The organism is Pseudomonas aegrilactucae (assembly GCF_019168305.1).
GTDB classification, from domain to species: Bacteria; Pseudomonadota; Gammaproteobacteria; order Pseudomonadales; family Pseudomonadaceae; genus Aquipseudomonas; species Aquipseudomonas aegrilactucae.
On record NZ_JAHTBI010000010.1, the window covers coordinates 284,153 to 334,386 of the forward strand.

A 50,234-nucleotide genomic window follows, 5' to 3' on the forward strand; every position below is an offset into this window, starting at 1 on the left:
GCACGCTGCGGGTAAGCCTGGTTGTACCAGCTGCCGACATCCAGGGACTTGAGCTCGGCCAGGGTGAACGCACTGACGGGGCTGCGCTTGCGGGCAGGGAAGCGCGTCGCCACGTCGCTGGTACGCAACAGGTGATCATCGTGCACCGCCACCAGCACCCCATCGCGGCTGCGCTGCACGTCCAGCTCCAGGTAGTCGGCGCCCAGTTCACGCGCCAGCAGGTACGCGGGCGCCGTCGATTCGGGCGCATCGTGGGAGGCCCCGCGATGCGCGATCACTGCCGGGTACGCAATGCCCTGGGCCCTGGCCAGCGCCGCGCCCTGACCCGCCCATACCGGTTGGCCGGCAACCAGCCACCCCACGCATGCCACTGCCGCCCATCGTAGTGCCCGCATATTGCCTCCTGCTTGTTGTCGGTTGCCCGAGCATAGTCCCCGGCGCTGATGACAGTGCGACGGCGTGCTACAGTCGCCACCTGCCAATGTGCAACAAATTCCTACGAGACCTCCATGCCCCTCGCCGACGTAGATGCAACCCTGGCGGCCTGGCCGCACCTCGCCACGCTTCATCCCTGTACCGGTCTGCTGCTGGGCAATGGCGCCAGCCGTGCGGTATGGCGGCCGTTCGCGTATTTTTCGCTGTTCGACCTGGCCCAGCGCGTGCGGCACAAACCGCTTGGGCTGACTGACCAGGCCTTGTTCAAATCCCTGCACAGTGAGCTGTTCGCGCCGGTACTCAGCGCGCTGAACACCACCGTGCAAGTCAATGCCGCGCTGGCCATCAGCTCGTCGGCGCCGCTCAATCGCTACTACGCGATCAAGGAGGCGCTGATCCATGCCATACGCAGCGTGCACATTGCGTTCAAGCGGCTGCCCGACACGCACCTGGCGGCGATGAACGGTGCACTGCGCCAGTACCGCAACGTGTTTTCCAGCAATTACGACCTGCTCTGCCACTGGGCCGTGAGCCAGGCGCCGGAAGGCTTTGAGGTGCTGTTCGATGAGGAAGGCGACTTCGACGTCGGCCGGCCCCAAGGCACAGGCACACGCATGCACTACCTGCACGGCGGCCTGCACCTGCTCAAGACCCAGCACGGCAGCACGCGCCAGCGCGCGGCCAGTGGCAGCCAGTTGCTCGATGGCTTTGCCATCAACACGCCTGGAGATGTACCGCTGTTCGTCAACGAAGACACCAGCGACAACAAGCTGCGGGCGATTCGCAGTTCCGACTACCTGACCTGGTGCCATGCCGCACTGGCCAGCCATGGCGAAGGCCTGTGCGTGTTCGGGCATCATCTGGACCGAGCCGATCACCATCTGGTGCAGGCAATCAAACAGGCACAACCCACGCATCTGGCGATTTCGATACTGCCGGTAAGCGAGGCCGCCATCGTCAGCCAGAAACAGCATTACGCGCGGGTGTTCGAGGATTGCCCCGCGTTGGCGCTGTACTTTTTCGATGCGACCACGCACCCGCTGGGGGCGCTGGAGAATATCCCGGCGCCGCCGCCCAAGGCGGTAGGTCGGCGGCGCTAGACGTCAGATGGGGGGTGGCCTTCGTCGGCAATCCCGGCGAAACGACCACCGCGACGCCAACTGTACGGACACCTTTGTTGCCAACTGTAACAAGATTCCCCGCCTGGCCTGTGGCTCAATGAGCAGCCACACCAGCCCTCAGGCGCCCTCATGTCTACCCGCGAAAACACCGGCCTGGCCCTCGGCCTGCTCGGCGTGCTCATCTTCAGCCTGACCTTGCCCATGACCCGTATCGTGGTGCAGGAAATGCACCCGCTGCTCAATGGCCTCGGTCGTGCGCTGGTGGCCGCGATACCGGCGGCGGTGCTGTTGCTGTGGCGGCGCGAAAAATGGCCCACCTGGCGGCAGATCAAGGGCCTGAGCCTGGTGGCACTGGGGGTGATTCTGGGCTTCCCGGTGCTGTCGGCCTGGGCCATGCAGAGCGTGCCGGCTTCCCACGGCGCCCTGGTCAACGGGTTGCAGCCGCTGTGCGTGGCCGTGTATGCCGCCTGGCTCTCGCACGAGCGGCCGTCCAGGGCCTTCTGGGCCTGCGCCGCGCTGGGCAGTGCGCTGGTAGTGGCCTACGCGATGATCATGGGCGCCGGGCAGATCCAGGCCGGTGACCTGTTGATGCTGGCGGCGATTGCCGTGGGCGGCCTGGGCTATGCCGAAGGTGGCCGTCTGGCGCGCGAGCTGGGTGGCTGGCAGGTGATCTGCTGGGCGCTGGTGCTGTCCAGCCCATTGCTGCTCGGGCCGGTGGTGTACCTGGCGCTGCAGCATGAGGGCAGTATCAGCCCGCGTACCTGGTGGGCCTTTGGCTATGTGTCGCTGTTTTCGCAGTTCATCGGCTTTTTCGCCTGGTACGCCGGCCTGGCGCTGGGCGGGATTGCGCGGGTCAGCCAGGTACAACTGCTGCAGATCTTCTTCACCATTACGCTATCGGCGCTGTTTTTTGGCGAGCACGTCGAGCCGATTACCTGGTTGTTCGCCGGCGGGGTGATCCTGACGGTGGTGTTGGGGCGCAAGGCGCGGGTGCATCCGGCGCCGGTCAAGACCTGAGCTGCGATGGTGAGGTTCAGGCAGGAATCAGGCCGTCCGCCCGCAACAACGTCTCCAGGCAGTGCTCGTTGACCCCATAGAAGTCCTTCAACGCCTGGATCTTCTCCAGCAATGCACCCGGTGCCGGCGCCTCGCGACGCCGCGTCGCAAGGATCATCTTGTTCTTGTTGGTGTGCTCCAGTGAAATGAACTCGAACACCTTGGTCTCGTAACCACAGGCCTCCAGGTACAACGCACGCAGGCTGTCGGTCAGCATCTCGGCCTGCTGGCCCAGGTGCAGCCCATACTGCAGCATCGGCTTGAGCAGGCCCGGGCTGCTCAACTGCGGGCGGATCTGCTTGTGACAGCACGGCGAGCACATGATGATTGCCGCACCACAGCGGATGCCGGTATGAATCGCATAATCGGTGGCAATGTCGCACGCATGCAGCGCAATCATCACCTCGATCGCGCTGGGCACCACGCTGCGCACATCGCCGCACTCGAAGTGCAGGCCCGGATGCTCCAGGCGCGACGCCGCCGCATTGCACAACTCGACCATGTCCGGGCGCAACTCCACCCCCGTCACCTGCGCATCACGCTGCAACGTATTGCGCAAGTAGTCGTGGATGGCGAAGGTCAGGTAGCCCTTGCCCGAGCCGAAGTCCGCCACCCGCACCAGCTGGTCTGCCGCCACTGGCGCAGTGTTCAGGGCATGCGAGAACACTTCGATGAACTTGTTGATCTGCTTCCACTTGCGCGACATCGACGGGATCAGCGCCTGCTGGCTGTCGGTCACGCCAAGGTCGTGCAGGAACGGCCGGCTCAGCTCAAGGTAGCGCTTCTTCTCACGGTCATGCTCACCCGTCACCGCCGCGCGCACCTGCTGCACGGCATTGCAGTGCAGCATCGGCTTGCCCTTCTTGGTGAATTCCAACTGCACTTCATCACTCAGGCTCAGCAGGTGGGCATTGCGAAACGCGCCGGGCAACAGTTCGTCGATCAACCCCAGCGCTTCATCCAGCGCCAGGTTGCGCGTGATGTCGCGGGTCTTGTAGCGGTACACGAACGACAGGCTGGCCTGCCCCTTGACCGTCAGCGGCTTGGCCGTGACCCGCTGCAGGTCGAGCTCGCTGCCGACATGGCGGGCCAGTACCAGCTTGAGGAAGGTGTGCTGTTGCAGGCTGGTGGCGAGCAGCGCCATGAACTGCGCGCGCGCGTCCGGCGCAGCCGGGGCGGTGGGAGTAACGGACATGGGGAATGGGTGCCTCGGGTTGCGGAAGGCGCCCGCAGGCGCACAATGGCGCGCATTTTACGTGGATGACCGCGCCAGGCACAGCCTTTGTCGATCAGCGCACGCCGCTCAGTCCAGTACCACCAGTCGGTTGGGCAGTTCATTGCGCGCGTGGGTCACCGGCACATGGGCGGCCAGCAGTTCGCCGCAAGCCTCGATGCAGGTGACGAACCCCTGCAGCGTCTGGCCATCGCGCACCTGGGCGGTAAAGCGGCGCACGATGGCCGACCACACCTGGTTGTCGAGCCGGCTGGAAATGCCCTCATCGACAAGTATCTCCACATAACGCTCGGCTTCGCTGACGAAAATCAGCAGGCCGGTACTGCCCGCCGTGTGGTGCAGGTTCTGCTCCAGAAACTGGCGCCGCGCCAGATTGGAGGCGCGCCAGTGCCGAATCGTGCGCGGCACCAGCAAGGGCGTCAGGCGCGGCAGGCGAAACACCAGGCACAGCACGATGAAGGTCAGCCATTGCGCCAGCAACAGCCCATGCACGCTCAGCCAGCCGCTCAGGTAATGGACTACCCCGGGCACCATCAGTGCCAGCACACTGGCCCACAGCAACGGAACATACGCGTAATCGTCGGCGCGGGCGGCCAGTACCGTCACCAGTTCCGCGTCGGTGTGCTGCTCGACCCGATTGATCGCCTCGGCGACCTGACGCTGTTCGTGTTCGCTGAGCAATGTCATCTATGTGTGAGTCTCTGTTGTTGAATGCATTACCAGCCGCCGGAAGCGCCGCCACCCCCAAAACTGCCGCCACCGCCACTGAATCCGCCACCGCCACCGCCCAAGCCGCCAAAGCCCCCGCCCAGGCCACCGCCAAAACCGCCGCCACGCCCCCCCGAGCGTCCGCCGCCCAGCCCCTGCACGGCAAACACGATCACGATCAGCAGGATGAACAGGCCCACGGCCCAGATCGGCGGGCCGTCCTGCCCCGCCCCCGTGATGCCCTGCGCCGGCTCGTCCAGCGGCGCGCCGCCGAGCACCTGCAGGATCGCCGCAGTGCCCAGCACGATGCCCTGGCTGAACTCGCCGCGCCGGAACGCCGGGGTGATGACGCTGTTGATGATGACCGAGGCCTGCGCATCGGTCAGGCGCCCTTCCAGGCCGTAGCCGACTTCGATGCGCAGCTTGCGCTCCTGCGCGGCGACGATCAACAGCGCACCGTTGTCCTTGCCCTGCTGGCCGATGCCCCAGTGACGCCCGAGCTGATAGCCGTAGTCCTCGATGCTCTGCCCCTGCAGGCTGGCCAGGGTCACCACCACGACCTGCTCGCCGGTGGCCTGCTCGTGCCCCTTGAGCAATTGCTCGAGCTGGCTGCGCGCGCCGCTGTCGAGCAGCCCGGCGCCGTCCACGACGCGCCCGCTGAGCGCCGGAAACTCCGGCGCAGCCCACAACACGCCGGTGCTCGCCAGCCATACCAGGCACAGCAGGACCTTGGGCAGACGCATCAGAATTTCACTTCAGGTGCCTTCTGGGCATCGGCGCTGGTCGCCTCGAAGTTCTCGCGCAGCGGCAGGTCGCTGTACATCACGCTGTGCCACAGCCGCCCGGGGAAGGTGCGGATCTCGGTGTTGTAGCGCTGCACCGCGGCAATGAAGTCCTTGCGCGCCACGGCGATGCGGTTTTCGGTGCCCTCGAGCTGGGACTGCAAGGCCAGGAAATTCTGGTTGGACTTGAGGTCGGGGTAGCGCTCCGAGACCACCAGCAAGCGCCCCAGCGCCCCGCCCAGCTGCGCCTGTGCGGCCTGAAACTGACGCAGTTTCTCCGGATCGTCGACGGTACTGGCGTCCACCTTGATCGACGTGGCCCTGGCCCGCGCCTCGATCACCGCGGTCAGGGTTTCCTGCTCCTGCCGGGCATAGCCTTTGACCGTCTCGACCAGGTTGGGGATCAGGTCGGCGCGGCGCTGATACTGGTTCTGCACCTGGGCCCAGGCCGCCTTGACCTGTTCGTCGTAGTTGGGAATGTTGTTGATCCCGCAGCCGGCCAGCAGGCTGGCCAGTATCAGCACCAGCCACGCGCGTGCGCCGTTGATTGCCTGCATTGTCGCGACCCTCCGTGATTACCCGTAACACACCGGACTTGAGGCATAATCCGACGCCGCCGCTGGATCGAAATCGCCCAATCGGCTAAAAGATGCCCCAGCCAACTACAACAATAGCCGCTCCCCCAACTTCGGCCGGACAGTCTTGACCGTGACGACTGTCGACGCCTAGAGAACAGAATTCATGAACAAGCTGTGTTTGCTGGGCCTTCTCGTCAGCCTGGCCAGTCAATCGGCCCTGGCCGAAACATCTGCCGCGCCGTTGCAGGATAAACAGGCGTTCATCGCCAACCTGCTCAAGCAGATGACCGTCGAGGAAAAGATCGGCCAGTTGCGCCTGATCAGCATCGGCCCGGAAATGCCGCGCGAAATGATCCGCAAGGAAATCGCCGCCGGGCGTATCGGCGCCACCTTCAACTCGATCACCCGCGACGAAAACCGGCCGATGCAGGACGCCGCCATGCGCGGGCGCCTGAAGATCCCGATGTTCTTCGCCTACGACGTGATCCACGGCCACCGCACGATCTTCCCGATCAGCCTGGGCCTGGCCGCCAGCTGGGACATGGACGCGATCGCCACCGTGGGCCGCACCTCGGCCATCGAAGCCGCCGCCGACAGCATCGACATGACCTTCGCACCGATGGTCGACATCGCCCGCGACCCACGCTGGGGCCGCACCAGTGAAGGCTTTGGCGAAGACACCTACCTGGTGTCGCGCATCTCCAAGGTGATGGTCGAGTCGTTCCAGGGCCACAACCCGGCCAATGCCGACAGCATCATGGCCAGCGTCAAGCACTTCGCCCTGTACGGCGCGGTGGAAGGCGGGCGCGACTACAACACGGTCGATATGAGCCCCACGCGCATGTACAACGAGTACCTGCCGCCCTACCGCGCCGCCATCGATGCCGGCGCCGGCGGCGTGATGGTCGCGCTGAACTCGATCAACGGCGTGCCCGCCACCTCCAACACCTGGCTGATGAACGACCTGCTGCGCCGCGACTGGGGCTTCAAGGGCGTGACCGTCAGCGACCATGGCGCGATCACCGAGTTGGTGCGCCATGGCGTGGCCGCCGATGGCCGCGAAGCGGCGAAGCTGGCAATCAAGGCCGGCATCGACATGAGCATGAACGACACCCTGTACGGCCAGGAACTGCCAGGCCTGCTCAAGTCCGGCGCGGTCAGCCAGGCCGAGCTGGACAACGCGGTGCGCGAGATCCTCGGGGCCAAATACGACATGGGCCTGTTCGCCGACCCGTACCGCCGCATCGGCCAGGCCAAGGACGATCCGGCCGACACCTACGCCGACAGCCGCCTGCACCGTGAAGCCGCACGCGATGTAGCCCGCCGCAGCCTGGTGCTGCTGGAAAACCGCGCGCAGACCCTGCCCCTGAAAAAGGCCGGCACCATCGCCCTGGTCGGGCCGCTGGCCGACGCCCCCATCGACATGATGGGCAGCTGGGCCGCCGCCGGCCGGCCGCACCAGTCGGTCACCGTGCGTGAGGGCCTGCGCCGCGCCCTGGGCGACAAGGCCACGGTGCTGTATGCCAAAGGCTCGAACGTGACCGGCGACAAGGCCATGCTCGACTACCTCAACTTCCTCAACTTCGATGCCCCGGAAATCGTCGACGACCCGCGCCCGGCCGCGGTGCTGATCGACGAAGCCGTCAAGGCAGCCAGGCAGTCGGACGTGGTGGTGGCCGTGGTCGGCGAGTCGCGCGGCATGTCCCACGAGTCGTCCAGCCGTACCACCCTGGAAATCCCGCCCGTACAGCGCGAGCTGATCAAAGCCCTCAAGGCCACCGGCAAGCCGCTGGTGCTGGTACTGATGAACGGCCGTCCGCTGTCGCTGGCGTGGGAACGCGAGCAGGCCGATGCGATGCTCGAAACCTGGTTCAGCGGCACCGAAGGCGGCAACGCCATCGCCGATGTGCTGTTTGGCGACTACAACCCGTCGGGCAAGCTGGCCATCACCTTCCCGCGCTCGGTCGGCCAGATCCCGATGTACTACAACCACCTGCGCATCGGCCGCCCGTATACCCCGGGCAAGCCGGGCAACTACACCTCGCAGTACTTCGAGGAGCCCAATGGCCCGCTCTACCCCTTCGGCTACGGCCTGAGCTACAGCGACTTCAGCGTCTCGGCGCCAAGCCTGTCGGCCAAAACCCTGAAGCAGGGCCAGAGCCTGGAAGCCAGCGTACGCGTGAAAAACACTGGCACGCGTGACGGCGAGACCGTGGTGCAGTTGTACCTGCAGGACGTCGCCGCCTCCATGAGCCGCCCCGTCAAGGAGTTGAAGAACTTCCAGAAGATCATGCTCAAGGCCGGCGAGGAGCGCACCCTGCGCTTCACCATCAGCCCGGACGACCTGAAGTTCTACAACAACCAGCTGCAATGGGTGGCAGAACCGGGTGAGTTCAACGTCCAGGTCGGCCTGGACTCACAGACCGTGCAACAGCAGCGCTTCGAGCTGCTGTAAGCCGCTGTCATGCTCACGGGGAAGCGCCGTTCGGCCTTCCCCCTTGCCGGGGTACTGCGTGCCATGCCTTCAACATTCCGTGCCCTGCGCCTGGGCCTGATCCTGCTGCTGATCACTGCCGGCACCCTGCTTGCTGCCGGCTGGGCCATGCACCAGGCCAAACGCCAGGCGATGCTCGACGACACCCAGCGCGCCAGCCAGCAGTTGGGCCTGTATGCCAACTCGCTGCATACCCTGATCGAACGTTATCGCGCGCTGCCCGCCGTACTGGCGCTGGACGCCGAACTGATCAACGCCTTGAGTGGCCCGGTGGGCGACGCGACCCGGGACGCGATGAACCGCAAGCTCGAACGCATCAATGGCGCCGCAAAATCCTCGACCCTGGAACTGCTCGACCACACCGGCCTTGCGGTCGCCGCCAGCAACTGGAACCTGCCCAACAGCTATGTCGGGCAGAACTACGGCTTTCGACCCTACTTCAAGCAGACCCGCACCCAGGGCAGCGGGCGCTTCTACGCGGTAGGCGTGACCAGTGGCATCCCCGGCTACTTCCTGTCCAGTGCGGTGCTGGGCAGCGACGGGCGTTTTCTCGGCGCCATGGTGGTCAAGCTGGAGTTTCCCGAGCTGGAGCGCGAATGGCGCCAGGGCAGCGACGTGCTGCTGGTCAGCGATGCGCGCGGGATCATCTTCATCGCCAACCAGGACGACTGGCGCTACCGCGAGCTCAACCCGCTGTCGGCGGCCGACTTCAACGAACTCGATGCCACCCGTCAATACGACAAGCAGGCCTTGTTGCCCCTGCAGCGCCAGGTGCTGACGCGCTTTGACCACAACAGCCACCTGGTGCGCGTGCAGCGCCCCGAGGGCAGCACCGACTACCTGTGGGAAAGCCTGCCGCTGGAAGCCGAAGGCTGGACCCTGCACCTGCTGCGCAAACCCCAGACCGGCGACGAGGGGCGCAATGCCGGCCTGGCCGCCGCCGCCCTCTGGCTGACCCTGGTATTTGCCATGCTGTTCGTCAGCCAGCGCCTGCGCCTGGCGCGGTTGCGCAAGCGCAGCCGCGACGAACTCAAGCGCCTGGTCGAAGAGCGCACCCGCGAGCTGCGCACCGCCCAGGAAGGCCTGGTGCAATCGACCAAGCTGGCGGCCCTGGGCCAGATGTCCGCCGCCCTGGCGCATGAACTGAACCAGCCGCTGACCACCCAGCGCATGCAACTGGCAACCCTGCGCCTGCTGCTCGACGGCGAGCGCCTCGAGGAGGCGCGCCAGGCCCTGCAACCGCTGGAGCAGATGCTCACGCGCATGGCGGCGCTGACCGGGCACCTCAAGACCTTCGCGCGCAACAGCCCCAGTGGCCTGCGCGAACGCCTCGACCTGGCCACGGTGGTCGACCAGGCACTGCAGTTGCTCGACCCGCGCATCCGCGCCGAAGGCGTCAGCACCGCACTGTACCTGGCCCGCCCGGCCTGGGTACGAGGCGACCCGATTCGCCTGGAGCAGGTGCTGATCAACCTGTTGCGCAATGCCCTGGACGCCATGGCCGACAAGACCTTCAAACGCCTTGAAGTGCGCATCGAAAACGGCCATGAACACTGGCAACTGAGCGTGCTCGACAGTGGCGGCGGCATCAAGGAGGAGCACCTGGACAGCGTGTTCGACCCGTTCTTCACCACCAAGCCGGTGGGCGAAGGGCTGGGGCTTGGCCTGGCGATTTCCTATGGCATCATCCATGAAGCCGGCGGGCGCCTGCAGGTCGACAACCAGCCTGGTGGCGCACGCTTCAGTTTCACCCTGCCCTGCGACCCGGAGCCTGCATGCTGAACGCAGTCATGATCGTCGACGACGAAGCCAGTATCCGTATGGCGGTACAGCAGTGGCTGAGCCTGGCAGGCTTCGAGGTGCAGGTGTTCGAACGCGCCGAAGCCTGCCTGGCGCAACTGCCCGAACACTTCGCGGGGGTGATCCTCAGCGATGTGCGCATGCCCGGCATGGGCGGCCTGCAACTGCTGGAGCAACTGCAGGCGCACGATGCCGACCTGCCGGTGATCCTGCTCACCGGGCATGGCGATGTGCCGATGGCAGTGGAAGCCATGCGCAACGGCGCCTACGACTTCCTGGAGAAACCCTTCAGCCCCGAAAACCTGCTCGGCAGCCTGCGCCGCGCACTGGAGAAACGCCAGCTGGTGCTGGAGAACCGCCGCCTGCATGAACAGGCCGACCTCAAGGCACGCCTGGAAACCACCTTGCTGGGCATGTCCCAGGGCTTGCAGCAGTTGCGCCGCCAGGTACTGGACCTGGCCGGGCTGCCGGTCAACGTGCTGATCCGTGGCGAAACCGGCAGCGGCAAGGAGCGGGTCGCACGCTGCCTGCACGACTTCGGCCCGCGCGCCGCCAAGCCGTTCGTGGCGCTCAACTGTGCGGCCATCCCCGAGCAGCTGTTCGAGGCCGAGCTGTTCGGGCATGAAAGCGGCGCGTTCACCGGTGCCCAGGGCAAGCGCATCGGCAAGCTGGAGTACGCCAACGGCGGCACCGTGTTCCTCGACGAAATCGAAAGCATGCCACTGGCCCAGCAGGCCAAGCTGCTGCGCGTGATCCAGGAGCACAAGCTCGAGCGCCTGGGCGCCAACCAGAGCATCAGCGTAGACCTGCGCATCATTGCCGCAACCAAGCCCGACCTGTTGCTTGAAGCCCGTGCCGGGCGTTTTCGCGAAGACCTGGCCTACCGCCTGAACGTGGCCGAACTACGCCTGGCGCCGCTGCGTGAGCGCCGCGAGGACATCCCGCTGCTGTTCGAGCACTTTGCCCGCGATGCCGGCGAACGCCTGGGGCGCAGCGCGCCGCCCTTGAGCGGCGCACAACTGGGCCAGTTGCTCAGCCACGACTGGCCCGGCAACGTGCGCGAACTGGCCAACGCCGCCGAACGCCATGCGCTGGGCCTGGGCGAACCCGAGACACTGGAGCCGGGTGCCGGCCAGTCGCTGGCCGCACAACAGGAAGCGTTCGAGGCGCAATGCCTGCGCGCCGCCCTGAGCCGCCATCAGGGCGATATCAAGGCCGTGCTCGAAGAGCTGCAATTGCCGCGCCGTACCCTCAACGAGAAGATGCAGCGCCATGGCCTGCTGCGCGAAGACTTTCTCGGACGCGACGCCGAGTAGGCGGATTCTTGCCTACCCATGACACGCAGATGAGCGGATTTCCGCTCATTCGAGCGCTGTAACCCTTCCAGACCGGGCCTGCGGCAGCTGGCACAAGTCCTGCTATAGCCGTATCAGGCTGCGTTTCGGCGCGCTCCACAAAAACAACTAGAAGGATCCTTCAATGGATAACTCCACTTCATTGCCTGCTGGGGCGGCGGCCGCGCCCGCTGACAAAACCACCTCCAGCCGTCTCAAGTCGATTTTCTCCGGCTCCATCGGCAACATGGTCGAATGGTACGACTGGTACGTCTACGCCGCGTTCTCGCTGTACTTCGCCAAGGCCTTCTTCCCGGCCGGCAACACCACTACCCAATTGCTCAACACCGCTGCGATCTTCGCCGTGGGCTTCCTGATGCGCCCGATCGGCGGCTGGCTGATGGGGATCTATGCCGACCGCAAGGGGCGCAAGGCCGCGCTGATGGCCTCGGTGCTGCTGATGTGCGCAGGCTCGCTGGTCATCGCCCTGACCCCAAGCTACGAGACCATCGGCGTTGCCGCGCCGGTGCTGCTGGTGATCGCACGCCTGATGCAGGGCCTGTCGGTGGGCGGTGAATACGGCACCTCGGCCACCTACCTGAGCGAGATGGCAACCAAGGAACGTCGCGGCTTCTTCTCCAGTTTCCAGTATGTGACGCTGATCTCCGGCCAGCTCATCGCGCTGGCGGTGCTGATCATCCTGCAGCAGACCCTGACCACCGAGCAGCTGTACTCGTGGGGCTGGCGCGTACCGTTCGTGATCGGCGCGCTGTGTGCGGTGGTAGCGCTGTACCTGCGTCGCGGCATGGAAGAAACCGCCTCGTTCACCAAGCAGGAAAAGCCGAAAGAGAGCTCGATGCGCACCCTGCTGCGTCACCCCAAGGAGCTGGCGACCGTGGTTGGCCTGACCATGGGCGGCACCCTGGCGTTCTACACCTACACCACCTACATGCAGAAGTACCTGGTGAACACGGTGGGCATGAGCATCAGTGACTCGACGATGATCTCGGCGGCCACCCTGTTCCTGTTCATGTGCCTGCAGCCGGTGATCGGCAGCCTGTCGGACAAGATCGGCCGACGTCCGATCCTGATCGCCTTCGGTGTGCTGGGCACGATCTTCACCGTACCGATCCTGACCACCCTGCATACCATCCAGAGCTGGTGGGGCGCGTTCTTCCTGATCATGGCGGCGCTGATCATCGTCAGCGGCTACACCTCGATCAACGCCGTGGTGAAGGCCGAGCTGTTCCCCACCGAGATCCGTGCACTGGGCGTGGGCCTGCCGTATGCGCTGACCGTGTCGATCTTTGGCGGTACCGCCGAATACGTCGCGCTGTGGTTCAAGAGCATGAACATGGAGACCGGTTACTACTGGTACGTCACCGCGTGCATCGCCTGCTCGCTGCTGGTGTATGTGTTCATGAAGGACACCCGCACGCATTCGCGGATCGTGACTGACTGATATACCCAGGCAACACCAAAAGGGGGCCTCCAGCGATGGAGGCCCCCTTTTTCATGGGCTTGATTCGGGATCACTCATAAGCATCTATTTATTCGATTTTAATAGCCTGTTATTTGCGCTTTTTTAATCAATTTCATCAGCGTAACATCAACCCCACAGCAGCAAACCACCTCTCACTACCCCGGAGCCCCCCCCATGAAAACCAAACTGATCCTGACCCTGGCCCTCTCTGTACTGGCTGCCAACGCCTTCGCCGAGGACGGCTTCGACCGTACCAAGGCGCACAATTTCGCGATTGAACACGCTCAACCCGCCAAGGTTGCGGAAGACGGTTTTGATCGCACCAATGCACACAAATTTGCCGAAGACGGCTTTGACCGCACCAAGGCGCACCGCTTCAGCTAAATACCCTGCAACGCTCACAGCCCGGCTTCGGCCGGGCTTAGTCGTGTTCAGGGACCGCAAGTCTTGGCACACTGGGCGCCCCCTCCGCCCACAAGGCCCGCTGATGTACTACTACGAACCCGCAAAAGGCCACGGCCTGCCCCACGACCCGTTCAACGCCATCGTCGGCCCGCGCCCGATCGGCTGGATCTCCTCGCACGACCGCGAGGGCCGCCTGAACCTTGCGCCCTACAGCTTTTTCAACGCCTTCAACTACATTCCGCCGATCATCGGGTTCTGCAGCGTCGGGCGCAAAGACAGCCTGAACAATATCGAACAGACCGGCGAGTTTGCCTGGAACCTGGCCACCCGCCCGCTGGCCGAGGCCATGAACCAGAGCTGCGCCGCCGTGGCGCCGCAGGTCGACGAGTTCGCGCTGAGCCAGTTGACCCCGGTAGCCTCCAAGGTGATCGCCGTGCCGCGGGTGCAGGAAAGCCCCGTGTCGTTCGAATGCAAGGTGACCCAGATCGTGCAACTGCAACGCGCCGACCAGGCCCTGGTACCCAGCTGGCTGATTCTGGGCGAGGTGGTGGCGGTACATATCGCCGAGCACCTGCTCAAGGACGGGATCTACGATACCGCCGCCGCCCAGCCGATCCTGCGTGGCGGCGGCCCGGCAGATTATTTCGAGCTGGGCAACCTGTTCAGGATGGGCCGCCCGCAGGCGTGACTACCAGACCAGTTCGGCGTCGTCGCTGACGCCTTGCAGGCGCTCCAGTTCGCAGGTGGCAGCGTCGTCGGCGTCCAGTGCGGTCTTGAACGTCTGCCCTGGCAGCACCTTGTGAAAACGCGGTGCGCCGCCGGCGCCCAGCGCCTTGACCGCGATCGCGGCGCTGTAGCCGCCCTCGCCCGGAACCACTGCCGATACGGCTTCGAAGGCTTCGAATTCTTTACGTGCCATTGCCACTCACCTCCACATCAGTTGCCGGAAAGCGGCCATTCTACCCTGCCGGATGCTCGGTGAAGGTATGCAGGTCGAGGCTGTCGACCACCCGCGCCTGCACCAGTTCGCCAAACAGCTGCAGGCTGGGCGAGGCGAAATAGTCGTGCAGCGCCGAGGTGTCGGCCCATACCCCGTTGAGCAACCACAGGTCGGCATCGCAAGTAGAGCGCTGCACACTGAAATGCAGGCACCCCGGGGTTTGACGGGACGGTGCCAGCAACTGTTGCAGGCGTGTGCCCAGTTCTGCCGAGCGGCCCGCGCTGGCACGTACGAAGGACAGGTGGCTGACCGGTTGAGATGACGTCATGTGCAGTGCTCCTTGAAGCGGCCAGGGACAGAAACCAGGCTGCCAAGACTACGGGGCACAACGCCAGACGCGTTAGGCGATTCCTGTCGATGGCTTGCCTGATTCTGCACGTGCGGCAGGATCAGGCAAGAACGGCGCAGCATCCAGCTAGCGCCCCGGCTTGCACAAACCTATGCTGCGCCCATCGGCAGAGGAACCACACATGTCAGCCCCTGAACTCACCTCCCCTTCACTGGACCCGGCCCTGGAGCTGTTGCGCCTGGAACTGGCCGGGCTGATCACCCGCCACTGCCCGACGCCTGGCGGCGCAGCCTCGGCCATTGCCGACCTGCACCTGACACGCTACGAGCAAAGCAGCCGCTCGATGCCGACCCTGGCGCAACCGGCGCTGTGCATCCTGGCCCAGGGCCGCAAGGAAATCTGCCTGGGCGACGAAACCTATGTCTACGACCCGCTGCACTACATGGTGGTGTCAGTGGCCATGCCGGTCAGCGGCGCCCTGCTTGAAGCCAGCCCGCAGAACCCCAGCCTGGGCATTCGGCTGGACATCGACCCGGCCGAAATCAATGCGTTGATCGCCGAGGCCGGGCCCATGGGCGTGCCCTCGCAGCCGTCGGAGCGCGGCCTGTTCGTCGAGCGCCTGGACAGCCAGTTGCTGGACGCGTTGCTGCGCCTGATCCGCCTGCTCGACACACCCAAGGACATCGGCGTGCTGGCGCCGCTGATCCGCCGCGAAATTCTGTACCGGCTGTTGCGCGGGCAGCAAGGCGCGCGGCTGTACGAGATCGCCATGGCCAATACCCAGACCCACCGCGTATGCCAGGCGATTCAATGGCTCAATGACCATTTTCATCAGCCGTTGCGTATCGATGACCTGGCGCGGGAGGTGAACCTGAGCGCATCGACCTTGCATCACCGCTTCAAGGCGGTGACGTCGATGAGCCCGTTGCAGTACCAGAAACAGCTGCGCTTGCAGGAGGCACGGCGGCTGATGCTCAACGAGGGACTGGAGGCGTCGGTGGCGGGGTATCGGGTGGGGTATGAAAGCCCGTCGCAGTTCAGCCGCGAGTACAGCCGGCTGTATGGGGCGCCGCCGTTGCGGGACATGGCCAGGTTGCGCAGCGCCCTCTAGTGCGCCTTCGCTGGCAAGCCAGCTCCCACAGGTACAGTGCCACCCGTGAATACGGCGCGGTCTTTGTGGGAGCTGGCTTGCCAGCGAAGGGTGCTACACGGCCGTCACCACGTGCTTGACCTCCTGGAACGCACTCAGCCCCCACGGCCCCAGCTCACGGCCCAGGCTGCTCTGCTTGTACCCGCCCCACGCCGCCTGCGGGAAGATCACTTGCGGTGCGTTGATCCACACCAGCCCCGCCTGCAACTGGTCGGCCACCTGCTGCGCGACGGGCAGGTCGCTTGCCACCACACTCGCCACCAGTCCGAACTCGCTGTCATTGGCCAACGCCACGGCCTCGGCTTCACTGCCCACGCGCTTCACGCACAGCACCGGGCCGAAGATTTCCTCACGCCACAGCGCACTGTCCAGCGGCACATCGGCAAAGACGGTCGGTTCGATGAAGTAACCGCACGGCCGCTCCACTCGCCTGCCCCCGCACAACACGCTCGCGCCGGACTGCACACCCCGCTCGATGGCGCCCATCACCCGCAGGTACTGGGCCTGGTTGACCAGCGGCCCCATGTCGGTTTCGCCGGCAAACGGATCGCCCACCCGAATCGCCGCCACGCGCGCCAGCACGCCGTCGACAAAGGCGTCGTACAGCGCATCGGCCACCAGCACCCGGCTGGTCGCCGAGCACATCTGCCCGGCATTGAAAAAACCACCGCCACACGCCAGCTCGATCGCAAGCTGCAGGTCGGCAGACTCCAGCACCAGCAATGACGACTTGCCGCCCAGCTCCAGGCTCACGCCCTTGACCGTCTCGGCGGCGCGCTGCATCACCTGCACCCCCACCGCATTGCTGCCGGTGAACGAGACCTTGGCAATATGCGGGTCGCTCGCCAACGGCGCGCCCACCGCCAACCCCGTGCCGCAGACCAGGTTGAACACGCCTGCTGGCAGCCCGCTCTGGGCAATGATGTGCGCCAGTTCAAGTTCCGCCAGCGGCGTCACCTCCGACGGTTTGAGCACGGCGCAGCAACCGGCCGCCAGCGCCGGGGCAAGTTTCCAGGCGGTGGTCACCATGGGGAAATTCCACGGCACGATCAGCCCCACCACCCCGCACGGTTCGCGCCGTACGCGGGCGACGAAATCCTCGCTGGGCAACGCCAGCGCCTGGTCCTGCTGTGCATCCAGCGCCTGCGCAAGGCCTGCGTAGTAGTCGAAGGTCGCGATCACATCATCGACATCGATGGCGGACTCGGCCAGCGGCTTGCCGTTGTTGCTCGACTGCAGCTCGATCAGGCGCTCGCGGCGCGCTTCAACCCCACGCGCAATTGCACGCAGGTGCTCGGCACGCTGCGCCCCCGTGGTACGCGACCACTGCGCAAACGCTGCCTGCGCCGCCTGCGCCGCCCGCGCCACGGCTTCGCCGTCACCGCCGGCAACCTGGGCCAGCCGTTGTTCGGTACTCGGGTTGGTCACCGTCAGCACCTGCGTACCGTGCTGCCATACGCCATCGATGAAAATGCCCGGCAAGGTCAGCATGGCTGCACCGCCTGCATCCAGATTGCCTGGTCGATTTCTATCAGGCTGGGGCCGTTACGGTCAGTTGCGGCGCGCAAGGCCGCACGCAATTGCTCGACCCCGCCTACGGCCTCGGCGGCACAGCCCAGCGCCTTGGCCACGCCGATGAAATCCGGGGTATGGATGTCCACACCCACCGGCTCGATGGCGCGGTTGAGCATGTACTTCTTGATCTCCTCATAACCCTGGTTGTTCCACAGCAGCACGATCAGCGGCACCTGCGCCTCCACCGCACTGGCCAGTTCGGCCACGGTGAACTGCAGGCCGCCATCGCCGATCAGGCACACCGCCGGCAAGCGTCGTTCGCGCTGCTCGGCACTGCCCAGCCACGCGCCCATGGCCGCCGGCAAGGCATAGCCCAGGGTGCCGTAGCCGGTCGAGGCATTGAACCAGCGACGCGGCTGGTCCAGGTCCAGGGTCAGGTTGCCGGTGTACACCGGTTGGGTCGAGTCGCCTACCAGTACCGCGTCGGGCAGGGTCTGCAGCACGGTTTGCAGGAACAGCGTCTGCGCACGCGTGGCCGCGTCCCACTCGCTGGCCAGGGCCTGGCGCAAACGGCTGGCCCGCGCCGCGCCCCACTCGCTGCCGCGCAGCGGTGCCGGCTGATCGGCCAAGGCCCGCAACAGGGCGTCGGCCGCCTGCTCGGCATCGGCCACCAGCGCGACCTTGGGCGGGTAGTTACGTACACACTGGTCCGGGTCGATATCGACGCGCAACAGCGTGCCGGGGATCTCGAAGCCGCCCTTGAAGGTGACGTCGTAGTCGGTTTCGGCCAGTTCGGTGCCGATCGCCAGCACCACATCGGCCTCGCGCACCAGCTCACGGGTGGCCACCAGCGACTGGGTCGAACCGATCAGCAACGGATGCTGCGACGCCAGCAGGCCCTTGGCATTGATGGTCAGCGCAACCGGCGCCTGGAGGTAGTCGGCCAGACGCGCCAAGGCGGCGCCCGCCTCGATGGCACCACCCCCGGCCAGGATCAGCGGGCGGCGCGCAGTGGCCAGCAATGCGGCCATCTTCGCCACCGGCGCCGGCGCGGCACCGGCGCGGGCGATGCGTACAGGCTCGCTGGCCAGCAGGTGGTCGGCGTCTTCGACCAGCACATCCAGCGGAATCTCGATATGCACCGGGCGCGGGCGCGCGCCGTCGAACACCGCAAAGGCACGGGCCAGTACAGCCGGCAGGTCATCGGCGCTCATCAGGGTGTGCGAGAACGCTGCCACCCCGCCCACCAGCGCGCTCTGGTTGGGCAGTTCGTGCAGCTTGCCGCGCCCGCCCCCCAGGGCGTTGCGCGACTGCACGCTGGAAATCACCAGCATCGGAATCGAATCGGCGTAGGCCTGGCCCATGGCCGTGGTGATGTTGGTCATGCCGGGGCCGGTGATGATGAAGCACACGCCGGGCTTGCCGCGGGTACGGGCAAAGCCGTCAGCCATGAACCCGGCGCCTTGCTCGTGGCGCGGGGTGATGTGACGGATGCTCGAGCCGGCCAGGCCACGGTAGAGTTCGACCGTGTGCACGCCGGGGATGCCGAACACATGGTCTACACCGTAGTCTTCGAGGAGTCTTACCAGTACTTCGCCGCAAGTGGCCATGTTCTTCTGCCTGAGATTGTTCCGGAACAAGGCACAATTGGACCCGCCACCGGCTACCGGCACAACGCAAATATCCTCATACTAGCCATGTCCTCAGCTCATGGCTTATTCCAATGAAGCGCCTGCCGCCACTCCCCGCCCTGCACACGTTCCTGGTCACCGCGCACTGCTGCAACTTCACCCGCGCGGCGCAGCAACTGCACCTGACCCAGGGTGCGGTGAGCCGTCAGATTGCCGGGCTCGAGGAGCACCTGGGCTACCCCCTGTTCGTGCGCCAGGCCCGTGGCCTGAGCCTGACCCGCGAAGGCCAGGACTGGCTGCCACGGGTGCAGCAGGTGTTCGGCCTGATCGAGGAAGGTGTGCAGCAGGTGGGGGCACAGCGCGCCACCTTGCAGCTCAAGGCCCCCACCTGCGTGATGCGCTGGTTGCTGCCGCGGCTGATGGAATGGCAGGCGTTGCGCCCGGATGTGCCGGTGGAGCTGACTACCACGGTGCAGCATGGGGTGGAGTTTCGCCGTGAAGGCTTCGATGCAGCGGTGGTGTATGGCGCACAGCCCAACCATGGGTTGCAGGTGCTCAAGCTGTTCGATGAACAACTGACGCCGGTGTGTGCACCGCAGTTGCCGGTGCGCGAACTGGGTGATCTGCAACGGCATATGCTGCTACACCCGGCGCGCGATGAGAAAGACTGGAGCACCTGGCTGGCAGCGGCGGGGGTCGAGATTCCCAGGCAGGGCCGGCGCCAGCATTTCGAGACACTGGACATGGCCATGTCGATGGCTTCGCAGGGGACGGGGGTGGCGATCGGGGATTGGGCGCTGATCGGCGATGACCTGGCCAGCGGGCGGCTGGTGATGCCGTTCGAACTGCGGGTGAAGACCGGCAAGGGCTACTATCTTGTGCGACCGCCCAGGGCTGCGGCGCCAGGGTTGATGGCGTTGCTGGAGTGGTTGTGCGGGCAGGCGGGGGATGTCGATACCGCGCAATGACAGGCACCGCGTCGATGCCTTCGCTGGCAAGCCAGCTCCCACAAAGATCACCGCTGACCTTGTGGGAGCTGGCTTGCCAGCGAAGCTTTGAAGCGCTCAGTAACCTACAGTGAACCGCTGCTTCGAATGCGCAGGTGTCTCTACCTCGTCCAGCAACGCAATCGCGTAGTCGGCAAAGGTGATCCAGCTCTTGCCATCGGCACCGATCAGCAAGTGGTCCTTGCCCAGCGTGTAGTGACCGGTACGCTCACCTTCGACGAACTCCGCCGAAGGCGAAAGGAACGTCCAGTCCAGCTCATGTTCCTGGCGCAGGGTGTCGAGAAACACGGCGCCGGCGCTGGCCTCTGACTTGTACGCTGCAGGGAAATCCGGGCTGTCGATCACGCGCTGCCCCGAAGGCAACAGCAAGGTGCCGGCGCCGCCGACGACCAACAGGCGCTTGACCCCGGCACGCTTGACCGGGCCGATGATCTGTGGCGGCGCCACCGTGGCGAAATGCGCCGCGCTGAGCACCACCTCATGCCCGCTCAGCACTTGGGCCAGGTCGTCGGCCCGGGTCACATCCAGTGCCACCGGGGTCACCCCTTCACGGCCCTGCAGGCGTGACGGATCACGTGCAATGGCGGTGACCTGATGCCCGCGACGCAGGGCTTCTTCCAGCAGTTGACTGCCAGCACGCCCTGTGGCGCCGATGATTGCGATCTTGCTCATGGAAAACCTCCGATCAGGATTGAACGACACTTACCACTTCATTTCGCCCTTGGCGACCTTGGCGCCCAGCTCGAGCGAGCTGGTTTCGCCCAGGTCCGGGTAACGCTTGATCATTGCTGCGATCAACTCGGCCGAGTTCGCCGCCTTGGCCGTCTCGGCATCGAAGGTGCGGATGTAGTCGGCGGTGAATCGCACAGCGGCCAGCGAGCCCTTGCTCCGGCCCAGGTAATGCCCTGGCACCACGGTGCGCGGTGCCAGTTGCTCGATACGCGTCAAGGTCGCCAGCCAGTCCTGGTGCGACTGCACCGACTGGGTATCGGCCATCCACACGTGCAGGTTCTCGGCCACCACCACGCCGCCGACCACCGCCTTGATCGACGGGATCCACACGAAACTGCGGTCCGGTTGCGGCCCGTCCAGGCCGATCACCTCAAGCGTCTGCCCTTCCAGGGTGAGCCGATTGCCTTGCAGCACGTCCGGCACGATCACCTGCTCAGGCTTGTCGGCGCCCATCCTGGGGCCCCAGTAGGCCAGCTTGGCGGCCATGGTCTGCTGGATGTGCGCCACGGTGGCCGCCGAGGCCAGCACCTTGGCCTGGGGATAGGCGCGGGTCAGGGTCTGCAGGCCGAAATAGTAGTCCGGGTCGCCATGGCTGATGTAGATGGTGGTGAGCTGCTTGCCGCTGGCACGCAGTTTTTCCAGCACCTGCTCGGCCTGCCCCTTGCCGAACTGCGCATCCACCAGGATCGCCTCGCGCTGACCGCTGACGATCACCGAACTCACCGGAAACAGCGCGGCTTCACCAGGGTTGTACACATCCAGCGTCAACGCGGGCTCGGCGGCGACCGCCTGGGTAATCGCGCCGAAGGCGGCACACGCCAGCACGAAGCGGCGCACGGAAAAAAGTCGAGACATCGGGTTGTACCTGTCTGGGTGATCGATGGACCCTAGCTTAGTTGCACGATCCATCACAAAAAATGCGATGCTTGGACATAGTTTGTTTCTGAAATCGAGCAGATCATGGACCGTCTTACTGCAATGAAGGTGTTCGTCAGCGTCGTCGACCTGGGCAGCCAGTCGGCCGCCGCCGATCATCTGGACCTCTCGCGCCCGGTGGTGTCGCGCTACCTGGCAGCCCTGGAAGACTGGGTAGGGGCCCGCCTGATGCAGCGCACCACGCGCAAGTTGAGCCTGACCGCGGCGGGCCTCGAAACCCTGCCACGCTGCCGGCAGATGCTGGAGCTGACGGGCGAGATGCAATCGGCGGTACGCGCACCGGATGACGCACCGCGTGGCGAACTGCGCATCAGCGTCAGTACCTCGTTCGGCCATGCGCAGTTGGTGGACGCGGTGGCCGACTACGTCAAGCGCTACCCGCTGGTGAAGATCGACCTGCAGATGCTGGACCGCACCGTCAACCTGGTCGATGAACGCATCGACCTGGCGATCCGCGTGAGCAACGACCTGGACCCCAACCTCATTGCACGCCGTCTGAGCGTATGCCGCTCGGTAATCTGCGCCTCGCCAGCCTACCTGCGTGCCCATCCCGTGCCGCAGCAGGTGCAGGAACTGAGCCGGCACAACTGCCTGACCCACTCCTACTTCGGCCACAGCCTGTGGCATTTTGAAGTGGCGGGTGAACAGGTCTCGGTGCCGGTACAGGGCAACATCAGCGCCAACGAGGCGCTCACGCTGGAACGCGCGACCCTGGCCGGTGTCGGCATTGCGATGTTGCCGACTTACCTGGTGGCCGATGCCCTGCGCAGCGGCGCCCTGGTGCGTCTGCTGCCCGAAGCCAGGCCGCGCGAGCTGAACCTGAACGCGGTGTACACCTCGCGCAAGCACATGCCCGCGACCCTGCGCAGCATGCTCGACTTTCTGGCAGCACGCTTTACCGATGCACCGCAGTGGGATCGCGACCTGCCCTGAACTGACCTATGCTTTGAAAGCACCTGTGTGCGGATTGCAGGAGGTTAGTACCATGACCCTCACATCCAGAAAATGTGCCGCCGGGTTCGCCATCGCCGCTGTGCTCGGGCTGTACGGTACGGCGGCCTACCGGGTAGAACTGCTGCGTCAGCAGCCCCACGCAGCGAGCAGTTGCAGCCTGGCCCATTGCCTGCCGCATAGCGGTACGCTCAGCGCGGTCAGGTAGCGGCACCAGGCTCGCGGCGGCGAAAGTCACGCGGCGAAACGCCGGTCAGGCGGCGGAAGAATCGCGAGAAGTAAGCCGGGTCGGCAAAGCCCAGGCTGTCTGCCAACTGGTTGATCGTGAGGCGGGTGTAGACCAGCTCGCGCTTGGCTTCGAGCAGCAGGCGCTGATGCACGATCTGCAGCGCCGACTGCCCCGCCAGCGCGCGGCACAGCGTGTTGAGCGTCGCCACCGAAACCCCGACCTGATGCGCCAACTGCTCGACACTCGGTTGCTGGCGAAACTGGCGCTCGACCAGCGCATTGAAGCGCTCCAGGGACTCGCGACCACGCTCGGGTAGCGGCGTGCCCACGCTGCGGCGCAGCTGCTGACGGCTGATCCACACCACCACCAGGTTGATCAGTGCTTGCAGTTGCAGGTCACGCCCCGGCAAGTCCTGCTGGTACTCGGCCTGCAGTCGGCTGAACAGGCCGTTCAAGTACTGCGCGTCCTCCCCGGCGAGGTAACTGGCGCCTTGCTGCAACGTCGCCGGGACTGCCGCCAACTGGCGCTGCAACAGCGCGACCAGTGGCGCAGCCAGGGTCACCACGTAGCCATCGACGTCTTCGCAAAAGCGAAAGCCGTGCACGCACAAGGCCGGTACCACCTGGATCGCCGACTGCTCCAGGCAATGCACCTGCCCCTCCAGCTCGATCTGCGCCCTGCCCTTGTACAAAAACAGCAACTGCCACAGGTCGGCATGCCGATGCGGCTCGATCTCCCAGTGGTGCAGGCGGCTGCGGGCCGCAATCGACTCGCTGTGCAGCAGGTCGGGCGTGGGCCAGCCCAGGGGCTCGCCATACAGCTTGAACACCGGAATCGACACCTTGCTCATCACGCGCTTGCTCCCAGACAGTGCCCGATAATCGCCCTCATTAGCGAAAAGTACCGCTTTGAACGGTATTTGTCCCTTCTTGAGTCCCGCCTACCGGCGAAAAATGCAGGCACTCCAATCACAAAAAGTCCAAGAACAATGCACACTCAAGTCGCAATCATCGGCGCCGGCCCGTCCGGCCTGCTACTCGGCCAACTGCTGCACAACGCCGGCATCTCCAACGTCATCCTCGAACGTCAACACCCCGACTACATACTGGGGCGCATTCGCGCCGGCGTACTCGAACAGGGCATGGTCAACCTGTTGCGCGAGGCTGGCGTCGGCCAGCGCATGGACGCCGAAGGCCTGCCCCATGGCGGCTTCGAACTGGCCTTCGACGGTCGCCGCGAGCACATCGACCTCAAGGGCCTGACCGGTGGCCAGGGCGTGATGATCTACGGCCAGACCGAAGTGACCCGCGACCTGATGGCTGCCCGTGAAGCCTGCGGGGCGCTGACGGTGTACCAGGCCGACAACGTGCGCCCGCACGACCTGAAAACCGACCAGCCCTACCTGACCTACGAGAAGGATGGCCAGCAGCATCGCCTGGCGTGCGACTACATTGCCGGCTGCGACGGCTATCACGGGGTGGCGCGCCAGTCGATTCCCGACGAGGCGCTGCAGGTATTCGAGCGCGTCTATCCGTTCGGCTGGCTGGGCATCCTGGCTGATACCCCGCCGGTCAGCGACGAGCTGGTGTACGCCCGCCACGAACGCGGCTTTGCCTTGTGCAGCATGCGCTCGCCCACCCGCACCCGTTACTACGTGCAGGTCGACGCCGGGGAAAAGGTCGAGGACTGGTCCGACCAGCGTTTCTGGGCCGAACTCAAGTCGCGCCTGCCCGATGACCTGGCCGAACGCCTGGTGACCGGCCCGTCGATTGAAAAGAGCATCGCGCCGCTGCGCAGCTTCGTGGTGGAGCCGATGCAGTACGGGCGCCTGTTCCTGCTCGGCGACGCGGCGCACATCGTGCCGCCCACCGGCGCCAAGGGCCTGAACCTGGCGGCCAGCGACGTCAGTACGCTGTACAACATCCTGCGCAAGGTCTACGCCGAAGGCCGCACCGAACTGCTCGAGAAGTACTCGCAGATCTGCCTGCGACGCATCTGGAAAGCCGAGCGTTTTTCCTGGTGGATGACCTCGATGCTGCACCGTTTCCCCGACAGCGACCCGTTCAGCCAGCGTATCCAGCACAGCGAACTGGACTATTTCGTCAGCAGCGAAGCCGGGCGCAAGACCCTGGCGGAAAACTACGTCGGTTTGCCGTACGAGCCCATCGAAGACGCTTAGCTAGCTATCGAGTACACTGGGCGGCACTTGACTGACTGCCCAGAGCCGCCCCGTGACGCAACAGAACACTCCGCAACCTGCCCTGCGCAACGTGCTGGTCGCCCTGATGCTGGCCATCTTTCTCGGTGCGTTGGACCAGACCATCGTCGCGGTGTCGATGCCGGCGATCTCCGCGCAGTTCAATGATGTGGCGCTGCTGGCCTGGGTGATTTCCGGCTACATGGTGGCCATGACGGTGGCGGTGCCGATCTACGGCAAGCTGGGCGACCTGTATGGTCGGCGGCGCATGATCCTGACCGGCACCGGGCTGTTCACCCTGGCCTCGCTGTTCTGCGCACTGGCGCAGAACATGGAGCAACTGGTGCTGGCGCGGGTGCTGCAGGGTATCGGCGCCGGGGGCATGGTGTCGGTCAGCCAGGCGATCATCGGCGACTTCGTGCCACCGCGCGAGCGCGGCCGCTACCAGGGCTATTTCAGCAGCATGTACGCACTGGCCAGCGTCGCCGGCCCGGTGCTGGGCGGGTTGCTCACCGAGTACCTGTCATGGCGCTGGGTGTTCTGGCTGAACCTGCCGCTGGGGCTGACCGCCTGGTGGGTCACCGAGCGCACCCTGCGCGGCCTGGCCACGCCACAGCGCAAGGCGCAGGTCGACTACCCCGGCGCGCTGCTGCTGATTCTGGGCCTCACTGCACTGCTATTGGGCATCACCCTGATCGGCCAGGGCCAGCCGCTCGGCTCCGGCCCGGTGGCCGGGTTGCTGCTGGCCGCCCTGCTGGGCCTTGGGGTGTTCGTGCTGCAGGAGCGCCGGGCGCCGGAGCCCTTGTTGCCGCTGCAACTGTTCGGCAACCGGGTGGCGGTGCTGTGCTGGTGCACGATCTTCTTTACCAGCTTCCAGGCCATTTCACTGACCATGCTGATGCCGCTGCGCTTTCAGAGCATCACCGGGGCCGGCGCCGACAGCGCCGCATTGCACCTGCTGCCACTGGCCATGGGGCTGCCTGTCGGCGCTTACTGTGGCGGGCGCCTGACCAGCCGCACCGGACGCTACAAGCCGCAGATCCTGGGCGGGGCGCTGCTGATGCCGGTGGCGATCGTCGGCATGGCGCTAAGCCCGATCGACGCCAGCTTGCTCAGTGGTGCGTTCATGCTGCTGACCGGTATTGCCTCGGGCCTGCAGTTCCCCACCTCGCTGGTGGCGACCCAGAGCGCGGTCGCGCCGCGGGACATCGGCGTGGCCACCAGCACCACCAACCTGTTCCGCTCGCTGGGCGGCGCCATGGGTGTGGCCTGCATGTCGGCGCTGCTGCTGAGCCTGCTGCACGACAGCGGTTTCAGCCTGGCCGGCGAGGCGTTGATCGGCAGCTTCAAGGATGGCCAAGCGAGTGAAGCGGTGCAGGCACAATTGCTGGAAACGTTCCGAAACCTGCTGCTGGGTAGCGCTGCGGTGTCACTGCTGGGCCTGTCGGCGGCACTGGCATTGCCCAACCGCGAACTGCGCGGCACATCCTGACTCAGGCGCGCCGCTGCGCCCAGGCCGCCGCCAGGCCGCTGAGGCAGATCACCGCAATGCCGACCACCCCATACACATCCGGGGTGTGGTTGAAGATCAGGTAGCCAAACAGCCCGGCGAACAGGATCTGGCCATAGCTGAACGGCGCCAGCATGGCCGGCGCGGCATGCCGGAAGGCCTGGGTCAGCAGCATGTGCCCGAGCATGCCGCAGGTGCCCAGGCCGATCATGAACAGCGCATGGCCAAAGCTGGGCACGGTCCAGAAGAACGGTACCAGCGCGGTCATGATCAGGCTGTTGAAGATGCCGGTGAGAAAATTGCTGGTGGTCGGGCTGTCGATGCCGCTGAGCTTGCGCGTGAGCAATTGATAGCAACCAAAGCAGAACGCCGAGCACAGCGGCAGCAGGATCGCAGGTGTGAACAATGCACCGCCCGGGCGCACCACGATCAGTACCCCGACGAACCCGGCCAGCACCGCCACCCACTGGCTGCGGCTGACCCGCTCACCCAGCAGCGGCACCGAGAGCGCGGTCACCAGCAACGGCGCCAGGAAGTTCACGGCGGTGGCTTCGGCCAGCGGGATGTAGCGCAGGCCCGTGGTGAAGAACAGGCTGGTGCCGATCAGGCATAAGGCCCTTGCCAACTGCAGCCCGGGCCGGCGCGTGCGCACCACCGCCGAGAACCCGGAGCGCGGCACGAACACCACCAGCATCAGCAAGGTGTGCACCACATAGCGCGCCCACACCACCATCACGATGGCGTAGAAACCAGAGAGGTACTTGGCCAAGGCATCGTGGCTGGCGAACAGCAGCACTGCCATGCACATCAGGGCAATCGCCTTGAGCGGCTGCTCGGCACCTTTGAGGGTGGGGTTCTGCGCACTCATGCCTGGGCCCATAAAAAGGATTGATCAACCGGCAGACTAGCCGGCCCGGGCGAGCGTTCCAAGCGGTGTCGGGGATTTTTCACGCTACCCTGCACTGGATACGATCGCCGAAATGGCCTACACCATCAGATGAAAATCTTCACAAATGCTCACAAACCTTTAATTGCGCAGCGCTGGGCTCAAGCGCAGCATATCCAGCCCCGCATCCACCCATTGCTCGGCATCTGCGGCAATATCGAAGCTGTCTGGCAACAGCAGCCAGCTGCCAATAATGCCGTCAATGTACGCAAAGGCCGCAATGGCGGCACGCTGCGGGTTCAGGTCTGAAGGCAACTGCCCACGTTTCACTGCATTGTTCAATGTCAGTGCAATACGCTCATAGCAGTCGAGGGTGGTCGCCTGACGCTGCTGACGGATCTCACACATGTCATCGGTGAACTCACACTTATGATGCAGGATCTCATTGATGCGCCGGGTCCGCGGTTCGCGCACCATCTGTTGCATCAGCTGGATCAGAAGCTTGCGCATGCACCCGAGCGGGTCCAGTTCGTCCTCGCTCTCGCCGGCCCTGGCCAACGCCTCGATCGGCTCGCGCAAGCTGTCGAGCAGGGCTTGCACCAGCTCGCCCTTGTCCTTGAAATGCCAGTAGATGGCACCCCGGGTAACGCCGGCCAGTTTGGCGATGTCTGCCAGGGTAGTACGTGCCACCCCACGCGTGTGGAAAGCCTTTTCAGCCGCCTCGAGAATCTGGTTACGGGTTTCCTGAGCTTCCTCTTTGGTACGACGGACCATGGCAGTACAACCTCATCAAGGGCCGGACGCACACGGTGGGCATCCGGGTTCTGAGCCGGCATGGCCACGCGCGGGCCCTCTACCGGATGTCTTAATCAAGCCTCTGGTCCCGTCAGATGGACAAACCAAAGGTGTTTACAAACAAGCATGAATGTAAGTATATTCCTTAGCATGCTACTTATCCACCCGTAAGTAATTTTCCCTTAATCCCGTTTCAATTACTCTTGAGCGTCTTCAGCTCTTTCGACCCGAGGATCTTCATGCAATTCAAGCCAGCTGTTACCGCTCTGGTTTCCGCCGTCGCCCTGGCAACACTGCTCAGCGGCTGTAAAAAGGAAGAGGCGGCGCCTGCGGCGCAAGCTCCTCAGGTCGGCGTCGTGACCCTGCAACCCCAAGCCTTCACCCTGACCTCCGACCTGCCGGGGCGTACCATCGCCTACCGTGTGGCCGAGGTTCGCCCACAGGTCAACGGCATCATTCTCAAGCGTCTGTTCAAGGAAGGCAGCGAGGTCAAGGCCGGTCAGCAGCTGTACCAGATCGACGCATCGGTGTACGAAGCAACCCTGGCCAGCGCGCAGGCCAACCTGCAATCAACCCGCTCGCTGTCCGAGCGCTACAAGCAGCTGGTGGCCGAACAAGCCGTGAGCCGCCAGGAATACGACGATGCCCAGGCCAAACGTCTGCAGGCTGAAGCCACCCTGCGCAGCGCCCAGATCGACCTGCGCTACACCAAGGTGCTGGCCCCGCTGAGTGGTCGCATCGGCCGTTCTGCGTTCACCGAAGGCGCACTGGTCAGCAACGGCCAGACCAACGCCATGGCCGTGATCCAGCAACTGGACCCTATCTATGTCGACGTCACCCAGTCCTCGGCCGAGTTGCTCAAGCTGCGCCGCGAGCTGGAAAGCGGGCAACTGCAGAAGGCCGGCGACAACGCCGCCAAGGTCACCCTGAACCTGGAAGACGGCACTGCCTACACCCACGAAGGGCGCCTGGAGTTCTCCGAAGTCTCCGTCGACCAGACCACCGGTTCGGTGACCCTGCGCGCTGTATTCCCCAACCCTGACCACAACCTGCTGCCCGGCATGTTCGTGCATGCGCGCCTGGCTGCCGGGGTCAACGCTGCCGCGATCCTCGCCCCGCAACAAGGCGTGACCCGCGACCTCAAGGGCGAGCCGACCGCACTGGTGGTGAACAAGGACAACAAGGTCGAACTGCGCCAGCTCAAGGCCAGCCGTACCGTGGGCAGCGACTGGCTGATCGAGGAAGGCCTGAACCCGGGCGACCGCCTGATCACCGAAGGCCTGCAATACGTCAAGCCAGGCGTCGAGGTGAAGGTCAGCGAAGCGACCAACGTCAAGCCTGCCCAGCCGTCCCAGGTCAATGCAGCCAAAGCAGGGGCCAAAGGGGAATAAACCATGTCCAGATTCTTTATCGATCGACCGATCTTCGCCTGGGTGATCGCCCTGGTGATCATGCTGGTCGGGGCCTTGTCGATCCTCAAGTTGCCGATCAACCAGTACCCCAGCATCGCACCGCCGGCCATCGCCATCGCCGTGACCTACCCGGGCGCCTCGGCGCAGACCGTGCAGGACACCGTGGTCCAGGTGATCGAGCAGCAGCTCAACGGTATCGACAACCTGCGCTATGTGCAGTCCGAGAGCAACTCGGACGGCAGCATGACCATTACCGCTACCTTCGAGCAGGGTACCAACCCTGACACCGCGCAGGTCCAGGTGCAGAACAAGCTGAACCTGGCCACCCCGCTGCTGCCGCAAGAAGTGCAGCAGCAGGGTATCCGCGTGACCAAGGCGGTGAAGAACTTCCTGCTGGTGATCGGCCTGGTATCCGAAGACGGCAGCATGACCAAGGACGACCTGGCCAACTACATCGTCTCCAACATGCAGGACCCGATCTCGCGTACTGCCGGTGTGGGTGACTTCCAGGTGTTCGGTGCACAGTACGCCATGCGTATCTGGCTCGATCCGGCCAAGCTGAACAAGTTCCAGCTGACCCCGGTAGACGTCAAGACCGCCGTGGCCGCGCAGAACGTGCAGGTGTCGTCCGGTCAACTGGGCGGCCTGCCGGCCCTGCCGGGTACCCAGCTCAACGCCACCATCATCGGCAAGACCCGCCTGCAGACCGCCGAGCAGTTCGAGAAGATCCTGCTCAAGGTCAACCGTGACGGCTCCCAGGTACGCCTGGGCGATGTCGCCAAGGTGGGCCTGGGCGGTGAGAACTACAGCGTCAGCGCGCAGTTCAACGGCAAGCCGGCCTCCGGTCTTGCAGTAAAACTGGCCACCGGTGCCAACGCCCTGGATACCGCCAAGGCGCTGCGCAAGACCATTGCCGACCTGGAACCGTTCTTCCCGCCGGGCATGAAGGCGGTGTTCCCGTATGACACCACGCCGGTGGTCACCGAATCGATCAGCGGGGTGATCCACACCCTGATCGAAGCGATCGTGCTGGTGTTCCTGGTGATGTACCTGTTCCTGCAGAACTTCCGCGCCACCGTGATCACCACCATGACCGTACCGGTGGTGTTGCTCGGTACCTTCGGCATCCTCGCCGCCGCGGGGTTCAGCATCAACACCCTGACCATGTTCGCCATGGTCCTGGCCATCGGCTTGCTGGTGGACGACGCCATCGTGGTGGTGGAGAACGTCGAACGGGTGATGTCCGAAGAGGGGCTCTCGCCCAAGGAGGCGACCAAGAAGTCCATGGGCCAGATCCAGGGCGCCCTGGTCGGTATCGCCCTGGTACTGTCGGCGGTACTGCTGCCGATGGCGTTCTTTGGCGGCTCCACGGGGGTGATCTACCGGCAGTTCTCGATCACCATCGTATCGGCCATGGGCCTGTCGGTGCTGGTCGCGCTGATCTTCACCCCGGCGCTGTGCGCCACCATGCTCAAGCCGGTCAAGAAAGGCGAGCATCACGTTGCCAAGCGCGGCTTCTTCGGCTGGTTCAACCGCAACTTCGACCGCAGCGTGCAGAGCTACGAGCGTGGCGTGGGCAACATCCTGCGCCACAAGACTCCGTACTTCCTGGCCTATATCCTGATCGTGGTGGGCATGATCTGGCTGTTCATGCGCATCCCGACCGCGTTCCTGCCCGAGGAAGACCAGGGCGTACTGTTCGCCCAGGTGCAGACCCCGGCCGGTTCCAGTGCCGAGCGCACCCAGGCGGTGGTCGACGAAATGCGCGCCTACCTGCTGGACAAGGAAGCCGATACCGTCGCCTCCGTGTTCACCGTCAACGGCTTCAACTTCGCCGGTCGTGGCCAGAGTTCGGGCATGGCCTTCATCATGCTCAAGCCATGGGGCGAACGCTCTGCCGAAAACAGCGTGTTCAACCTGGCGACCCGTGCCCAGCAGCACTTCTTCAGCTTCCGTGACGCGATGGTGTTCGCCTTTGCCCCGCCTGCGGTACTGGAGTTGGGTAACGCCACCGGCTTCGACGTGTTCCTGCAGGACCGCGCCGGCGTCGGCCACGAAAAACTGATGGAAGCGCGCAACCAGTTCCTGGGCATGGCCGCGCAAAGCAAGATCCTCACCCAGGTGCGTCCTAACGGCCTGAACGATGAACCGCAGTACCAGTTGACCATCGACGACGAGCGCGCCAGTGCCCTGGGCGTGACCATTGCCGACATCAACAACACCCTGTCGATTGCGCTGGGTGCCAGCTATGTGAACGACTTCATCGACCGCGGCCGAGTCAAGAAGGTCTACCTGCAGGGCGATGCCAGTGCGCGCATGAGCCCTGAAGACCTGCAGAAGTGGTACGTGCGCAACGCTGCCGGCGAGATGGTGCCGTTCTCTTCCTTCGCCACCGGCGAATGGAGCTACGGTGCACCGAAGCTGTCACGTTACAACGGCGTCGAAGCAATGGAAGTGCTCGGTGCACCAGCCCCTGGCTACAGTACCGGTGAAGCCATGGCCGAGGTCGAGCGCCTGGCCGCGCAACTGCCGGCGGGTGTGGGCTTTGCCTGGACCGGCATGTCGTACGAAGAGAAGCTGTCGGGTTCGCAGATGCCGGCACTGTTCGCGCTGTCGCTGCTGATGGTGTTCCTGTGCCTGGCGGCACTGTACGAAAGCTGGTCGATTCCGATCGCGGTGGTGCTGGTGGTGCCGCTGGGTATCATCGGTGCGCTGATGGCGGCCAGCATGCGCGGGCTGTCCAACGACGTGTACTTCCTGGTGGGGCTGCTGACCACCATCGGCCTGGCGGCGAAGAACGCGATCCTGATCGTCGAATTCGCCAAGGAACTGCACGAGCAGGGCCGCAGCCTGGTGGATGCGTCGATCGAAGCGTGCCGCATGCGTCTGCGCCCGATCATCATGACCTCGCTGGCGTTCATCCTCGGCGTGGTACCGTTGACCATCGCCACCGGCGCAGGCTCGGGCAGCCAGCACGCCATCGGCACCGGGGTGATCGGCGGCATGATCACCGCCACCGTCCTGGCGATCTTCTGGGTACCGCTGTTCTTCGTAAGCGTGTCGTCGCTGTTCGGTAGCAAGAAGCCCGAAGAAGACGCCACACCTGAAACCCCACGCTATGAGGCCGGGCAATGAGCAAGTCCCTGTTGTCCCTGGCAGTCACCGCCTTCATTCTCGGTGGCTGCTCGCTGATCCCTGATTACCAGACCCCTGAGTCGCCGGTGGCGGCCCAGTGGCCGCAAGGGCCTGCCTACTCGCCGACCGAGTCGGCCGATGTAGCCGCAGCCGAACAGGGCTGGCGCCAGTTCTTCCACGACCCGGCGCTGCAGCAACTGATCCAGAGCTCGCTGGTCAACAACCGCGACCTGCGGGTTGCGGCGCTGAACATCGATGCCTACCGGGCGCAGTACCGCATCCAGCGTGCGGACCTGTTCCCGGCGGTCTCGGCTACCGGCAGCGGCAGCCGCCAGCGGGTGCCGGCAAGCACCTCGCAGACCGGCGAAGCGGCGATCACCAGCCAGTACTCGGCGACCCTGGGCGTGAGTGCCTACGAACTCGACCTGTTCGGTCGCGTGCGCAGCCTCACCGAGCAGACCCTGGAAACCTACCTGTCCAGCGAGCAGGCGCGTCGCTCCACACAGATCAGCCTGGTGGCCAGCGTGGCCAATGCCTACTTCACCTGGCAGGCCGACAAGGAGCTGCTCAAGCTCACCGAAGACACGCTCAAGACCTATGAGCAGAGCTTTGCCCTGACCCGTCGCAGCAGCGAAGTGGGTGTGGCCTCGGCACTGGACCTGAGCCAGGCGCGCACCTCGGTCGAGGGCGCACGCGTCAAGCTGGCGCAGTACCAGCGCCTGGTGGCGCAGGACCTGAACAGCCTGGCCGTGCTGGTCGGCGCCGGCGTGCCGGCAAGCCTGCCCGACGCCATGAAGCTCGACAGCGACCTGCTGGCCGAAGTGCCAGCCGGGCTGCCATCGGACATCCTGCAACGTCGCCCGGATATCCAGGAAGCCGAGCACCTGCTCAAGGCCGCCAACGCCAACATTGGCGCAGCGCGTGCAGCGTTCTTCCCGAGCATCAGCCTGACCGCCAATGCCGGCACCCTGAGCCCGGACATGGGCGGGCTGTTCAAGGGCGGTTCGGGTACCTGGCTGTTCCAGCCGCAGATCAACCTGCCGATCTTCAATGCCGGCAGCCTGCGTGCGAGCCTGGACTACTCCAAGATCCAGAAAGACATCAACGTCGCCAAGTACGAGAAGACCATCCAGACCGCCTTCCAGGAAGTCTCCGATGGCCTGGCGGCGCGCCAGACCTTCAACGAGCAGTTGCAGGCCCAGCGTGATCTGGTCGAAGCCAACCAGGACTACTACCGTCTGGCCGAGCGTCGCTACCGCATCGGTATCGACAGCAACCTGACGTTCCTGGATGCCCAGCGCAACCTGTTCAGTGCCCAGCAGGCACTGATCACCGACCGGCTGTCGCAGCTGGTCAGCGAGGTCAACCTGTACAAGGCCCTGGGTGGCGGCTGGTATGAGCGCACCGGTGATGCACAGCAGCAGGCGTCGATCGGCTCGCCCAAGGGCTGACCCGATCACGTAGTGACACAAGAGCCCACCCTTTGCGGTGGGCTTTTTTGTACTCGCCACACCAAAAGTAACCAAACAGTTAGTGTTCGGTTATCGCCCAATTCCGCCTGTAACGAATTGATTCACACCCGCCCGCCGCAGCACCATCCATGCGCCATCGCCCTACATAAAAACAAGAGACGCCACTACGATGAACACTTTCAAACCCGCACGTCACCTGTTCCCCTGCCTGCTTGCCATGAGCTGCGCACTGCCTGTACTGGCGGCCGAAGGCGGCTTTGTCGAAGACGCCAAGGTGGGCCTGAACCTGCGCAACTTCTACATCAACCGCAACTTCGTCGACCCCGACAACGCACAAGGCAAAGCCGAGGAATGGACCCAGAGCTTCATCCTGGATGCCAAGTCCGGTTTCACCCAGGGCACCGTAGGCTTTGGCGTGGATGTGCTCGGCCTGTACTCGGTCAAGCTCAACGGTGGCAAGGGCACTGCCGGCACCAACCTGCTGCCGGTACACGACGACGGCCGCCCGGCCGACGACTTCGGCCGCCTGGGCGTGGCGCTCAAGGCCAAGGTGTCCAAGACCGAACTGAAGGTCGGCGAATGGATGCCGGTGCTGCCGATCCTGCGCTCGGATGATGGCCGATCACTGCCACAGACCTTCCGGGGCGGCCAGCTCACCTCCCAGGAAATCGAGGGCCTGACCCTGTATGCCGGGCAGTTTCGCGGCAACAGCCCGCGCAACGATGCGAGCATGGAAGACATGTTCATGAACGGCCGCGCCGGTATCACCTCCGATCGATTCAACTTTGCCGGAGGCGAATACAGCTTCAATGAAAAACGCACACTGGTCGGCGTGTGGAACGCCCAGCTCAAGGACATCTACAACCAGCAGTACTTCAATCTGGTGCACAGCCAGCCCCTGGGTGACTGGACCCTGGGTGCCAACCTGGGCTACTTCATCGGCAAGGAAGACGGCGCCGAGCGCGCCGGCAAGCTCGACAACCGCACGGCCTCGGCGATGCTGTCGGCGCGCCATGGCAGCCACACGTTCTACGTCGGCCTGCAGAAGGTCAGTGGCGACGACCTGTGGATGCGGGTCAACGGCACCAGCGGCGGCACCCTGGCCAACGACAGCTACAACGCCAGCTTCGACAATGCCAAGGAACGTTCCTGGCAACTGCGTCACGACTTCAACTTTGCCGGTGTGGGCGTGCCAGGGTTGACCTTGATGAACCGCTACATCAAGGGTGACAACGTTCACACCGCGCAGGTCAGCGATGGCAAGGAATGGGCACGCGAATCGGAGCTGGCGTACGTGATCCAGTCCGGCAGCCTGAAAACCCTGTCGGTGAAGTGGCGCAACTCCACGATGCGCCGGGACTTCAATACCAACATGTTCGACGAGAACCGCCTGATCGTGAGCTACCCGATCAGCTTCCTCTGAGCCCCTTTGACCGGCAACGCCGGCGCCTGCAGGCAGGCGCCAACCCTGCAAGAGCCGGCACCGCGCAGCTATGCATATAAAAATAAGATCTAAAAAATACTCAATAGCTTTATTGACGGAATAAGAGCTTACCTTTAAAACCCGAGTCTGCGCGGTGGCAATAATACCCTCGCCCTACTTTGGAGTGCCGCAAAAGCCTATGGATCTTCGCCAGTTGCGTTATTTCATCGCCCTGACCGAACACCGCAGCTTCGTGCGTGCGGCCGATGCCATGGGCATCACCCAGCCAGCGTTCAGCCGCAGCATCCAGGGGCTGGAACAGGAGTTCGGTTGCGTGCTGGTAGACCGTGGCCACAAGGAGCTGCGCCCCACTCCCGAAGGCCAGGTGGTGCTGCAACACGCCCTGCGCCTGGTACAGGGCGCCGCACAGCTGAGCAGCGAAGTGCTCCAGATGACCAAGCTCGACGCCGGTGAGCTGCGTTTCGGCAGCGGCCCGGTAGCTGCCGTCAACCTGGTGCCGCAGGCCGTGGCACAGTTCATCAACACCCACCCCAGGGTGCACACACGCTTCGAAGTGGCCAGCTGGGAGCGGCTGGCACGCGCCCTGGGCCGCGAAGAGATCGAGTTCTTCATCGCCGACATTCGCCACTTCGAAGCAGACCCCAACTTCCAGACCCAGGCCCTGACCCCGCGCCGTGGCCTGTTCTTCTGCCGCCCCGGACACCCGTTGCTGGCCAAGGACAGCCTGTCGACCAACGACATGTTCGCCTACCCGCTGGCCACCCCGCTGATCCCGCCCGGTGTGCGCAAGCTGCTGGCCAACCTCAGCGGCAAGACCGACTTCTCGCCCCAGGTGCAGACCGAGCACCTGCCCACCCTGCTCAAGGTGGTGCTTGGCAGCGATGCCATCGGCATGGGGACCGAAGAGGCCCAGGGCGAGGCGATTGCGCGCGGCGAACTGGCGCGCCTGCACTGGCGCAACCTGCCAGCCAACCTCGACAGCTTCAGCACGCGCTGCGCCATCGTCAGCCGCAGCGGCTATCGCCTGTCCCCGGCGGCGCGGGCGATGATCGAAACCCTGATCAGCCTTGACCGCCACGCGGCGCCCCAGGCGCTGGTCGGGTAGCCTGCGCAGCGAATCCGGGGAGGCTCAGCCAGCCTGCGCCAGTTGCCCAAGGCGCGCGGGGTCGAGGATCTCGATCTCGCCGTAGCTCAGGCGCAGCACCCCGTCCTGCTCCAGCGCCCGCAGGATCTGGTTGGTGGTCTGACGCGACAACGCGAGCATCAGCGCCAGTTGCTCCTGCGACAGCTGCAGCACGCGCCGGGCGCCTTGCACCTCGCCATAACCGGCGGCCATCTGCAACAGGCGATAGGCCACCCGCGGCGCGGCACTCATCAGGCTCTGCTGCTCCAGCGCGACGAAGGCCAGGCGCAGCTTGTGGCTCATCAGCAGGGCAAATTCGCGCCAGTAGCGCGGGTGTTCTTCCAGCAGCGTCGACAACCCCGCCTGGGGAATGCGCAGCAGCTGCGTCGGGCCGGCGGCGAACGCGTCGTGGGTACGCGGCTGATCATCGAACAGGCCGATCTCGCCGAACCAGTGCGGTGCCTCGATCAGGGTCAGCACCGCCTCCTTGCCCTGGGCGCTGACCGCACCGATGCGCATGGCGCCCTCAAGCACCGCATACAGACCGCACGGCGCATCGCCGCGCTGGAACAGGCACGCGCCGGCCTCCAGGCTCAACGGCCGGGCCAGGTGCAACAGGCTATCCTGCAAGGTAACGGGCAACTGTGTGAACCAGTGACCTTGGCGCAGTATCGACGCGTTCATCGGGGGCCTCGTGAGTGACTCTGTCGGCTAGCCGACAGACGCTGGTGCCTGGGCCAGGCAAGCTCGGGTAATCCTACAGGAGGAACAACAATGAAAAGCCTGGTCGAACACCTGAGTCAATATGCGGCCTACCACCGTGACCCGCGCAACATCGCCACGCACTTCGTGGGGATCCCGATGATCGTGGTGGCGGTCACCGTGCTGCTGTCGCGGCCGGGCATCGACATGGCCGGGATGTGGCTGTCGCCGGCGTTGCTGGTGGCGGCGTGGTCGGCGTGGTTCTACCTGCGCCTGGACACGCGTTTCGGGCTATTGATGAGTGTGCTGCTGGGCTTGTGCCTGTGGGCCGGGCAGGTGCTGGCGGTGCAGAGCACGATGCTGTGGTTGAGTGCGGGGCTGGGGCTGTTCGTGGTGGGCTGGGTGATCCAGTTCGTGGGGCATTATTACGAGGGGCGCAAGCCGGCGTTCGTCGACGATGTCAGCGGGCTGATCGTGGGGCCGTTGTTCGTGGTGGCGGAGATGGCGTTTCTGCTGGGGTTGCGCGGGGAGTTGAAGCGGGCGATCGAGGGGAATGCAGGGCCGGTGGCGGTCAAGTCGAAGGCGGCGGTCTGAAGGCCGCCTTCGCTGGCAAGCCAGCTCCCACAGGGTCTTGTGGGAGCTGGCTTGCCAGCGAAGGGGCCCGCACGGTCAGGCGCGGGATTCGACGCCCAACTCGTCCCACACCGACTCCGCCAGGTGGAACGTCGCATTGGCCGCCGGGATCCCGCAATAGATCGCGCTCTGCATCAGCACTTCCTTGATCTCTTCACGGGTCACGCCGTTGTTCGCCGCCGCACGCAGGTGCAGCTTCAACTCGTCATTGCGGTTCATCCCGATCAGCATCGCGATGGTGATCAGGCTGCGGGTATGGCGCGGCAACCCCGGGCGCGTCCAGATATCGCCCCAGGCATGCCGGGTGATCATCTCCTGGAACTCGCCGTTGAACTCGGTGAGGTTGGTCAGGCTGCGGTCCACATGGGCATCGCCCAGCACCGCACGCCGCACCTGCATGCCAGCCTCGTAACGTTCTTTCTCGTCCACAACCTACTCCTCAACGGGCCAGCAGAAAATCGAGCACACGGCGGCTGAACGGCTCGCCGACTTCAACGTTGGACAGGTGCGCCGCCTGGAACTCGGCATACTCCGCGCCCTGCACATGCTCCTGAATGAACAACCCACCCGACGGCGGCGTGACCGCATCGGCGCTGCCGGAAATCACCAGCAACGGCACCTTGATCTCACCCAGCCGGTCACGCAAATCGGCATCGCGCACCGCGCCGCAGCTGGCCGCATAGCCTTCGGGCGATGTTGCCGCCAGCATGTCGGTGATACGTTTGGCCTGCTCCGGATGGGCCGCCGCGTAGGCCGGGGTGAACCAGCGCTCGATGGACGCATCGCGCAAGCCGACCATCGCGGGCTGGCCGTCACGCAACACCATTTCGATGCGTGGGTTCCAGCCCTCGTGGGTGCCGATCTTCGCCGCCGTGTTGCACACGATCAGGCGGTTCAGGCGTTCGCCGGCATTGATACCCAGCCACTGACCGATCAGGCCGCCCATGGACAGGCCACAGAAATGCGCGCGCTCGATCTTCAGCGCGTCCAGCAAGGACAATACGTCACGCCCCAGTTGCTCGATGCTGTACGGCCCTTCGGTGACCAGCGAGCCGCCATGCCCACGGGTGTCGTAACGCAGCACGCGAAAATGCGCGGCGAATGCCGGCAACTGGGTGTCCCACATCCTGTGGTCGGTGCCCAGCGAGTTGGACAGCACCAGTACCGGCGCGCCCTCGGGCCCGTCGAGCTGGTAGTTCAGTACGCCATCAGCGAGTTGTACGCTAGCCACAACAGCCTCCTTCAACACTTGAATTGTTGGTGTTCAGCCACCGCCCGCGCCACCCACACGCGGGCCTGGCCAAGGTAATGAGCAGGGTCGAGCAGGCGGTCGAGTTCATCCGCCGACAGCTCGGCCGTGACCTGCGGGTCGTCGCCCAGCACGTCGCGCAACTGGCGCTGTTCGGCTACCGCACGCTTGCAGCAGGTTTCCAGCAGATGGTGCGCAGTATCCCGGCCCAGGCGCTGGGCCAGCACGATGCTGACCGCCTCGGCCAGCACCAGGCCCTGGGTCAGGTCAAGGTTGCGGCGCATGCGCGCGGCGTCCACTTCCAGGCCCTCGGCAATCACCTGTGCCTGGCGCAATGCGCCCGACACCAGGCAGCAGATCTCCGGCAGGGTCTCCCACTCGGCATGCCACAGGCCCAGGCTACGCTCGTGCTCCTGCGGCATGCCGGCAAACATCGTCGAGACCAGCCCCGGTACGCGGGTGGCGGCGCCGATCAGCACCGCGGCACCCACCGGGTTGCGCTTGTGCGGCATGGTCGATGAGCCGCCCTTGCCCGGTGCCGAAGGCTCGAACACCTCTGCCGCTTCGGTCTGCATCAGCAAGCTTACGTCGCGCCCCAGCTTGCCCAGGCTGCCAGCGATCATGCCCAGCACCGAGGCGAACTCAACCAGGCGGTCACGCTGGGTGTGCCAGGGCTGCTCGGGGAGCTTGAGCTTGAGCTGGTCGGCCAGCGCCTCGGCTACCGGCAACGCCTTGTTGCCCAGCGCCGCCAGGGTGCCCGACGCACCACCGAACTGCAGGCACAGCAGGCGCGGCTTGAGTTCCTGCAGGCGCTGGCGGTGGCGGGTCAGTGCACCGAGCCAGCCGGCGATCTTCATGCCCAGGGTCACCGGCGTGGCATGTTGCAGCCAGGTGCGCCCGGCCAGCGGCGTGTCGGCGTACCGCAGGGCCTGGTGCGCCAGGCTGTCGGCCAGGCGCGCCAGGTCGTCCTCGATCAGGCCCAGTGCATCACGCAGTTGCAGCACCAGGCCGGTGTCCATGGCGTCCTGGCTGGTGGCGCCCAGGTGCACGAAGCGTTCGGCTTCGGGCACACCGCTGGCAATCACCTTGCCCAGCGCCTTGACCAGCGGGATGGCCGAGTTGCCAGCCACCGCAATGGCCTCGGCCAGCGCGGCAAAATCGTAGCGCTCGGCCTGGCAGGCGGCCTCGATCGGTGCCACCGCCACCGGCGGGATAAGCCCCACGGCGGCTTCGGCGCGAGCCAGGGCCGCTTCGAAATCGAGCATGCCCTGCACCCGGCCACGGTCGCAAAAAATATCGCGCATGGCCGGTGCGGTGAAGTAGGCATCGAACAGCTGGTTGCCCGGACGCGGGTTCATCTCGGCTCCTTGTCAATGATCATCGTGCAGGTACGCCGCCTGTTTCGGCAGGCGCAGGCTGAACAGGAAGGCGATCGCCATCATCGCGGTAACGTACCAGTAAAAGGTATTTTCCAGGTTGATCGACTTCAGCCCCAGCGCGACGTACTCGGCCGAACCGCCGAACAGTGCATTGGCCACCGCGTAGGCCAGGCCCACGCCCAGCGCGCGCACCTGCGGCGGGAACATCTCGGCTTTGACCAGCCCGCTGATCGAGGTGTAGAAACTCACGATCGCCAGCGCCAGGGTGATCAGCACGAACGCCAGGAACGGGCTGGTGACGGTCTTGAGCGTGAGCAGGATCGGCACCGTGCACAAGGTACCCAGCGCGCCGAACCAGAGCATCGAATTGCGCCGGCCGATACGGTCCGAGAGCATGCCGAACAGCGGCTGCATGCACATGTACAAAAACAATGCGCCGGTCATGATGAAGCTGGCCGTCTTGGCGCTCATGCCCGCGGTGTTCACCAGGTACTTCTGCATGTAGGTGGTGAAGGTGTAGAAGATCAGCGAGCCGCCAGCGGTGTAGCCAAGCACGGTGATGAACGCGGCCTTGTGGTTGCGAAACAGCCCGCCGAGGCTGCCGGCGTCCTTGTCATTGCGGGTTTCGGCGCTGCTGGTTTCCTCCAGCGAGCGGCGCAGGAACAGCGAGATCACCGCTGCCACCGCCCCCACCACGAACGGAATGCGCCAGCCCCAGGCGCGCAGCTCATCTTCAGTGAGCACCTGCTGCAGGATCACCACCACCAGCACCGCAAGCAGTTGCCCGCCGATCAGGGTCACATACTGGAACGAGGCGAAGAAGCCGCGTTGACCGCGCAGCGCCACTTCGCTCATGTAGGTGGCAGTGGTGCCGTATTCGCCGCCCACCGACAGGCCCTGGAACAGGCGTGCGGCCAGCAGCAAGGCCGGCGCCCACGCGCCGATGCTGGCGTAGGTCGGCAGGCAGGCGATCACCAGCGAGCCGGCGCACATCATCAGCACCGAGATCATCATCGAATTCTTGCGCCCGTGGCGGTCAGCCACGCGCCCGAACAGCCAGCCACCAATCGGCCGCATCAGGAACCCGGCAGCGAACACACCCGCGGTGTTGAGCAACTGCACGGTGGGGTCATCGGAGGGGAAAAACGCCGGGGCGAAATAGATGGCGCAGAAGGCATAGACGTAAAAGTCGAACCATTCCACCAGGTTGCCCGAAGAGGCACCGACGATGGCGAAGATGCGCTTGCTGCGTTCTTCACCGGTGTAATAGGTTGAGGTCATGGCAATTCACTCTGGGAGGGTGTCAGAAGTCTAGACACACTCGGTAACACTCACGTTCCACAGACAATCACCCCGTTGCCACAACCTTGCGTGGAGGCCGTGGCAACAGGGTCATTGAACTACACGCGCTCGATGGCCAGGGCCAGGCCTTGACCGACCCCCACACACATGGTCGCTAGACCTTTGCGCCCGCCGGATGCCTCCAGCTGGTGCAGCGCGGTGAGCACCAGACGTGCACCGCTCATGCCCAGTGGGTGGCCCAGGGCGATGGCGCCGCCGTTGGGGTTGACCTGCGGCGCGTCGTCGGCCAGGCCGAGTTCACGCAGCACGGCCAGGCCCTGGCTGGCAAAGGCTTCATTGAGTTCGATCACATCGAAATCGGTGACCGCCAGGCCCAGGCGCTCGACCAGCTTGCGTACCGCCGGCACCGGGCCGATACCCATCACGCGCGGCGCCACACCGGCACTGGCCATGCCGAGTACACGGGCACGCGGGGTCAGGCCATGTTTTTTCACCGCCTCGGCCGAGGCCAGGATCAGTGCTGCGGCACCGTCGTTGACGCCCGAGGCGTTGCCGGCGGTGACGGTCTTGTCCGGGCCGTTGACCGGCTTCAAGCGGGTCAGGGCTTCGAGCGTGGTGTCGGCACGCGGGTGCTCGTCCTGCTCGACCACGGTCTCGCCCTTCTTGTGGGCGATGCGTACCGGCACGATTTCTTGCGCAAAGAAACCGGCCGCCTGGGCCTTGGCCGTGCGCTGCTGGCTGCGCAGGGCAAAAGCGTCCTGGTCGGCGCGCGACACCTGGTAGTCGTCGGCCACGTTGTCGGCGGTCTGCGGCATCGCATCCACGCCGTACTGGGCCTTCATCAGCGGGTTGATGAAGCGCCAGCCGATGGTGGTGTCTTCCAGCTTCATGTTGCGCGAGTAGGCGCTGTCGGCCTTGCCCATCACGAAGGGGGCACGCGACATCGACTCGACGCCGCCGGCGATCGCCAGCTCCATCTCGCCGCTGGCAATGGCACGAAACGCCGTGCCGATCGCGTCCATGCCCGAGGCGCACAGGCGGTTGAGGGTCACCCCCGGCACACTTTCCGGCAACCCGGCCAGCAACAGCGCCATGCGCGCAACGTTGCGGTTGTCTTCTCCGGCCTGGTTGGCACAGCCGAAGAACACTTCGTCGAGCAGGTCCCATTGCACAGTCGGGTTGCGCTCGATCAGGGCCTTGAGCGGCACCGCCGCCAGGTCGTCGGCACGCACGCCGGCCAGGGCACCGCCGAAACGGCCGATGGGGGTACGAATCGCGTCACAGATGAATACGTCACGCATCAGGCTTCTCCCGGCGCTTGGCCGTGGGCGGCCGCAGTACGCGCTTCCAGGTCCCGCAGTGCGGTCAGTTCGACCTCGCTCGGCGCCACGGTGGTTTCGACATTGTCGGCAAAACGGATTGCCCAGCCGGTGGCGGCGACGATCTGCTCGCGGGTCACACCTGGGTGAATCGAGGTGACAACAAACTCGTTGGTGTCGGTCTCAGGCTCCATGATGCACAGGTCGGTGATGATGCCCACCGGGCCGGCACCGGGCAGGCCCAGGCGTTTGCGCGAGTCGCCGCCTTCGCCGTGGCCGACCGAGGTGATGAAGTCGAGCTTGTCGACGAAGGCCCGCGAGGACTGCTTGAGGATGATCAGCACGGTCTTGGCGGAGCCGGCGATCTCTGGCGCGCCACCGGCACCCGGCAGGCGCACCTTGGGCTGGTGATAGTCACCGACCACGGTGGTGTTGATGTTGCCGAAGCGGTCGACCTGAGCGGCGCCCAGGAAACCCACGTCGATGCGTCCGCCCTGCAGCCAGTAGCGGAAGATCTCGCCGGTGGGCACCACGGTGTCGGCGGTTTCGGCCAGTTCACCGTCACCGATCGACAGCGGCAGCACGGTCGGCTTGGCACCGATCGGGCCCGACTCGTAGATCAGCACCACATCGGGCGAGGAGGTCAGGCGTGCCAGGTTGGCGGCCTTGGACGGCAGGCCGATCCCGACGAAGCACACGGCGCCATTGCGCAGGCGGCGTGCCGCGGCAACGGTCATCATTTCATTGGTGGAGTAGCTCATTGTGCAGCCTCCGAAGCGCTGGCCAGTTTTGCCTTGAAGGCAGGGAAGTCGGCGGTGCCGCGAATGTATTCGTCGATCCAGGCGGTGAAGGTTTCGCGGTTGCGGGCAATCGGGTCCCAGGCCTGGTAGAAGCGGTTGTCACGCTCGGAGTAGCCATGGGCGTAGGACGGGTGCGCGCCGCCCGGCACCAGGCACACCGCCGACAGGGCCCAGGTCGGCAGCACACAGGCGTTCATCGGCGCGTTGAGGTCGTCGACGATCTCCTCGACCGTGACGATGCAGCGCTTGGCGGCCAGGGCAGCTTCCTTCTGCACGCCGAGGATGCCCCACAGCAGCACGTTGCCCTTGCGGTCGGCCTTCTGCGCGTGGATCACGGTGACGTCCGGGCGTACCGACGGTACGGCGGCCAGCACTTCGCCGGTGAACGGGCAGGTCACGCTCTTGATCAGCGGGTTGACCTTGGGCAGGTCGGAACCGGCGTAGGCGCGCAGCACTGCAAAGGGCAGGCCCGAAGCGCCGGCGACGTAGGCGTTGGCCAGGTCCGCGTGGCTGTGCTCTTCGATTTCCATCGCGTGCGGCCACTGCTTCTCGACCGCGTCACGCAGGCGGTGCAGCGAACCGACACCGGGGTTGCCGCCCCACGAGAAGATCAGCTTGCGCGCGCAACCGGCGCCGATCAGCTGGTCGTAGATCAGGTCGGGGGTCATGCGCACCAGGGTCAGATCCTTTTTGCCCTGACGAATGATTTCGTGCCCTGCGGCGGTCGGGATCAAATGCGTGAAGCCTTCGAGGGCGACGCTGTCGCCGTCGTTGACGAACTGCTTCACGGCGTCGTGGAGCGAGAGGATTTCAGCCATTGCGGACTCCTGGTGAGCGATTGCAGAGGGGCCGGGTTGCGGCGCCGATAGGGGTTCAGATTAAGATGGCACCTGGGGCCGTACAATCCGATAATCGCCATAGCGTTCGATTATCGAACGTATTGTTGTTGTACTAAGGATGTAGTCCGGGGGCGCCCCCTTCGCTGGCAAGCCAGCTCCCACAGGGGTTGCACAGATCTCGAGGACCGTGACCTACCTGTGGGAACTGGCTTGCCAGCGAAGCGTTCAAGGCGTCAGGTCGCGTCAGCGTGGCTCACCACGCCCTTGACGATCACCGCCACAGTGGCAATCGCCGCCGGGATTACCAACGCCGTCAGCACTTGTTCGAAGTTCCAGCCCAGGCCCAGCAGGGTGGCGCCCATCCAGGCCCCGAGGATCGCGCCAAAGCGGCCGATACCGAGCATCCACGACACCCCCGTGGCACGCCCCTGGGTCGGGTAGAAGCGTGCCGCCAGCGACGGCATCGCCGACTGCGCACCGTTCACGCACATGCCGGCAATCAGCACCAGCGTCGCCAGCACCGTGATGTTGCCCAGGCTCTGGCCCACCGCGTAGGCAAACACGCCTGCCAGCAGATAGAAGGTGCCGATCACCTTGTGCGGGTTGTAACGGTCCATCGCCCAGCCCACCGCCACCGCGCTGAGCACGCCGCCGAACTGGAACAACGCACCGATGAATGCGGCCTGCTCCATGCTCGCGCCGCTGTCGCGCATCAGCGTCGGCAGCCAGCTGGTCAGCAGATAGACGATCACCAGGCCCATGAAGTAGGTCAGCCACAGCAGCAAGGTGCCCACGCTGTAAGTGCCCGAGAAGATCACCGCAAACACGTTGCGCGCCTTGACCGACTTCTGTTCCGGCACGCTGAAGCTGGAAGCCTGGCCGACAATGCCCGGCTCGATGGGGGCCAGGGTGCGGCGTACCTTCTCGGTACCTTTATTGCGCACCACCAGGTAACGCGCCGACTCCGGCAGCCACACCATCAGTACCACCACCAGCAGCAGCGGCAAAATGCCGCCGATCAGCAGCAGGCTGTGCCAGCCGAACATCGGGATCAGCTTGGCCGAAATGAACCCGCCACCGGCCATGCCCAGGTTGAAGCCACAGAACATGCTGGTGACCAGCAGCGACTTGTGCCGCTCAGGGGTGTACTCGGACAGCAGCGTGGTCGCGTTCGGCATGCCGGCGCCCAGGCCCAGACCGGTCAGAAAGCGCAGCACCAGCAACTGGTCGACGTTGGTGGCGTAGGCCGAGGCCAGGCTGAACGCGCCGAACAGCAGCACCGCGCCCACCAGCACGACCTTGCGCCCGAAACGGTCGGCCAATGGCCCCGAGCCCAGCGCACCGAACACCATGCCGATCAGCGCCGCGCTCATCACCGGGCCAAGGCTGGCGCGGTCGATGCCCCAGTCCTGGGACAGTGCCGGGGCAATGAAGCCCATCGCGGCGGTGTCCAGGCCGTCGAGGAACACAATCAGAAAGCACAGGATGACCACTCGCCATTGATAACGCGACAACGGCTGAGCATTGATAAACGACTGCACATCCAGGCAGTTTCCAACAGCAGCTTGGGGACTATTCATTGTTTTTATCCAGAAGAAGCGCGCGAGTGTGCGGGTGCGCGCGTGAACGGCACAGACGATCGGATACGGGTCTTTTGGAAAGGCTCAGCTACCGCGTCGCCGGCAGGCAGACAAGGGCGGGCTGAAGCAGGACAGGGTGCGGGGCATGGGATGTTCTCTCGCTCATTATTATTGGAGGCCGATGCGTGTCGACCGATGCGAGGGACATTAATAAGGCGCGCGACGCGGCGCAATTCGATAAACGCAAGACTGTGCGTTTATCGAACAGGAACGTCAGGGCTCAACTGAACAGCTGGGTACTCAGGTCGCGACTGGCCGCCACCATGATCGGCAGGAACTTCTGCTCCAGCTCACTGCGGCTGACCCGCCCGGCATGGGTGCTGATGTTGAGCGCAGCCAGCACCTGGCCGGAGGCGTCGTACACCGGTACGGCAATCGATCGCAGGCCCTGCTCCAGTTCCTGGTCCACCACGCACCAGCCCTGCTCACGCACTTGCTGCAGTATCTCCAGCAACGCGGCCGGGTCGTGCACCGTGCGGCTGGTCTTGGCCTGCAGGTCGGCATGCTCCAGGTATTCGTGCAGCGTGGCGTCGTCCAGCGCCGCCAGCAGGATGCGCCCCATCGAGGTGCAGTAGGCCGGCAGGCGGCCGCCCACCGACAGGTCCACCGAGATCAGGCGCTGCACCGTGGCGGAACGCGCGATGTACAGAATGTCGTCGCCTTCGAGGGTGGCCATGTTGCAGGCCTCGTGCAACTGATCGCTCATGCGGTCCAGGTACGGCTGCGCCGACACCGCCAAGGGCGTGGACGACAGGTAGGCATGCCCCAGGGTCAACACCTTGGGCAGCAACGAGTAGGTACGCCCATCCGTGGTGGCATACCCAAGCTTGATCAGCGTATGCAGGCAGCGGCGTACCGCCGCCCGCGGGATCTCGGTGCGGTGGCTGATCTGCGCGATAGTCAGATGACGCTTGCGTTCCTGGAACGCCTGCACCACCGCCAGGCCCCGGGCCAGCGAGGTCATGAAATCCGGATCACCGGTGAACGCCTGAATACGCTTGGCAGGCGACGCCACGATGGGCGGTGCCAGCGACGCGAAAGAACTGCGCACATTGTCGTTCAGGCCGGGCCCCTTGGCCCCTGTTTCTTCACTCATGACTCACCTCGGCACTCTTCACTTGGGCGATTATCGAACCATCGGCCGATAATCGCAATTGACCACTGCCTACAATTGCTTATACCTTTCCTCTGCCACCATGTGGCTTCTTGGAGAGACTGGTCAGGTACCCACCGTAGAAGTCCCAGGCACGGCCTTGCCCACCAGCAAGGCCGTTTTTGTTTTACCGTGCAGACACGCGCCTGCTAAACGTGTAAAACAACATCAATCAACTGCAACCACCTCTGTGCCTTTAGCTTCATACAGGCGCTCGAAACAGCAGCGCATCTGCAGCGCTGTCATTCAACGTGCTTGCGTTGATACCCCGCAACAATTCCAACCTCAGGTAACACTGTGACGAAAGACGAACTGCGCGCGCAACTTGAGCGCCAGGAGCAACGTTACAAGGATGTTTATGGCGGAGAAGTCACCACGTATGCCGCCCAACCGGATCCCGAACGAAAACCATGGCGCAAGCGCGCCAGCATGCTGGACCAGGCGTTTGCCGAGGAACTGCAAAAAATGCAGAAGGAGCTCAAGCCACAGGAGCCCTGACCCTCGCCCACCTTCGACCAGGCACCTGTGAAAATCCGGTGCCCTGGACGACCCTTGCGGCGTCGAAGATGAAACCGTTACGTAATCTCACAAATTTAATACGATCGTTTTAATTATTTGATACGCACAGAATCCAGGTTTTTTCTGACTGTTCGCGTTATTTTTTCTGATTTTTACCGATCTTTCCTGAACAGATGCTCCCTCGACAGGGCACTTGCCCCCTGAAAAGCAGGCATAACCGGTCAGCACCTAGTGCATCGATTACCCAGGTTTTCTGGCATAATCGCGCCCCCTTATGACCGGGTCAGAATTCCTTCATGATCGATTTATTCAGCGGACTTGATGCCTGGGTACTGGTGAGCCTGTTGCTCGCCTTGACCTTCGTGCTCGCCTTCGAGTTCATCAATGGCTTTCATGACACTGCTAACGCGGTAGCGACTGTCATCTATACCAAAGCCATGCCGCCGCACCTGGCCGTGTTCTTTTCCGGCGTGTTCAACTTCCTTGGCGTGTTGCTGGGCGGTGTGGGGGTGGCCTATGCCATCGTCCACCTGCTGCCGGTCGAATTGCTGATCAATGTGAACACCGGTCACGGGCTGGCCATGGTGTTCTCGTTGCTGGCGGCTGCGATCGCCTGGAACCTGGGCACCTGGTACTTCGGCATTCCGGCATCCAGTTCGCACACCCTGATCGGTTCGATCCTGGGCGTGGGCCTGGCCAACGCCCTGCTCAATGACATTCCGTTGGGCGATGGGGTGAACTGGCAGAAGGCGATCGACATCGGCATGTCGCTGGTGCTCTCGCCGATGGCCGGTTTTGCCGTGGCGGCGCTGGTGTTGATCGGCCTGAAGTGGTGGCGCCCGCTGTCCAAGATGCACAAGACCCCTGAACAGCGCCGCAAGCTTGATGACAAGAAGCACCCGCCGTTCTGGAACCGCCTGGTGCTGGTCATTTCGGCGATGGCCGTAAGCTTCGTGCATGGTTCCAACGATGGCCAGAAAGGGATCGGCCTGATCATGCTGGTGCTGATCGGCATCGTCCCGGCGCAGTTCGTGCTGGACTTGAACAGCACCACCTACCAGATCGAGCGTACCCGCGACGCGACCCTGCACCTGAGCCAGTTCTACCAGCGCAACAGCGAGACCCTGGGCGAATTCCTGGCGCTGGGCAAGGCCAAGGACGGTGACCTGCCGGAACAGTTCAGCTGCAACCCGCAGCAGACCGAACCGACCATCACCGCCCTGCAACAGTCGCTCAAAGGCGTGGCCGACTACCATTCGCTGCCGGCCGAGAAGCGCGTCGAAGTGCGTCGCTACCTGCTGTGCCTGGATGACACGGCGAAGAAAGTCGGCAAATTGCCGGGCCTGGATTCGCGTGAGAAGGCCGACCTGGAGAAGCTGCGCAAGGACATCACCGCGACCACCGAGTATGCGCCGTTCTGGGTGATCCTGGCGGTGGCCCTGGCCCTGGGCCTGGGCACCATGGTGGGCTGGAAGCGAGTGGTGCTGACCATTGGCGAGAAGATCGGCAAGCAGGGCATGACCTATGCGCAGGGCATGTCGGCGCAGATCACGGCGGCGTGTGCGATTGGTGCTGCCAACGTGTTCAGCCTGCCGGTGTCGACCACCCACGTATTGTCGTCGGGTGTGGCCGGTACCATGGTTGCCAACAAGAGCGGCCTGCAAGGCGGCACCGTGCGGACCATTCTGTTGGCGTGGGTGTTGACCTTGCCGGCGACCATTGCCTTGTCGGCGGGGTTGTTCTGGATGGCGTCCAAAGCCATCGGCTAAGGCACTGTGTACAAAAAATGGCCAGTCATTGAGCATGACTGGCCATTTTTTTGCCTGCTAACTGGTGGCTGTTGCTGTTGCTGTTG

The 50,234-nt window shown here is 64.5% G+C and carries 45 protein-coding genes and 1 pseudogene (1 of these 46 cut by a window edge); 22 read left to right on the forward strand and 24 right to left on the reverse strand.

Features of this window, described 5'->3' with window-relative positions; translation table 11 throughout:
- Positions 1-395: the 5' portion of a glycerophosphodiester phosphodiesterase gene (locus tag KUO17_RS04475; protein WP_217973872.1), read on the reverse strand. 679 nt of this gene lie to the left of the window's left edge; 395 of the gene's 1,074 nt are visible here — the first part of the coding sequence; the start codon lies at positions 393-395; its stop codon lies beyond the left edge, outside the window.
- A gap of 114 nt (positions 396-509) precedes the next feature.
- Here KUO17_RS04475 and KUO17_RS04480 point away from each other — a divergent pair, with 114 nt between their 5' ends.
- Both KUO17_RS04480 and KUO17_RS04485 read left to right on the forward strand, forming a co-directional pair.
- Complete coding sequence (locus KUO17_RS04480) at positions 510-1,535, forward strand: DUF4917 family protein (RefSeq protein WP_217973873.1); 1,026 nt, start codon at positions 510-512, stop codon at positions 1,533-1,535.
- A gap of 150 nt (positions 1,536-1,685) precedes the next feature.
- Positions 1,686-2,573 carry a DMT family transporter gene (locus KUO17_RS04485; protein ID WP_217973875.1) on the forward strand — a complete coding sequence of 296 codons (888 nt, stop codon included), beginning with the start codon at positions 1,686-1,688 and terminating at the stop codon, positions 2,571-2,573.
- A gap of 16 nt (positions 2,574-2,589) precedes the next feature.
- Here the strand turns inward: KUO17_RS04485 and KUO17_RS04490 are convergent, their stop codons facing one another.
- The 4 genes from KUO17_RS04490 to KUO17_RS04505 form a co-directional block, all read right to left on the reverse strand.
- Complete coding sequence (locus KUO17_RS04490; RefSeq protein WP_217973876.1) at positions 2,590-3,807, reverse strand: class I SAM-dependent methyltransferase; 1,218 nt, start codon at positions 3,805-3,807, stop codon at positions 2,590-2,592.
- A gap of 108 nt (positions 3,808-3,915) precedes the next feature.
- A complete protein-coding gene (locus tag KUO17_RS04495; protein WP_217973878.1) occupies positions 3,916-4,533 on the reverse strand; it encodes a TPM domain-containing protein in 618 nt (205 codons plus the stop codon).
- Positions 4,534-4,562: 29 nt separating this feature from the next.
- A complete protein-coding gene (locus KUO17_RS04500; RefSeq protein WP_217973880.1) occupies positions 4,563-5,297 on the reverse strand; it encodes a TPM domain-containing protein in 735 nt (244 codons plus the stop codon).
- The gene (locus KUO17_RS04505; protein WP_217973881.1) at positions 5,297-5,893 is read right to left on the reverse strand and encodes a LemA family protein; all 597 of its coding nucleotides are present in this window, start codon (positions 5,891-5,893) and stop codon (positions 5,297-5,299) included. Before KUO17_RS04505 ends, KUO17_RS04500 begins: the two co-directional genes overlap by 1 nt.
- Before the next feature lie 184 nt (positions 5,894-6,077).
- Between KUO17_RS04505 and bglX the strand changes: the two genes are divergently transcribed.
- The 6 genes and pseudogenes from bglX to KUO17_RS04535 all read left to right on the forward strand — a co-directional run bounded on the left by bglX (position 6,078) and on the right by KUO17_RS04535 (position 14,118).
- Complete coding sequence (gene bglX, locus KUO17_RS04510; protein WP_217973883.1) at positions 6,078-8,369, forward strand: beta-glucosidase BglX; 2,292 nt, start codon at positions 6,078-6,080, stop codon at positions 8,367-8,369.
- 63 nt (positions 8,370-8,432) lie between these two features.
- Positions 8,433-10,190 carry a sensor histidine kinase gene (locus KUO17_RS04515; RefSeq protein WP_217973885.1) on the forward strand — a complete coding sequence of 586 codons (1,758 nt, stop codon included), beginning with the start codon at positions 8,433-8,435 and terminating at the stop codon, positions 10,188-10,190.
- Positions 10,184-11,524, forward strand: a complete 1,341-nt coding sequence (locus KUO17_RS04520; protein ID WP_217973887.1) for a sigma-54-dependent transcriptional regulator — start codon at positions 10,184-10,186, stop codon at positions 11,522-11,524. Before KUO17_RS04515 ends, KUO17_RS04520 begins: the two co-directional genes overlap by 7 nt.
- Positions 11,525-11,687: 163 nt before the next feature.
- Positions 11,688-13,004, forward strand: a complete 1,317-nt coding sequence (locus KUO17_RS04525) for an MFS transporter (RefSeq protein WP_217973888.1) — start codon at positions 11,688-11,690, stop codon at positions 13,002-13,004.
- Between the two features lie 195 nt (positions 13,005-13,199).
- A pseudogene (locus KUO17_RS04530) lies at positions 13,200-13,406 on the forward strand (heme utilization protein); the annotation flags it as partial.
- A 106-nt stretch (positions 13,407-13,512) separates the two neighbouring features.
- Entirely contained in the window at positions 13,513-14,118 is a 606-nt protein-coding gene (locus tag KUO17_RS04535) for a flavin reductase family protein (protein WP_217973890.1), read from the forward strand.
- On the opposite strand, the gene KUO17_RS04540 is transcribed toward KUO17_RS04535, so the two are convergent.
- Together KUO17_RS04540 and KUO17_RS04545 are read right to left on the reverse strand one after the other, a co-directional pair.
- Complete coding sequence (locus tag KUO17_RS04540; protein ID WP_217973891.1) at positions 14,119-14,349, reverse strand: hypothetical protein; 231 nt, start codon at positions 14,347-14,349, stop codon at positions 14,119-14,121.
- 40 nt (positions 14,350-14,389) lie between these two features.
- On the reverse strand, positions 14,390-14,698 hold the full coding sequence (locus KUO17_RS04545) for a putative quinol monooxygenase (RefSeq protein ID WP_217973893.1): 309 nt from the start codon (positions 14,696-14,698) through the stop codon (positions 14,390-14,392).
- A 202-nt stretch (positions 14,699-14,900) separates the two neighbouring features.
- On the opposite strand from KUO17_RS04545, the gene KUO17_RS04550 reads away from it, so the two are divergent.
- On the forward strand, positions 14,901-15,830 hold the full coding sequence (locus tag KUO17_RS04550; protein WP_217973894.1) for an AraC family transcriptional regulator: 930 nt from the start codon (positions 14,901-14,903) through the stop codon (positions 15,828-15,830).
- 93 nt (positions 15,831-15,923) lie between these two features.
- Here the strand turns inward: KUO17_RS04550 and KUO17_RS04555 are convergent, their stop codons facing one another.
- Positions 15,924-17,360 carry an aldehyde dehydrogenase family protein gene (locus tag KUO17_RS04555; protein ID WP_217973895.1) on the reverse strand — a complete coding sequence of 479 codons (1,437 nt, stop codon included), beginning with the start codon at positions 17,358-17,360 and terminating at the stop codon, positions 15,924-15,926.
- A complete protein-coding gene (locus KUO17_RS04560) occupies positions 17,354-18,994 on the reverse strand; it encodes a 5-guanidino-2-oxopentanoate decarboxylase (RefSeq protein ID WP_217973896.1) in 1,641 nt (546 codons plus the stop codon). Before KUO17_RS04560 ends, KUO17_RS04555 begins: the two co-directional genes overlap by 7 nt.
- 113 nt (positions 18,995-19,107) lie before the next feature.
- On the opposite strand from KUO17_RS04560, the gene KUO17_RS04565 reads away from it, so the two are divergent.
- Complete coding sequence (locus KUO17_RS04565; protein WP_217973898.1) at positions 19,108-19,983, forward strand: LysR substrate-binding domain-containing protein; 876 nt, start codon at positions 19,108-19,110, stop codon at positions 19,981-19,983.
- Between the two features lie 96 nt (positions 19,984-20,079).
- On the opposite strand, the gene KUO17_RS04570 is transcribed toward KUO17_RS04565, so the two are convergent.
- A complete protein-coding gene (locus KUO17_RS04570; RefSeq protein ID WP_217973899.1) occupies positions 20,080-20,694 on the reverse strand; it encodes an NAD(P)-dependent oxidoreductase in 615 nt (204 codons plus the stop codon).
- Positions 20,695-20,724: 30 nt separating this feature from the next.
- Positions 20,725-21,609, reverse strand: coding sequence for an MBL fold metallo-hydrolase (locus KUO17_RS04575; protein WP_217973900.1), 885 nt, complete (start codon positions 21,607-21,609; stop codon positions 20,725-20,727).
- A 105-nt stretch (positions 21,610-21,714) separates the two neighbouring features.
- On the opposite strand from KUO17_RS04575, the gene KUO17_RS04580 reads away from it, so the two are divergent.
- Entirely contained in the window at positions 21,715-22,623 is a 909-nt protein-coding gene (locus KUO17_RS04580; protein ID WP_217973902.1) for a LysR family transcriptional regulator, read from the forward strand.
- 52 nt (positions 22,624-22,675) lie between these two features.
- Positions 22,676-22,849 (forward strand): hypothetical protein, encoded by a 174-nt coding sequence (locus KUO17_RS04585; RefSeq protein WP_217973903.1) that lies wholly within the window; start codon positions 22,676-22,678, stop codon positions 22,847-22,849.
- Here the strand turns inward: KUO17_RS04585 and KUO17_RS04590 are convergent.
- Positions 22,842-23,720: a helix-turn-helix domain-containing protein gene (locus tag KUO17_RS04590; RefSeq protein WP_217973905.1), complete on the reverse strand. Its 879-nt coding sequence runs from the start codon at positions 23,718-23,720 to the stop codon at positions 22,842-22,844. The two genes, KUO17_RS04585 and KUO17_RS04590, sit on opposite strands and share 8 nt — an antisense overlap.
- 138 nt (positions 23,721-23,858) lie before the next feature.
- Between KUO17_RS04590 and pobA the strand changes: the two genes are divergently transcribed.
- Both pobA and KUO17_RS04600 read left to right on the forward strand, forming a co-directional pair.
- Positions 23,859-25,049 carry a 4-hydroxybenzoate 3-monooxygenase gene (gene pobA, locus KUO17_RS04595; protein ID WP_217973906.1) on the forward strand — a complete coding sequence of 397 codons (1,191 nt, stop codon included), beginning with the start codon at positions 23,859-23,861 and terminating at the stop codon, positions 25,047-25,049.
- Positions 25,050-25,155: 106 nt separating this feature from the next.
- A complete protein-coding gene (locus KUO17_RS04600; protein WP_217973943.1) occupies positions 25,156-26,559 on the forward strand; it encodes an MDR family MFS transporter in 1,404 nt (467 codons plus the stop codon).
- Between the two features lies 1 nt (position 26,560).
- Here the strand turns inward: KUO17_RS04600 and KUO17_RS04605 are convergent, their stop codons facing one another.
- On the reverse strand, positions 26,561-27,445 hold the full coding sequence (locus tag KUO17_RS04605) for a DMT family transporter (protein WP_217973907.1): 885 nt from the start codon (positions 27,443-27,445) through the stop codon (positions 26,561-26,563).
- Positions 27,446-27,604: 159 nt separating this feature from the next.
- Positions 27,605-28,237 carry a TetR family transcriptional regulator gene (locus tag KUO17_RS04610; RefSeq protein ID WP_217973908.1) on the reverse strand — a complete coding sequence of 211 codons (633 nt, stop codon included), beginning with the start codon at positions 28,235-28,237 and terminating at the stop codon, positions 27,605-27,607.
- Between the two features lie 260 nt (positions 28,238-28,497).
- Between KUO17_RS04610 and KUO17_RS04615 the strand changes: the two genes are divergently transcribed.
- From KUO17_RS04615 to KUO17_RS04635, 5 genes are all read left to right on the forward strand, one after another.
- Positions 28,498-29,649: an efflux RND transporter periplasmic adaptor subunit gene (locus KUO17_RS04615; protein WP_217973909.1), complete on the forward strand. Its 1,152-nt coding sequence runs from the start codon at positions 28,498-28,500 to the stop codon at positions 29,647-29,649.
- 3 nt (positions 29,650-29,652) lie between these two features.
- Complete coding sequence (gene ttgB / locus KUO17_RS04620) at positions 29,653-32,805, forward strand: multidrug efflux RND transporter permease subunit TtgB (RefSeq protein WP_217973910.1); 3,153 nt, start codon at positions 29,653-29,655, stop codon at positions 32,803-32,805.
- Positions 32,802-34,256 (forward strand): AdeC/AdeK/OprM family multidrug efflux complex outer membrane factor, encoded by a 1,455-nt coding sequence (locus tag KUO17_RS04625; protein WP_217973911.1) that lies wholly within the window; start codon positions 32,802-32,804, stop codon positions 34,254-34,256. Before ttgB ends, KUO17_RS04625 begins: the two co-directional genes overlap by 4 nt.
- A 190-nt stretch (positions 34,257-34,446) precedes the next feature.
- Positions 34,447-35,700 carry an OprD family porin gene (locus KUO17_RS04630; protein WP_217973912.1) on the forward strand — a complete coding sequence of 418 codons (1,254 nt, stop codon included), beginning with the start codon at positions 34,447-34,449 and terminating at the stop codon, positions 35,698-35,700.
- Between the two features lie 199 nt (positions 35,701-35,899).
- Complete coding sequence (locus KUO17_RS04635) at positions 35,900-36,826, forward strand: LysR family transcriptional regulator (RefSeq protein WP_217973913.1); 927 nt, start codon at positions 35,900-35,902, stop codon at positions 36,824-36,826.
- Between the two features lie 24 nt (positions 36,827-36,850).
- Here the strand turns inward: KUO17_RS04635 and KUO17_RS04640 are convergent, their stop codons facing one another.
- The gene (locus KUO17_RS04640; RefSeq protein WP_217973915.1) at positions 36,851-37,528 is read right to left on the reverse strand and encodes a Crp/Fnr family transcriptional regulator; all 678 of its coding nucleotides are present in this window, start codon (positions 37,526-37,528) and stop codon (positions 36,851-36,853) included.
- Positions 37,529-37,618: 90 nt separating this feature from the next.
- Here KUO17_RS04640 and KUO17_RS04645 point away from each other — a divergent pair, with 90 nt between their 5' ends.
- Positions 37,619-38,140 (forward strand): Mpo1 family 2-hydroxy fatty acid dioxygenase, encoded by a 522-nt coding sequence (locus tag KUO17_RS04645; RefSeq protein WP_217973916.1) that lies wholly within the window; start codon positions 37,619-37,621, stop codon positions 38,138-38,140.
- Between the two features lie 75 nt (positions 38,141-38,215).
- Here KUO17_RS04645 and pcaC read toward each other — a convergent pair whose 3' ends face one another.
- The 9 genes from pcaC to pcaR form a co-directional block, all read right to left on the reverse strand.
- On the reverse strand, positions 38,216-38,608 hold the full coding sequence (gene pcaC / locus KUO17_RS04650) for a 4-carboxymuconolactone decarboxylase (protein ID WP_217973917.1): 393 nt from the start codon (positions 38,606-38,608) through the stop codon (positions 38,216-38,218).
- 10 nt (positions 38,609-38,618) lie between these two features.
- Positions 38,619-39,410: a 3-oxoadipate enol-lactonase gene (gene pcaD, locus KUO17_RS04655; protein ID WP_217973918.1), complete on the reverse strand. Its 792-nt coding sequence runs from the start codon at positions 39,408-39,410 to the stop codon at positions 38,619-38,621.
- An 11-nt stretch (positions 39,411-39,421) separates the two neighbouring features.
- Positions 39,422-40,786 (reverse strand): 3-carboxy-cis,cis-muconate cycloisomerase, encoded by a 1,365-nt coding sequence (locus KUO17_RS04660; RefSeq protein WP_217973919.1) that lies wholly within the window; start codon positions 40,784-40,786, stop codon positions 39,422-39,424.
- A 12-nt stretch (positions 40,787-40,798) separates the two neighbouring features.
- A complete protein-coding gene (locus KUO17_RS04665; protein ID WP_217973920.1) occupies positions 40,799-42,088 on the reverse strand; it encodes an MFS family transporter in 1,290 nt (429 codons plus the stop codon).
- 119 nt (positions 42,089-42,207) lie between these two features.
- Positions 42,208-43,413 (reverse strand): 3-oxoadipyl-CoA thiolase, encoded by a 1,206-nt coding sequence (gene pcaF / locus KUO17_RS04670; RefSeq protein WP_217973944.1) that lies wholly within the window; start codon positions 43,411-43,413, stop codon positions 42,208-42,210.
- Entirely contained in the window at positions 43,410-44,189 is a 780-nt protein-coding gene (locus KUO17_RS04675) for a CoA-transferase subunit beta (RefSeq protein WP_217973921.1), read from the reverse strand. Before KUO17_RS04675 ends, pcaF begins: the two co-directional genes overlap by 4 nt.
- Positions 44,186-45,046 (reverse strand): CoA transferase subunit A, encoded by an 861-nt coding sequence (locus tag KUO17_RS04680; protein WP_217973922.1) that lies wholly within the window; start codon positions 45,044-45,046, stop codon positions 44,186-44,188. Before KUO17_RS04680 ends, KUO17_RS04675 begins: the two co-directional genes overlap by 4 nt.
- A 254-nt stretch (positions 45,047-45,300) precedes the next feature.
- Positions 45,301-46,647 (reverse strand): 4-hydroxybenzoate transporter PcaK, encoded by a 1,347-nt coding sequence (gene pcaK, locus KUO17_RS04685; protein WP_217973924.1) that lies wholly within the window; start codon positions 46,645-46,647, stop codon positions 45,301-45,303.
- 280 nt (positions 46,648-46,927) lie between these two features.
- The gene (pcaR, locus tag KUO17_RS04690; RefSeq protein ID WP_178116601.1) at positions 46,928-47,803 is read right to left on the reverse strand and encodes a pca regulon transcriptional regulator PcaR; all 876 of its coding nucleotides are present in this window, start codon (positions 47,801-47,803) and stop codon (positions 46,928-46,930) included.
- A gap of 354 nt (positions 47,804-48,157) precedes the next feature.
- Between pcaR and KUO17_RS04695 the strand changes: the two genes are divergently transcribed.
- Positions 48,158-48,358 carry a hypothetical protein gene (locus tag KUO17_RS04695; RefSeq protein WP_217973925.1) on the forward strand — a complete coding sequence of 67 codons (201 nt, stop codon included), beginning with the start codon at positions 48,158-48,160 and terminating at the stop codon, positions 48,356-48,358.
- 317 nt (positions 48,359-48,675) lie between these two features.
- The gene (locus tag KUO17_RS04700; protein WP_217973926.1) at positions 48,676-50,148 is read left to right on the forward strand and encodes an inorganic phosphate transporter; all 1,473 of its coding nucleotides are present in this window, start codon (positions 48,676-48,678) and stop codon (positions 50,146-50,148) included.
- Positions 50,149-50,234 lie beyond the last annotated feature (86 nt).

Excerpts from the sequence above, each read along its gene's own strand:
- KUO17_RS04480 (WP_217973873.1), top strand. The coding sequence starts at position 510 with ATGCCCCTCGCCGACGTAGATGCAACCCTGGCGGCCTGGCCGCACCTC.
- KUO17_RS04485 (WP_217973875.1), top strand. The coding sequence starts at position 1,686 with ATGTCTACCCGCGAAAACACCGGCCTGGCCCTCGGCCTGCTCGGCGTG.
- KUO17_RS04490 (WP_217973876.1), bottom strand. The coding sequence starts at position 3,807 with ATGTCCGTTACTCCCACCGCCCCGGCTGCGCCGGACGCGCGCGCGCAG.
- KUO17_RS04495 (WP_217973878.1), bottom strand. The coding sequence starts at position 4,533 with ATGACATTGCTCAGCGAACACGAACAGCGTCAGGTCGCCGAGGCGATC.
- KUO17_RS04500 (WP_217973880.1), bottom strand. The coding sequence starts at position 5,297 with ATGCGTCTGCCCAAGGTCCTGCTGTGCCTGGTATGGCTGGCGAGCACC.
- KUO17_RS04505 (WP_217973881.1), bottom strand. The coding sequence starts at position 5,893 with ATGCAGGCAATCAACGGCGCACGCGCGTGGCTGGTGCTGATACTGGCC.
- bglX (WP_217973883.1), top strand. The coding sequence starts at position 6,078 with ATGAACAAGCTGTGTTTGCTGGGCCTTCTCGTCAGCCTGGCCAGTCAA.
- KUO17_RS04515 (WP_217973885.1), top strand. The coding sequence starts at position 8,433 with ATGCCTTCAACATTCCGTGCCCTGCGCCTGGGCCTGATCCTGCTGCTG.
- KUO17_RS04520 (WP_217973887.1), top strand. The coding sequence starts at position 10,184 with ATGCTGAACGCAGTCATGATCGTCGACGACGAAGCCAGTATCCGTATG.
- KUO17_RS04525 (WP_217973888.1), top strand. The coding sequence starts at position 11,688 with ATGGATAACTCCACTTCATTGCCTGCTGGGGCGGCGGCCGCGCCCGCT.
- KUO17_RS04535 (WP_217973890.1), top strand. The coding sequence starts at position 13,513 with ATGTACTACTACGAACCCGCAAAAGGCCACGGCCTGCCCCACGACCCG.
- KUO17_RS04540 (WP_217973891.1), bottom strand. The coding sequence starts at position 14,349 with ATGGCACGTAAAGAATTCGAAGCCTTCGAAGCCGTATCGGCAGTGGTT.
- KUO17_RS04545 (WP_217973893.1), bottom strand. The coding sequence starts at position 14,698 with ATGACGTCATCTCAACCGGTCAGCCACCTGTCCTTCGTACGTGCCAGC.
- KUO17_RS04550 (WP_217973894.1), top strand. The coding sequence starts at position 14,901 with ATGTCAGCCCCTGAACTCACCTCCCCTTCACTGGACCCGGCCCTGGAG.
- KUO17_RS04555 (WP_217973895.1), bottom strand. The coding sequence starts at position 17,360 with ATGCTGACCTTGCCGGGCATTTTCATCGATGGCGTATGGCAGCACGGT.
- KUO17_RS04560 (WP_217973896.1), bottom strand. The coding sequence starts at position 18,994 with ATGGCCACTTGCGGCGAAGTACTGGTAAGACTCCTCGAAGACTACGGT.
- KUO17_RS04565 (WP_217973898.1), top strand. The coding sequence starts at position 19,108 with ATGAAGCGCCTGCCGCCACTCCCCGCCCTGCACACGTTCCTGGTCACC.
- KUO17_RS04570 (WP_217973899.1), bottom strand. The coding sequence starts at position 20,694 with ATGAGCAAGATCGCAATCATCGGCGCCACAGGGCGTGCTGGCAGTCAA.
- KUO17_RS04575 (WP_217973900.1), bottom strand. The coding sequence starts at position 21,609 with ATGTCTCGACTTTTTTCCGTGCGCCGCTTCGTGCTGGCGTGTGCCGCC.
- KUO17_RS04580 (WP_217973902.1), top strand. The coding sequence starts at position 21,715 with ATGGACCGTCTTACTGCAATGAAGGTGTTCGTCAGCGTCGTCGACCTG.
- KUO17_RS04585 (WP_217973903.1), top strand. The coding sequence starts at position 22,676 with ATGACCCTCACATCCAGAAAATGTGCCGCCGGGTTCGCCATCGCCGCT.
- KUO17_RS04590 (WP_217973905.1), bottom strand. The coding sequence starts at position 23,720 with ATGAGCAAGGTGTCGATTCCGGTGTTCAAGCTGTATGGCGAGCCCCTG.
- pobA (WP_217973906.1), top strand. The coding sequence starts at position 23,859 with ATGCACACTCAAGTCGCAATCATCGGCGCCGGCCCGTCCGGCCTGCTA.
- KUO17_RS04600 (WP_217973943.1), top strand. The coding sequence starts at position 25,156 with ATGCTGGCCATCTTTCTCGGTGCGTTGGACCAGACCATCGTCGCGGTG.
- KUO17_RS04605 (WP_217973907.1), bottom strand. The coding sequence starts at position 27,445 with ATGAGTGCGCAGAACCCCACCCTCAAAGGTGCCGAGCAGCCGCTCAAG.
- KUO17_RS04610 (WP_217973908.1), bottom strand. The coding sequence starts at position 28,237 with ATGGTCCGTCGTACCAAAGAGGAAGCTCAGGAAACCCGTAACCAGATT.
- KUO17_RS04615 (WP_217973909.1), top strand. The coding sequence starts at position 28,498 with ATGCAATTCAAGCCAGCTGTTACCGCTCTGGTTTCCGCCGTCGCCCTG.
- ttgB (WP_217973910.1), top strand. The coding sequence starts at position 29,653 with ATGTCCAGATTCTTTATCGATCGACCGATCTTCGCCTGGGTGATCGCC.
- KUO17_RS04625 (WP_217973911.1), top strand. The coding sequence starts at position 32,802 with ATGAGCAAGTCCCTGTTGTCCCTGGCAGTCACCGCCTTCATTCTCGGT.
- KUO17_RS04630 (WP_217973912.1), top strand. The coding sequence starts at position 34,447 with ATGAACACTTTCAAACCCGCACGTCACCTGTTCCCCTGCCTGCTTGCC.
- KUO17_RS04635 (WP_217973913.1), top strand. The coding sequence starts at position 35,900 with ATGGATCTTCGCCAGTTGCGTTATTTCATCGCCCTGACCGAACACCGC.
- KUO17_RS04640 (WP_217973915.1), bottom strand. The coding sequence starts at position 37,528 with ATGAACGCGTCGATACTGCGCCAAGGTCACTGGTTCACACAGTTGCCC.
- KUO17_RS04645 (WP_217973916.1), top strand. The coding sequence starts at position 37,619 with ATGAAAAGCCTGGTCGAACACCTGAGTCAATATGCGGCCTACCACCGT.
- KUO17_RS04660 (WP_217973919.1), bottom strand. The coding sequence starts at position 40,786 with ATGAACCCGCGTCCGGGCAACCAGCTGTTCGATGCCTACTTCACCGCA.
- KUO17_RS04665 (WP_217973920.1), bottom strand. The coding sequence starts at position 42,088 with ATGACCTCAACCTATTACACCGGTGAAGAACGCAGCAAGCGCATCTTC.
- KUO17_RS04675 (WP_217973921.1), bottom strand. The coding sequence starts at position 44,189 with ATGAGCTACTCCACCAATGAAATGATGACCGTTGCCGCGGCACGCCGC.
- KUO17_RS04680 (WP_217973922.1), bottom strand. The coding sequence starts at position 45,046 with ATGGCTGAAATCCTCTCGCTCCACGACGCCGTGAAGCAGTTCGTCAAC.
- pcaK (WP_217973924.1), bottom strand. The coding sequence starts at position 46,647 with ATGAATAGTCCCCAAGCTGCTGTTGGAAACTGCCTGGATGTGCAGTCG.
- pcaR (WP_178116601.1), bottom strand. The coding sequence starts at position 47,803 with ATGAGTGAAGAAACAGGGGCCAAGGGGCCCGGCCTGAACGACAATGTG.
- KUO17_RS04700 (WP_217973926.1), top strand. The coding sequence starts at position 48,676 with ATGATCGATTTATTCAGCGGACTTGATGCCTGGGTACTGGTGAGCCTG.